Annotated in this window: 46 protein-coding genes (1 of these 46 running past the window's edge); 32 read left to right on the top strand and 14 right to left on the bottom strand. The window is 64.2% G+C overall.

Features of this window, described 5'->3' with window-relative positions; genetic code table 11:
• On the bottom strand, window positions 1-1,316 hold the beginning of the coding sequence (locus tag GOOTI_RS20370; protein ID WP_007240496.1) for a cutinase family protein. It extends 3,268 nt beyond the left edge of the window; 1,316 of the gene's 4,584 nt are visible here — the first part of the coding sequence; it begins with the start codon at window positions 1,314-1,316; its stop codon lies beyond the left edge, outside the window.
• Between the two features lie 283 nt (window positions 1,317-1,599).
• On the opposite strand from GOOTI_RS20370, the gene GOOTI_RS20365 reads away from it, so the two are divergent.
• Window positions 1,600-2,529, top strand: a complete 930-nt coding sequence (locus GOOTI_RS20365) for a hypothetical protein (RefSeq protein ID WP_138985331.1) — start codon at window positions 1,600-1,602, stop codon at window positions 2,527-2,529.
• Here the strand turns inward: GOOTI_RS20365 and GOOTI_RS20360 are convergent.
• Together GOOTI_RS20360 and GOOTI_RS25830 are read right to left on the bottom strand one after the other, a co-directional pair.
• Window positions 2,526-3,617 (bottom strand): DUF8176 domain-containing protein, encoded by a 1,092-nt coding sequence (locus tag GOOTI_RS20360; RefSeq protein ID WP_007240494.1) that lies wholly within the window; start codon window positions 3,615-3,617, stop codon window positions 2,526-2,528. The genes GOOTI_RS20365 and GOOTI_RS20360 overlap by 4 nt on opposite strands.
• A gap of 80 nt (window positions 3,618-3,697) precedes the next feature.
• The gene (locus tag GOOTI_RS25830) at window positions 3,698-4,948 is read right to left on the bottom strand and encodes a hypothetical protein (RefSeq protein ID WP_138985330.1); all 1,251 of its coding nucleotides are present in this window, start codon (window positions 4,946-4,948) and stop codon (window positions 3,698-3,700) included.
• Window positions 4,949-5,152: 204 nt separating this feature from the next.
• Between GOOTI_RS25830 and GOOTI_RS25360 the strand changes: the two genes are divergently transcribed.
• Together GOOTI_RS25360 and GOOTI_RS20335 are read left to right on the top strand one after the other, a co-directional pair.
• Window positions 5,153-7,291: a helicase HerA domain-containing protein gene (locus GOOTI_RS25360; protein ID WP_169315837.1), complete on the top strand. Its 2,139-nt coding sequence runs from the start codon at window positions 5,153-5,155 to the stop codon at window positions 7,289-7,291.
• Window positions 7,292-7,475: 184 nt separating this feature from the next.
• Entirely contained in the window at window positions 7,476-9,254 is a 1,779-nt protein-coding gene (locus GOOTI_RS20335) for a pentapeptide repeat-containing protein (RefSeq protein ID WP_007240490.1), read from the top strand.
• Between the two features lie 26 nt (window positions 9,255-9,280).
• Here the strand turns inward: GOOTI_RS20335 and GOOTI_RS20330 are convergent, their stop codons facing one another.
• Window positions 9,281-10,117 carry a hypothetical protein gene (locus GOOTI_RS20330; protein WP_007240489.1) on the bottom strand — a complete coding sequence of 279 codons (837 nt, stop codon included), beginning with the start codon at window positions 10,115-10,117 and terminating at the stop codon, window positions 9,281-9,283.
• A gap of 168 nt (window positions 10,118-10,285) precedes the next feature.
• Between GOOTI_RS20330 and GOOTI_RS20325 the strand changes: the two genes are divergently transcribed.
• Both GOOTI_RS20325 and GOOTI_RS20320 read left to right on the top strand, forming a co-directional pair.
• Entirely contained in the window at window positions 10,286-10,606 is a 321-nt protein-coding gene (locus GOOTI_RS20325; protein WP_007240488.1) for a hypothetical protein, read from the top strand.
• Between the two features lie 90 nt (window positions 10,607-10,696).
• Window positions 10,697-11,101: a hypothetical protein gene (locus GOOTI_RS20320; RefSeq protein WP_138985329.1), complete on the top strand. Its 405-nt coding sequence runs from the start codon at window positions 10,697-10,699 to the stop codon at window positions 11,099-11,101.
• 98 nt (window positions 11,102-11,199) lie between these two features.
• Here the strand turns inward: GOOTI_RS20320 and GOOTI_RS20315 are convergent, their stop codons facing one another.
• Window positions 11,200-12,234, bottom strand: coding sequence for a hypothetical protein (locus tag GOOTI_RS20315; protein WP_007240486.1), 1,035 nt, complete (start codon window positions 12,232-12,234; stop codon window positions 11,200-11,202).
• Between the two features lie 246 nt (window positions 12,235-12,480).
• On the opposite strand from GOOTI_RS20315, the gene GOOTI_RS20310 reads away from it, so the two are divergent.
• Window positions 12,481-13,797 carry a metallophosphoesterase family protein gene (locus GOOTI_RS20310; RefSeq protein WP_138985328.1) on the top strand — a complete coding sequence of 439 codons (1,317 nt, stop codon included), beginning with the start codon at window positions 12,481-12,483 and terminating at the stop codon, window positions 13,795-13,797.
• Between the two features lie 29 nt (window positions 13,798-13,826).
• On the opposite strand, the gene GOOTI_RS20305 is transcribed toward GOOTI_RS20310, so the two are convergent.
• Entirely contained in the window at window positions 13,827-14,285 is a 459-nt protein-coding gene (locus GOOTI_RS20305) for a hypothetical protein (RefSeq protein WP_007240484.1), read from the bottom strand.
• A gap of 1,288 nt (window positions 14,286-15,573) precedes the next feature.
• On the opposite strand from GOOTI_RS20305, the gene GOOTI_RS24835 reads away from it, so the two are divergent.
• The gene (locus tag GOOTI_RS24835) at window positions 15,574-15,909 is read left to right on the top strand and encodes a hypothetical protein (RefSeq protein ID WP_051998028.1); all 336 of its coding nucleotides are present in this window, start codon (window positions 15,574-15,576) and stop codon (window positions 15,907-15,909) included.
• A 145-nt stretch (window positions 15,910-16,054) separates the two neighbouring features.
• Complete coding sequence (locus GOOTI_RS20295; protein ID WP_007240482.1) at window positions 16,055-18,373, top strand: AAA family ATPase; 2,319 nt, start codon at window positions 16,055-16,057, stop codon at window positions 18,371-18,373.
• A 307-nt stretch (window positions 18,374-18,680) separates the two neighbouring features.
• Here GOOTI_RS20295 and GOOTI_RS20290 read toward each other — a convergent pair whose 3' ends face one another.
• Entirely contained in the window at window positions 18,681-19,853 is a 1,173-nt protein-coding gene (locus GOOTI_RS20290; RefSeq protein WP_007240481.1) for an AAA family ATPase, read from the bottom strand.
• A gap of 57 nt (window positions 19,854-19,910) precedes the next feature.
• Here GOOTI_RS20290 and GOOTI_RS25545 point away from each other — a divergent pair, with 57 nt between their 5' ends.
• The 6 genes from GOOTI_RS25545 to GOOTI_RS20260 all read left to right on the top strand — a co-directional run bounded on the left by GOOTI_RS25545 (window position 19,911) and on the right by GOOTI_RS20260 (window position 27,935).
• A complete protein-coding gene (locus GOOTI_RS25545) occupies window positions 19,911-21,587 on the top strand; it encodes a hypothetical protein (protein WP_007240480.1) in 1,677 nt (558 codons plus the stop codon).
• A 122-nt stretch (window positions 21,588-21,709) separates the two neighbouring features.
• Window positions 21,710-22,741, top strand: coding sequence for a hypothetical protein (locus GOOTI_RS20280; protein ID WP_007240479.1), 1,032 nt, complete (start codon window positions 21,710-21,712; stop codon window positions 22,739-22,741).
• Between the two features lie 150 nt (window positions 22,742-22,891).
• A complete protein-coding gene (locus GOOTI_RS20275) occupies window positions 22,892-25,459 on the top strand; it encodes a hypothetical protein (protein WP_039994454.1) in 2,568 nt (855 codons plus the stop codon).
• A 26-nt stretch (window positions 25,460-25,485) separates the two neighbouring features.
• Window positions 25,486-26,703 (top strand): hypothetical protein, encoded by a 1,218-nt coding sequence (locus tag GOOTI_RS20270; protein ID WP_007240477.1) that lies wholly within the window; start codon window positions 25,486-25,488, stop codon window positions 26,701-26,703.
• 12 nt (window positions 26,704-26,715) lie between these two features.
• Window positions 26,716-27,249, top strand: coding sequence for a lysozyme family protein (locus GOOTI_RS20265; RefSeq protein ID WP_007240476.1), 534 nt, complete (start codon window positions 26,716-26,718; stop codon window positions 27,247-27,249).
• A 62-nt stretch (window positions 27,250-27,311) separates the two neighbouring features.
• Window positions 27,312-27,935, top strand: coding sequence for a hypothetical protein (locus GOOTI_RS20260; RefSeq protein ID WP_007240475.1), 624 nt, complete (start codon window positions 27,312-27,314; stop codon window positions 27,933-27,935).
• 9 nt (window positions 27,936-27,944) lie between these two features.
• On the opposite strand, the gene GOOTI_RS20255 is transcribed toward GOOTI_RS20260, so the two are convergent.
• From GOOTI_RS20255 to GOOTI_RS20235, 5 genes are all read right to left on the bottom strand, one after another.
• Window positions 27,945-28,742 carry a metal-dependent hydrolase gene (locus GOOTI_RS20255; RefSeq protein WP_169315836.1) on the bottom strand — a complete coding sequence of 266 codons (798 nt, stop codon included), beginning with the start codon at window positions 28,740-28,742 and terminating at the stop codon, window positions 27,945-27,947.
• 25 nt (window positions 28,743-28,767) lie between these two features.
• On the bottom strand, window positions 28,768-29,040 hold the full coding sequence (locus GOOTI_RS20250; protein ID WP_007240473.1) for a hypothetical protein: 273 nt from the start codon (window positions 29,038-29,040) through the stop codon (window positions 28,768-28,770).
• Window positions 29,041-29,107: 67 nt separating this feature from the next.
• Entirely contained in the window at window positions 29,108-31,792 is a 2,685-nt protein-coding gene (locus tag GOOTI_RS20245; RefSeq protein ID WP_007240472.1) for an FtsK/SpoIIIE domain-containing protein, read from the bottom strand.
• A 146-nt stretch (window positions 31,793-31,938) separates the two neighbouring features.
• On the bottom strand, window positions 31,939-32,481 hold the full coding sequence (locus GOOTI_RS20240; RefSeq protein WP_007240471.1) for a single-stranded DNA-binding protein: 543 nt from the start codon (window positions 32,479-32,481) through the stop codon (window positions 31,939-31,941).
• Between the two features lie 32 nt (window positions 32,482-32,513).
• Entirely contained in the window at window positions 32,514-34,238 is a 1,725-nt protein-coding gene (locus tag GOOTI_RS20235; protein WP_007240470.1) for a hypothetical protein, read from the bottom strand.
• Between the two features lie 144 nt (window positions 34,239-34,382).
• Between GOOTI_RS20235 and GOOTI_RS20230 the strand changes: the two genes are divergently transcribed.
• Both GOOTI_RS20230 and GOOTI_RS20225 read left to right on the top strand, forming a co-directional pair.
• Window positions 34,383-35,186: a RusA family crossover junction endodeoxyribonuclease gene (locus GOOTI_RS20230; RefSeq protein ID WP_039994451.1), complete on the top strand. Its 804-nt coding sequence runs from the start codon at window positions 34,383-34,385 to the stop codon at window positions 35,184-35,186.
• A gap of 68 nt (window positions 35,187-35,254) precedes the next feature.
• Window positions 35,255-36,766, top strand: a complete 1,512-nt coding sequence (locus tag GOOTI_RS20225; RefSeq protein WP_039994450.1) for a replicative DNA helicase — start codon at window positions 35,255-35,257, stop codon at window positions 36,764-36,766.
• 2 nt (window positions 36,767-36,768) lie between these two features.
• Here the strand turns inward: GOOTI_RS20225 and GOOTI_RS20220 are convergent, their stop codons facing one another.
• The gene (locus GOOTI_RS20220) at window positions 36,769-37,584 is read right to left on the bottom strand and encodes a hypothetical protein (RefSeq protein ID WP_007240467.1); all 816 of its coding nucleotides are present in this window, start codon (window positions 37,582-37,584) and stop codon (window positions 36,769-36,771) included.
• Between the two features lie 328 nt (window positions 37,585-37,912).
• Between GOOTI_RS20220 and GOOTI_RS20215 the strand changes: the two genes are divergently transcribed.
• The 9 genes from GOOTI_RS20215 to GOOTI_RS25345 all read left to right on the top strand — a co-directional run bounded on the left by GOOTI_RS20215 (window position 37,913) and on the right by GOOTI_RS25345 (window position 44,213).
• The gene (locus GOOTI_RS20215; protein WP_007240466.1) at window positions 37,913-38,365 is read left to right on the top strand and encodes a hypothetical protein; all 453 of its coding nucleotides are present in this window, start codon (window positions 37,913-37,915) and stop codon (window positions 38,363-38,365) included.
• A 99-nt stretch (window positions 38,366-38,464) separates the two neighbouring features.
• A complete protein-coding gene (locus GOOTI_RS20210) occupies window positions 38,465-39,592 on the top strand; it encodes a hypothetical protein (RefSeq protein ID WP_007240465.1) in 1,128 nt (375 codons plus the stop codon).
• 51 nt (window positions 39,593-39,643) lie between these two features.
• A complete protein-coding gene (locus GOOTI_RS20205; protein WP_138985327.1) occupies window positions 39,644-40,003 on the top strand; it encodes a BTB/POZ domain-containing protein in 360 nt (119 codons plus the stop codon).
• A 131-nt stretch (window positions 40,004-40,134) separates the two neighbouring features.
• On the top strand, window positions 40,135-40,581 hold the full coding sequence (locus GOOTI_RS20200) for a hypothetical protein (protein WP_007240463.1): 447 nt from the start codon (window positions 40,135-40,137) through the stop codon (window positions 40,579-40,581).
• A gap of 95 nt (window positions 40,582-40,676) precedes the next feature.
• Window positions 40,677-40,937, top strand: a complete 261-nt coding sequence (locus GOOTI_RS20195) for a hypothetical protein (RefSeq protein WP_007240462.1) — start codon at window positions 40,677-40,679, stop codon at window positions 40,935-40,937.
• Between the two features lie 114 nt (window positions 40,938-41,051).
• Entirely contained in the window at window positions 41,052-41,789 is a 738-nt protein-coding gene (locus GOOTI_RS20190; RefSeq protein WP_007240461.1) for a hypothetical protein, read from the top strand.
• A 183-nt stretch (window positions 41,790-41,972) separates the two neighbouring features.
• A complete protein-coding gene (locus GOOTI_RS20185; protein WP_007240460.1) occupies window positions 41,973-43,511 on the top strand; it encodes a DNA cytosine methyltransferase in 1,539 nt (512 codons plus the stop codon).
• Window positions 43,508-43,738, top strand: coding sequence for a hypothetical protein (locus tag GOOTI_RS20180; protein WP_007240459.1), 231 nt, complete (start codon window positions 43,508-43,510; stop codon window positions 43,736-43,738). Before GOOTI_RS20185 ends, GOOTI_RS20180 begins: the two co-directional genes overlap by 4 nt.
• A gap of 103 nt (window positions 43,739-43,841) precedes the next feature.
• The gene (locus GOOTI_RS25345) at window positions 43,842-44,213 is read left to right on the top strand and encodes a DUF4326 domain-containing protein (protein ID WP_007240458.1); all 372 of its coding nucleotides are present in this window, start codon (window positions 43,842-43,844) and stop codon (window positions 44,211-44,213) included.
• A 376-nt stretch (window positions 44,214-44,589) separates the two neighbouring features.
• On the opposite strand, the gene GOOTI_RS20170 is transcribed toward GOOTI_RS25345, so the two are convergent.
• Window positions 44,590-45,189, bottom strand: coding sequence for an HU family DNA-binding protein (locus GOOTI_RS20170; protein ID WP_007240457.1), 600 nt, complete (start codon window positions 45,187-45,189; stop codon window positions 44,590-44,592).
• A 207-nt stretch (window positions 45,190-45,396) separates the two neighbouring features.
• On the opposite strand from GOOTI_RS20170, the gene GOOTI_RS20165 reads away from it, so the two are divergent.
• The 7 genes from GOOTI_RS20165 to GOOTI_RS20135 all read left to right on the top strand — a co-directional run bounded on the left by GOOTI_RS20165 (window position 45,397) and on the right by GOOTI_RS20135 (window position 57,113).
• On the top strand, window positions 45,397-50,046 hold the full coding sequence (locus GOOTI_RS20165) for a helicase-like domain-containing protein (RefSeq protein ID WP_007240456.1): 4,650 nt from the start codon (window positions 45,397-45,399) through the stop codon (window positions 50,044-50,046).
• Window positions 50,047-50,149: 103 nt separating this feature from the next.
• A complete protein-coding gene (locus tag GOOTI_RS20160) occupies window positions 50,150-50,821 on the top strand; it encodes a hypothetical protein (protein ID WP_007240455.1) in 672 nt (223 codons plus the stop codon).
• A gap of 14 nt (window positions 50,822-50,835) precedes the next feature.
• Window positions 50,836-51,696: a hypothetical protein gene (locus GOOTI_RS20155; protein WP_007240454.1), complete on the top strand. Its 861-nt coding sequence runs from the start codon at window positions 50,836-50,838 to the stop codon at window positions 51,694-51,696.
• Between the two features lie 58 nt (window positions 51,697-51,754).
• Window positions 51,755-52,345 carry a hypothetical protein gene (locus GOOTI_RS20150; RefSeq protein ID WP_007240453.1) on the top strand — a complete coding sequence of 197 codons (591 nt, stop codon included), beginning with the start codon at window positions 51,755-51,757 and terminating at the stop codon, window positions 52,343-52,345.
• A 191-nt stretch (window positions 52,346-52,536) separates the two neighbouring features.
• Window positions 52,537-53,256, top strand: a complete 720-nt coding sequence (locus tag GOOTI_RS20145) for a hypothetical protein (RefSeq protein WP_039994446.1) — start codon at window positions 52,537-52,539, stop codon at window positions 53,254-53,256.
• A gap of 259 nt (window positions 53,257-53,515) precedes the next feature.
• Complete coding sequence (locus GOOTI_RS20140; protein ID WP_007240451.1) at window positions 53,516-54,508, top strand: DUF932 domain-containing protein; 993 nt, start codon at window positions 53,516-53,518, stop codon at window positions 54,506-54,508.
• A gap of 187 nt (window positions 54,509-54,695) precedes the next feature.
• Complete coding sequence (locus GOOTI_RS20135) at window positions 54,696-57,113, top strand: YqaJ viral recombinase family protein (RefSeq protein ID WP_007240450.1); 2,418 nt, start codon at window positions 54,696-54,698, stop codon at window positions 57,111-57,113.
• The last annotated feature ends 558 nt before the right edge of the window (window positions 57,114-57,671 follow it).

Raw genomic sequence — 57,671 nt, 5'->3', positions numbered from 1 at the left:
ACTTCACCGTCGGGCGAGACGATGGTCAGCGGTTTGGTTCCCGGTGTTGAACTGTTGCCGGTGCCCGCCTGTGGAATGGATACATCCGTCGGCCACGGATTCTTGTAGGGGCGCAGGCTGTCGCCGTCGCTGCTCAGCGGTGCACGGCCTGCGGGCACCGAGTACTCGGCGAGCTGCACATGCATATCGCCGTGTGCTGCTGCGCCTGCCATCCCCGCACTGGGGGTGGCAGCGTCACCAGCTGAGGGAGCATCGCTGGTTGCTGTTGGGGCGTCGAGAGGTACAGAGCTTTCGGGCGGCGTCGACGATTCTGCCTGCGGTGTGCTGGTTGCTGCTGCTCCCGCACCGGCCTGTCCCGCGTTGGGGGTGCTGGTCGATCCCGCCGCGCCCGCGGTGGTCGTCGAGCCTACGGCTGCGGTGCCGCCGGCCAGCCCAGTTTGGGTGAGCAGCGACTGCACACCGTTGGTCAGTTGCAGCTGGAGTTGAGCAAACGACGGATCGCTGGCGGCCTGTCCGATGGCGTTTTGCAGCACGGCTGGAATGTCGGGGCGTGACTGGTTGGTTCCGGCGATCACGTTGCTGTTGTCGGCGCGCTGCGGGTCGGCGAACAATGCGACTGCGGCGACACGTCGCGGATCAACAGCGGTGCGGCGGTTGCCGATAGCTGTTGCTGCGTCGCCGGCGACGTCGGCGCCCTGCGAGTAGCCGGACAAGATGATGCTGGCGTTGGCGCATCGGCTTGCGATGTCGGAGATGGTGGCGATCGTCTTCTTGGTGCCGCCGTCGACGGACTTGTTGTAGCCGACACCGTTCACTCCTGCATCGGCGTCATAGTTGATCATCGTCACCGATAGTCGATTACCCAACGCCTTCTCGAGCGGGTCGACGAGCTTCTTGAGGAGGCCGACAGGCTTGTTGGGGTCATCGTCACGGTTGATTTCGAAGGTGCCGGGCACGGCGACGAGCATGAATGGCGCACAGCCAGGTTTGGTGGACACTTCGACGGCGGGAGCGTTCGTGAACTGTTTACGCACACCGCCTTGGGGGACGAGTGGCAGGTTGATGTTGGTGCGGCCATCTGCACCCATCAGTGCGCCACCGCCACCGCTGCCGCCGCCGAGCAAACTCGAGTTGGCGCCAGGCTGCAATGCCTGGCTTAGAGCGTTGGAGGCGCCCGGAACATTCAGCGGCGCTGGCAGCGCGGGAAGCGTTGGTGCGGGCGCCGCGTGTGCGGGCGCGGCAGCTATCGGCGCTGTGACAGCTATGGCTGTGGCGGCGGCTGCGCCGGCAAGACGGAACCGATGCAATGATCGCATGACGCAATCCCCTCAGTGGCTTCGATGTATATAGCCGCAAGAGTAACACTGGGGTGTTGCAGCGCCGACGACATCGAATCGAACGCCGCACCAGCATAAATGCGGCGGCTACGGTCCATAGAAATGGCCGGAGCAGAAGGGAATTGGTGTGCATTTCTCGTCGACTGTTGCGATCGCGGAGTGCCTTTTGGGTGAATCCGTTGAGCGCGAACCAATCATCGAGCGCATTCGTGACAACTTGCGCGCCACCAACGGGTTTCATCTAGTCCCCACCGAAACGGCTGTGGCGGCGTCTGATCGTCCTGCCGCGGTGTGTGTTGATGGCGCCGTCATTTCCTCGCAAACTGACACGCTGCTGTGGGTAGCTGTTGCCGCCACCACCTCGGACGGGTCGATCGAGCATCAGGCCGCGGCCGCGACGCCGACCGGTTCGCACGGTGAGGCTGTGCGTTCCGGCGCAATGGCTGCAGCCGAGTTGCTCGTCGCAGTGCACACCGCCGATCAAGTGGGTCACGTGTGGATGGACGGGTCACTGCGCACACCGCTGATCGCGTTGGCGGCGAGCCTGTCTGCGGTACCGGAGGAAGCGGCCGACGCCTGGGCGCGCACCCTGCGGGACGCCCACATCGTGGATCTCGTCGGCGGGTACATCGAACTCGCCTACCAGGGGCGGGTGAGCGCGTTGCCGAAGCAGGACACAGTGTCGGTGTTCGCTCGGGAATGGTCTGAGTTGGTCGATGGCGCCGACGCCCAATGGTTGCGGCTACAGCGTGATCGCACGCTGGTCGCCGATCTTCTGACGCCGGGCATGTTCTTGGCGCCGAGGGCGGCCCCAGAACTCAACGTCCTACCGACCCCGGACTCCCCGCATCGCGCGTTGAGGCAGCTGCAGGAAGATCTTGCCGACGTCCTCACATGGTGGCGGGAGGTGCCGACGTCAGTCACCTACGTGATGCCACGTCACCTGCACCGACCGATCAAAGTGGAGTTGGTGTGCGATGCAGATACCGTTCCGCACGAACGTGCAGCAGCGATGGCAACTACCGTCGATCGACTGTGTCGTGGCCCGGTGATGCTCGAACCCAGACATCAGTGGGAAGCTGACCATCGAGCGAAACGTCTTGTCGCTGTAGTAGATATGAACTTGCGGGCAACTGTGGCCGCATCATTCGGCGAACGCCGCCCCGATGCGGTGCGCGGCTACCGCACCTAGCTCGCCAGGTTGCGCAGCCCCACGATCTCGTAGGTGCCGTTGTTGTTGCGCACCGTGACTTCCTGCTTACCGCGCTGCTCGTTGACGCCGTCTGACTCGATCGTCTGAACGGTGAACGTGTCGGGTTTCGATGTCGGAGTGACCTGCACGCAGTACGCGGACTGGCGATTAGCGAAATGCTGGTCGATACCCATCTGGATGGCGGCAGCATTCACTCCTGCAGTGTTTTTCGCCCATACTGCGGCGACTGCACTTCCACTGCGCTGCGCATAGTAGGCGTGCTCGAGCGCGCTGATCGTTGACTGCGGTGTGCTGCGATCGGTTGACGACGTGCTGTCGAGAACCGTTGCACCGTCAGCATTCCCTGGCCGGCAGGCGTCTCCTGCCGCGAACTGCGCGGCCTTCGGCTGCGCCGCCGCCGTCGTCGTCTGCGGCGGGACGTCGGCGGGGGTGTCGCTCGACTTATGAAGAAACAGGTACCCGCCAACGCCGACGGCAGCGGCGGCGAGGGCCGCGGCGGACGCACCAGCCAGCAGAGCCCGGCGTGGCCGTTGTCGGTGGGGTGCGCGTTCACGTGCGTCGGCCTTCGCGCTCGCGGCCGTCTCGCGCTGCCGATCCCGTTCTGCTCGACGATCCTGCACGCGCTGCTCACGTTCAGCTTTGCGGCGTTCACGGTCGGCCTGTTTCTGCTGGCGTTGCTGCTCACGGCTCAGCGGCCCAGCCTCACCACCTGTTTCGCTGCCACGGTCGGCGGAGACGTCATCTGCAGGCTGTGCGGTGTCGTCGGGGTTGACTGCGCCACGCCCACCACGCCCCCGGGTGCGCTGTTGCCGCCGCACGTCGAGGATGTCGTCGGCGGCCGGGATGTCGAACGTCGCTCCGGAACGTCGGTCGGCTTCAACTACGAAGTCGGGGTCGGCACCGAACTGCACACCGTCGTCGGTGATCTCGCCACCCGCTCGCATGACGGGACCGGTGTGTGCGCGCACTGCACGCTCAGTAGCTGCCACAGGCTGGGGGGCCGACACAGTCTGCGGTGTATCGAAATCGTCGAAGTCGTCGATGTCGGTGTGGATAGTGTCAGCCATGAATGCACCTCTTAGCAGCCGTAATCAGCTAGTCGGAGCGTGATGCTATCGGGCAGGTTTCGGCGGCCCGCTGCGCGGAGCTACGGCATAGGTGGGGTTTGGAAGTTGCCCCACGGTGTGCTGACCTTCACTCCGCCGGTCAGTGACGGCAGCTGCATGCTGCGGAAACTGGCGTTGCCTTCCACGTGCACTGATGCCGATCCGTCCGGCGCTGACCACTGTCCGGAAACACTCGCATCGGAGCCGTTGTTAGTGGGCAGTGGAGTGTTCGACGCGTAGGCGTTGCCGTAGCCGGCGCCCGTCCCGCTGGTTGCTGCTGCGCCCTGGTAGTTGCCGGAGGTGTCGGCGTCCTGCGCCATCCCCACCTTGTCGGCGCCCACATCGGCGACACCGGCGGTCGTCGCCGAACCGTCGTCGACGCGTGTACTCGTCGACACGGACACATTGGATCCGACGGTTCCCTGATCTGATGATCCGACAACGGTGTTGCCGTCGGTGATGGGTGTGCTGTCGTAGGTGACGTTGGGGATTGCGTGCTGCGGGATGTTGACATGCTGTCCGCCGGGCAGATCCTGTTCGTGGGCGGCGACCACATGATCGGTGCCCTTCGGTGGTGCCTCGACCCGCGGGAAGTCCGGGCGTTGCGTGTCTTGCAGAGAGCTTTCGAACGTCGGCGGTGCCGGTGCGGGTGCGGGTGTTGCTGGGGAGGGAGGCGTCACGGCCACCGCGGGCATTCCTGGCTGGGTGTCGATCGGGGAACTGGTGCCCGACGAGTCAGGTGCTGGTGATGTGTACGCGGCGGGCGCCACGTCCGCTGATTGCGGTGTCGAGCTCGTCGACGGCGACGGGGTAGACGCCGATGTGTCGGGGCTGCTGGTCGGTGCCGACGGTGTCACGGTGGTGGGCTGCGACGGCGTGGACGACTGAGGTGCGCTCGGCGACGGGGCGGGGCTGTCATAGTTTGTTGCCGGAGGCGCCTCGGTTGGTGCTGGTTGCGGCGTCGACGACTCGGGCATGCCTGGCTGCGATGCTTGGGGCTGCGCGGTCGAATCGGTGGCGGCGGGGGCGGACTCGGCTCCGGCTTGCGGCTGAGCATCAGATGTGGGCATGCCCGGTTGTGCTGAACCAGCATCTTGGCTGGCTGCGCCAGCGTCCTGTCCTGTGGATGTCGGCATGCCCGGTTGCGCGCTCTGCGGCGAGTTGGCCTGACTTTGCGCCTCGCCGACGACTGCAGGGTCGTCAGCGAACGCGTGACCAGCTCCACCGAACATTCCGACTGCGGCGCCGAACGACGCCGCTGCTGCCGCGATGCGGCGCTGCTGAGTGTTCATAGCCGGGGTCCTCTTTTCTCCTTCTGCCTGCGGCCGCGATATGGCGTGGGCAGTGTTGTGGCTTCGATGTATGTGCTATCAGGTTACAGCTCCGCCCGGTCACCTGGTACTTTGCGGCGTTGCGCGCGTCGTCTGCGACGAATGTGGCTGTGCGGCAACAGCGGAGTTCCGCAACCCGCAAACGACGTTCCTACGCTGGCCTCCATGACATCAGGTGCTGACGTGGCGACTGTTTCGTCGCCTTCATCGTGCGATCGGCTGGAACTCATCCTTCATCATTCCGCCCGCACGCGTCCGCTGCTGGGTGCGGTGCTGGCGGTGCGCGTGCCGTTCGACGGCGGCGACAGCGAGGTGTGCCTGGGCACCATCACCACGATCGAGACCGTCAACACACTCGCCGACCCGCGAAGCGCGCTCGCCTCGCACATTGCGGCTGGCGTCGACGAAGTCACCCGCCACGATCAGGACACCCGCCGAGTCGTGGTGAAGGTGGAGGCGGTGTTCCGTGGCAGGGAGGGCGCTTGGCGGCGGTGGTCATCGACATTATCGAACTCGCCGGCCACCGGCACCCGCGTCAAAGTTCTCGACCAGGAGCTCGCCAATGAGTTGATGGTTGATATTGCGGACACGTCCGGATATGTTGGATATCTACGCGGTGCGGACGACGTTCTCATCCCAATTACTCTCGATGATTATTCAGGCCCGCGCGGGGCGAGACATTCCGGGGTAATTGGTGCTACTGGCAGCGGGAAGACCAGCTACGCAACGTATTTCATCGCAACAATGATGCGTCACCCCCATATGGCACAACTCGTTTTCGATCCACAGAGCCAATTCAGTGGGGAGCATGGACTACCTATTTCGCTGCAAGGAGTGGCAGCCGCACTAGGACGAAAAGTAACCGTCGCACGCATATCCGAATCCCTCCGCCTACAAAAAGACGCACCCCTTTTCCTGCAGCTCCTACAAGAATCAGGATTCTTTCGGCGCCTCGCATTCGGCGCTGGCGCCGACGACAACATCGCCGCAGCACGCGAAGTCCTGACCAGCGCACTCAACCGCGAACGCGACCTCCACTCCGCCTGCGGCACAACCGATTGGACCGAAGCAGACTCGGCGACACTGATGCGCTACCTGCTGCAACAGCTGTACGACATCCTGCCCACCGGAACCGTCTACGCAGGCAAAGATCAACAAGCTCGAGTAGCAGCAACACTGCACAGACCCACCGAAAGCCCCAACGGGGACCCCATAGCAGCAGACACACTCAACCGACTGCCCTTCGGCGCCCTCGACGACGACGGCACCGACCGCTTCCAGGAACTCCTCGAAACCTTCGGCACCCTCCACCAACTGTGGGGACTGTACAACCCCGCCGGTCTCCGTGAAATCGCCAACGGCGCAACCCCAGAAACACTGGGCGACGAATACCGCAGACGCAGCGCATGGGGACTGATCGCCGACGCAGTACGCCCCGCCGACGACAGACCAGCACCCCTCCTCATCCTCGACCTATCAGCCGGTGACACCAGCGACCGCGCCGCCGACATCCTCGACGACCCCAGCCTCAAAGCGCGCATCATGCGTCAACTCGTCGCCACCACCAAACGTGTCGGGCAAGCCGAGTTCAAGAAGGGACGACTCCTCGACGTCAACTGGGTCATCGACGAAGCATGGGCGTGGATCGGGCCACCCGACCCACGAACCCAGCCGGAAGCGATCGCCGCCTTGAGTAACGAGTTCGCTGCCAGTGCTCGCGACGTGCGCAAATTCGGCATCGGGATCTGCGCAATCACCCAGTCGGCCACCTCCATCCGCGACGACGTGTGGCGGCAGATGTCGGTGATCTTCGCCGGCTACGGCCTGCACGACAACGCCGACCTGACCCGGCTGAGCAACCGCATGTCCGAGGCGCACGTGGCGCTCTACCGCGCCACCCCACCACCGGAAGCCACCGGACGGTATGTGTTCACCTGCCTCGGCGGTGGGGTGACCGGTCTGTCGTTCGGCGCCAACCCGGTGTTCCTCGAGGCGTTCACCGATCCGCGAGACTGGTTGGCCGCCAACACCTCCTGGCTCACCGCGCTGCGCGCCCGATTCCTGCACTGCCTGCCGGCCGGTGACACCGGCGGCCCACTGACCGCGCTACCGGCACGGCCCACTGCCGGCGACGCGGTCAGCGCCGCCCACACCGGCCACCTCGACACCCGCACCCGCCGCGTCGCCGCCGACACCCTCGCCGCGTTCACCCCAGCCACCCCTGCCGGCGGCCGCCCCGACGCTGTCACCGCGGGCCGGTGGGCCAGCACTGGACCCGTCGACGACGGTGACCCACCCTTCTGACATCGTGAGCGCAGTAGCGGCCGTGCGTGTGGAAAATCTTCCACACATTTTCCACACCTGATCCCGCGTTCGGGCGTGTCCTGCTGTGCGACAGTGCGGTAGCGTCAACACGCCGCCCCCGGCCACCCCCGCCCGAGCACCGCCGGGCCCGCACCCCCGACATTCGCGAGGAGTGAGCCCGCCCGTGGACCCCACCACCCCCACCACTGCCGCTGAACGCGCCCTTTTCGCCGCCGCCCACGCCGGTGAGGAATGCGATCTGCGCACCGCCCGCGAACGCACCGATCAAGGGTGGGCGCCGACCGCCGCCGACGCCGCCGACTGGGGCGAGGACCGCGTCGTGCGCGCCGACTTCCTGCGCCACCTGCTCGTCGACCAGCAGCTGGTCGTACACCTGACTGGCGCCCGCATCGACGGCAACCTCGACCTGTCCGGCCAGCACCTCGCCCTCAGCCTCCCCGGCTGCGTCCTCACCGGGGCCGCCGGGTTCGACAAGGTGACGTTCACCGGAACCGCCTGGTTCGGCGGGGCGACGTTCACCGGAGTCGCCGGGTTCAATGAGGCGACGTTCACCGGGGACGCCAAGTTCAATGAGGCAACGTTCACCGGGGACGCTATGTTCGGCGGGGCGACGTTCACCGGAACCGCCGGGTTCAATGAGGCGACGTTCACCGGAATCGCCTGGTTCGGCGAGGCGACGTTCACCGGGGACGCCTGGTTCGGCGAGGCGACGTTCACCGGAACCGCCTGGTTCGGCGAGGCGACGTTCACCGGGGACGCCTGGTTCGATGAGGTGACGTTCACCAGGAGAGCCAAGTTCGGCGGGGCGACGTTCACCGGAATCGCCTGGTTCGGCGAGGCGACGTTCACCGGGAAAGCGGAGTTCGATGAGGCGACGTTCACCGGGAAAGCGGAGTTCGATGAGGCGACGTTCGAACAACTGGATTGGAGTGGTACGTGGTGGTCGACGTCTCGGGTGTCGACGACAGGCTTGGCTGCTAAGCGGTTCGTGCTGGACCGTGTGGTGTTCGAGTCGCCGGTCCGTCTGGATGTGAAGGCCGACGCGGTGTCGGCGCGGGGGTTGCGGGCGGCGCAACGACTGCACCTGGTCGTTGCCGCCGCCGCCATGGATCTCACTGACGCCGACCTGGCGGCCGGGTCGTTGATCGAAGCCGCACCGGTCACCGCGTCCGACCCGCCTAGCGTTCGGCGTGCGTCGATCAGTTCGCTGCGGCGAGCGCATGTGGCCGGGGTGACACTGTCCGGACTTGCGGTGCGTGAGTGCACGTTCGCCGCAGTGGACGGGCTCGATGGGTTGGTGATCACGGGTACCGATGTGCTGGCCAGCAACCGCGACCACACACGGCGCGGGTCAGCCCGTGGCCGCCGATGGTGGCGCGCTGATCGGCGGGTGATCCGCGATGAACTCGACGCCCGCACGCCAGCACCCACCGGCCAACCCGAACCGGCGGAACCGCTGTCGCTGCGGGATGTGTCAGCCACCTATCGGGCGCTACGTAAAGCGCTCGAGGACAACAAGGACGAGCCCGGCGCCGCCGACTTCTACTACGGCGAAATGGAGATGCGGCGTCTGGCCGCGCCCTCGTGGTCGGTGGAGCGGTGGCTGCTCACCGCTTACTGGCTGGTCTCCGGATACGGGCTGCGCGCCTGGCGGGCATTGGCCACACTGCTCGTGGTGATCGCGGTCGCTGGCTGGTGTTTCACCAACAGTGCGTGGGTCCGACCATCACCGGCGGGTACGACACCTGTGCTCGACCCCGACAGCCGGGTATGGCCGTGGGCGTTCGCCGCCCAAGAAACCGTTGCCCTGTTCCGGCCAGCAGGCACCATCGGCGTCACCCTCGTCGGGGCGGGCGTCGCCGTCGACCTCGCCGTCCGCATCCTCGGGCCCGCCCTGCTCGCGCTGGCGGTGTTGGCCATCCGCAACCGCACCAAACGGTGAAGATGGTTCACGTCGCGTGACGGGATCTATCGCTGGCCGTGCAGATCCAACGATTGCGGTGTGAGTGCTTCACCGCGCATCCAGTCGAAGATGACGTTTCCGACGCGGCCGACTTCACCGGTGGTGGTGGCGTCGGATCGTGTGCTGGTGATGAAGTATCCGTCCACCGGGGTGGTGTTCTCGATGGTGATGCCGCGTGCGGCGAAGGTTGCGCCGTCGGCGTTGATCTGTCCTGCTGCTGTTGTGCTGAACGCGCCGGTCGGGGGGCCGTTGGACGTGAACTCTTCGGTGACACGCGGCGGGTTACCCAGGTAGTTGACGGCGGCAGCGATGCGATCCCAGCCGGTGCTACCTACTCCTGGATGGGTTTGCGCGGTGCTGGTTTCTTCCCAGCTGTCCGGATTCTGGGCGGCGGCAGTGGTTGGTGCGGAGGTGAGCGTGTTGTGTGCTGCGGTCAACGCGCCGACACGCAGCGTCGTCGGCAGTGTGGTGTTGCCGGGGTCGATGGTGAAGGTGCATGTGGGCACACCCTGCACCCGGTCATTGCGGGTGTTGACGATTTTCGCGGTGCCGGCGTCGGGATGGTCGCTGTCGTAGAAGTTGGTGTTGGCGATGATGCGGGTGATGCCGGTGGTCAGTGTGTCGGTGCACGGGGTGTCGCTGTCGATCATCGCGATCAGCCCGGCAGTTGAGCCGATGGTGGTGGGCAGAGCGGGACGGCCGGTGGCGTTCGGTGATGCGGAGGAACTGTCGGCGGATGGTGGGGTGCTGTTGTTGTCGTTGCTGCATGCGGCGACGCCGACAACGATGCCTGCTGCTGCTGCGGCAACGGCGGCGGCGCGGCGAACTCTCGGCCGGACCATGGCGGGCTCCTTCAAGGGTGGGAAGTGCGCACAGAATACCGCTGACGGGCCAGCTGGTCGGGGACCCTACAGTCCTCGCGTGCAGCATGTTTGCGTGGATGTCGCCGTGAAACGCGGTTCGTACGATGTGCTGCAAGATACCCACCGACCCCCGCTTGAGGAGTTTTCATGGTTGCCGTCCTATCGGTTGTTCGTTTCGACGATGAGGAACGTGCGGCGCTTGCCGCGGACAAAGCTGATCGTGGGAAGCTGGCGGCGGCTATCGGCCGGGAGCTCACCACTCAGGTGAACGCCATGTTCGGTGCTGCGCGTGACATCGCGGACAAGGATCCCGACGCGAACGATCTCACGCAGGCGACACTGACCGTCGACAATGTTGAGTCCATCATCAAGGCGCTTCCGCAGAGCGAACACATCGAGGCGTTGCTCGAGTTGTGTGCCCGACTCCGCGGTATCTACGGTTCGGCGTTGGAGAGCCTTCCCCGATAGCAGTTGTTCACCTGCCTCGGCACACTCCCTCATGCTCATGTTGCGTGGTGTGCCGAGGTTTTCAGGCTCTGGCCGAAAAGGGGGATGTGGGTGGACGATCAGGCACGGTTTGCTGTGATGCAGCAGATCATCTGTGACCTCGAACGGTTGACTGTCGAGCAGCGCGCACAGTTTGTTGATCTTGCGCAGGACACCAGGTATGAGCGTGACGCGGCTGAGCGGGCGCTGACTCGGTGGCAGGAACAAACGTTGTGGACGTCTCAGTACTGTTTGACGTGTTTCCCGAAGGCGGCGACGCTGCTGGAGGAGTTGTTGGCCTCGCATCGGCCGTTGGAGTTTCCTTACGTTGCGCGCACTGCAGCGATCGATGCTGCCCGCTGCGCGTTGCTCGCTGATCTGCAGCCGCCGATCCCTGACGGGATCTGCAAAATACTGTGCGGCCCAGTCGAAGACGTGCTTGATCGGCTGGTCGTGGAACCTCAGCTGCCGTTGTAGGCATGATCGTATGCCTGCTCACCCTCTAAGCAGGCATACGATTGTCGCGGCACATTCACCTCAGCGGGCGGCGGTCACACCGCACGCCGGCAGCCCGGTTACAGGCCAGCGAACGCCGCGAGTTTCATGGAGCGTTGAGACACGCACACGCCACGTTTGATGCGGCTACTAAGTGGGCGTGGGCGTCGGAAAAGTCTTGTGTCACTGTAGTTTTCGGCGACGGACTGAACCTGTGCATGGATTACGTGGCGGCGCAGCAGTTCCACGTCTCGGGCCCGCTGCTGTGCGGCGCGGGCATCGCGGCGTGCCTGGTCATCGGCAACGTCTTGCTGATAGATGCGGGCTCGTGCAGTCACCCAGGTGCTGGCACGAAACGCGCCCTCAGCTTCGCAGCCGATGATGAACGACATTTCCGAAGCACGCTGCCAGGTGCAGCCAAGGATCTGCGATACGCGGTGTCGGGAGATTCCTGCATCGACACTGCGTCGCAACACATCCCATTCGTCGTCATAGGACAACACGATGCGGCCGTCGGCGGTGGTGTCGGTGTTGGTGTCGAGATGTGACTGGGCGATCGTCATGTCGACACGCTGTTCGTCGAGCGCCATGGTGACGGCGGTTGAATCAGCCAGCGCCATAGGTGCCAGGTCCGCGGGAACCCAGTCGGTGTACTCGTCGACGCGTTCGGCGGCGATCCCAAGATCAAAGTCGAGCGTCAGGTTGTCGAGTTCGCGTTGGCGGGGCACATCGTGGACGGCCGGGTCAGGTAGGCCCTGATCGTTGAAGGCAACTGCGGCAACAACTTCACCTTGCGGGCGCTGACCGGAAGCGATCCTCTCGTAGGCATCCTTCTGGCAGTCCTGCAGGAACGGGCAGGTCTTGCATGCGTTGGCGGCTTTCTTGGCCGCCCGAGCGAAACGTGACGATGCTGATTCCTCAGCTGCGAGGTCGTCGAACGTGAGGAACTCGTCGCCGCCGGTCGCGGGGGATAGCGGTCCTCGGGAAAGGTTCGCCGGGGCGGGTTCTGGCAGGTCAAAAAGTTGTGGGCGCTGCTCGCACACCCGCCGACGTGGTGCAGGAGACACTGGTGTGGCCGCGCGTACACGCGATTCGACCAACATGGATGTGGCCATGATTGTCCTCATTTTTGCCTGCAGCGACGTGTGCGCGACGCTACAGAGTGTTGTGGCTTCGATGTATGGCTGTAAGCCTAGCGCATTTCACCGGATTTGGCGGTAACCGGAGCCCTCAGATTGTTGGGACTAGATGCAGCGGCGGTGTCGTGACAACGGCAGGCGACAGCCACTGGCGAAGGCCGACGAGCCTGATGACTGTGGCTGTGCCGCAGCATAAGAAGATGCCGGACCATACTGACGGGCATGGCTACCACTGACGTCTTGATGCGCGCCGGATTCTATGGATGCGCCCACCTCGGCTACAGGATGGGTGGGATGGCGCGAACCCACCCATCCGGCCTCAACATTCGGGAAGTTGACGGATACGCCACCTACGAACTGGTTATGCGGGACATGATCGCGCACGGTGTGCAGTTCATCAGCGATGGCGGGGACACCTTCCACGTTCACGCCCCCACACCTCGCGCGATCGACGAAGCACTCAAGGTTGACGATCTACGCGTCCAGGCGCAAATCCCGCGCACCACGAACACGGGTAACCACGACAAGTCCTCGAGTGGGCACGTGTCTGCGGTGGCCGCAGTTCACCGACCGCCGTTGGCGTCCTACAGTGTTTTTCCGCGAGACGGCCGACCCGACAATGAACTGATAGGGCCGTTGCCGGGACTCTATGAAGTGCACCAGCCGGTCGAGGAGCTACCCGTGTATCTGCACGTCGTGTCCGACTTCGGACTTAACCCGCGGCTGAGTGACCGCGGTATCGACGTCGATCCCCGGCCGATTCCTGGTGCCGTCAACATTCTTGTTGCGCACGGCATTTTCTCCGCCGACGACCGCCTGTTCGGTGCAGTAGATGGTCACGGCGCGACACGCATGATCCCCTCGGAGTGGGTGGATCGAGGTTTCGACGCATCAGTGCTGTCGGACTATCACACACCGGGCCCCATCCCCGGGTTTGGTCCGAACGACCGCACATCCGGGCAGGTGTGGATGACAGGTTCGCTGATCGGGCGCGGCTTCTCCGACGACATCTGCACTCGTGGCTGGCTTCTCGTTGAACTACTCGGTGATGGGCATCTGCGCATCACCCACAAGCCGGTGTGGATGCGACCCCAAATCGACTTCGAGCCGATCGACTGCGCCGACACCACCGTCGACGAGATCAACGTGCAGGTTCGTCGTCGTCTCGCCGAACGACGCTGGTGGGATGACACGTCAGCGCAGATCACCGGCGACGGCGGCATGTTGCTGCGTCAGCGGCTACGCGGCGCCTCCACTGCACAACGCCACAGCATTCGGGCGCTGGCAGGGGAGTGGGCGACGGCCGCCGGCGACGCCGCATTCTGGGGAGTGTCGTTCGAATCGACCGCGACAACTCCCACCGACCGGGACGCTGTCATCCCTCGCCAGGTGCGCCGCGAGCACACGCGCATCAACTTCGTTGACGACTTCGCCGGTCGACGCGACACAGGGCGTGTCGGAGCAGTCCTTGCTGCGGCGGCACCCGAGATTCGTGATCGTGTCGCCAGCAACGTGGCGAAAGCGTTGGGCGAACTGTAGAACAACCGGGCGTCGTCGACCTGTCGATGTCACCGGCGGCGACGCACCACTGGCTCCACTGCCCGATACAGGTCCAGCAGGTCGGCTGCGAACTCGCCGTCGTTGTTGACCAGGAACCGTGACATGCCGCCAACGGCTGCGACGGCGTCACGCGCGATCGCCCATTCCTCGTTGCTGGGTTCGGTGAGGTCGGCGTGTGCTCCATCGGCGGTGGTGTCGTCGCTGACGTTGTAGGCGGCTAGTTGTGCCCGCACTAGACCTGCCTGCTGGTTGAGTACCGCCAACTGGCTTTCAAGGCGCCGACGGTCGCGCAGCGCCGTCTTACGGCAGTCGGTGGAGTGGTAGGTCTGCTTGCGTCCTGGACCGTTGACCGGCGTGAACCGCACATCGCAGCGGGGGTTGGCGCACGTGATCTCGAAGCGTGCGCCGTCGACAACGCCGCGGTGGTCGTCGAGGTGAACGATGCGGTCGTCGGGCTGTGCTGGCATCGGCCCCGCCCTCCTACGTCGTCAATCCACCATCAATCCGTCATAAATTCGCGCGTAAATACTCGCAGGTCAGCGTACCAGTGCCAACCGGTAAGGCCAGGTCATGCGGCTGCGTGTGCCGCGCGGATCGGCCGGAAACACGCCGAAAAGCGTGCAGTAATTCGAACGTTTAGGCCGTCGACCACGATTGATGGGCGGCCATCGACGCCGCCACGAACACCACCGCAACGTTCACGCACTGTGTGACCAGCAGAAATGAGGTTTGCCCAGCACCTGGCTGACAACTGAAAAGCGCTCGCCTCCGGCGGGAACCGGAGGCGAGCGCGTCAAGTTTGCGGGAGCGAGTCGTCACACTTGCTCCCCTATCCCCGAAGGGACTGTCTTGGTGGACAGAACCCAGGGTAGCGCCGTGCCTGCATTGGTGTCGGCATGCCCTGTCTTCGGTGTGTCGCACCACGCGCCCCGCTCGAGCTCGAGGCTCGCTCAGGCGTGTGGCACACACCTGTACCGCGGGTCATCCCCGCGACGTCGGCGTCGAGGCCGAATCCGTACCGCCCCGGCGCTGCTGCACGCGCTGGGCGTGTCACGCACTGTCATGCTCGAGTTGCCGACCGGCGTGTACTCTGCTGTCGGCTGCTGGCGCACAGATATCGACTATGTGATGAAAGTCGAAGTGGCGTACCAGCTTTACTATCCGCTGCTGCGGCCGGCAGTCTGCGACGGCAACGGTCGCGGTGGTGTTGGGAAGCGTGCAGTGGTGACTGTGGCCGCTGCACGTGCCCGCTACGCCGACTGGCGCACCGGCCGCAACAGCCGACCCAGTGTGGCGACGCTCGTGCACGACACAGGGCTCAGCGAGTCGACAGTTCAGCGTGCGACACGGATGCTGCGGCTACTGGGTGCGGCCACCGAAGTGTTTCGTGGCCGTCAACGCACCCGCGTCGAACGGTTCGCGTCGTGGCGATCGCACGATCGCGGTCGCGGGTGGGCGTCGGTGTACGCACTGCATCCGCCCCGTAATCCACAGGTCAGCCGCGCTGTGCGGGTTGCCGATACTTTGGTGACACCCCACCCCGTTTACGGGCCCTTTAGGGCCCGTGTTCCGTTATCGACAACTCAACTAGACGCGACCGGCGATGCCGGTCCACACCAAAGCCGCGCTCCGCGCGACTCCACGACCACCAGACGGCGGCGTAAACCGTCAACACCTCCTGATCCGAGAGGGTTGCTGTTGGCGCGCCGGTGGTGCCAACACCCTGATTCGCCGGCGTGGGCCAGACGGCACAGTTTGCCGGCGTGGGCTCGAGTACTCGCCCGCGTCGCCCGGGCCGATTGGACGGTCGAGGATCTGCACCAACTGGTGCGTGACCACATCAGCTTGGGAGGGTGGATTGCGGCCAATCCACGAAACCCGCTCGCCCTCATGGGCTGGTTGATCACCAAGCACGATGATCTTGAGGACCGGCCCGCAGCCGCCGACATGGCGCGCGAGGCTGCGATGCGGTCAGAGGCTGCGGCACGGCGCACAGCGATCGCCCGCTGCAGCCGCTGCGGTGATGACGGCTATCTCCTCACCACCGACGGCACCCCCGTCGAACCGGTCGTGCGCTGTCGACATCAGTAGCCGCAAGCCGGGTGCGGTCGCGCTGTTGTCGCACCCGGCTCGCCAACCGCGCACACCGCGCGCGCGAGTGCCGCACCTCATGAGATCGGTGTGATTGCCTGAGTTTTCATCACATCGAAGCCGAATCTGATTGGGAGGACGCACCATGCGTCTGCTGACTGCTCATCTCGAGAACTTCCGGTCGGTGGCCACCCTCGACATGGATTTCAGCGTCGACGCCTGCCACGCCATCACCGGACGTCCGGGGGCGGGAAAGTCCTCGGTGTTCGCTGGGCTGCTGTTCGCCATGTACGGCAACCCCGGACCTGACCAGGATTTGCTCGACCTGCGCTACGACCGTGCCGCCGACCGCGATCCTGTCGTCGCCGACTACACGTGGGAGCACAACGGAACCGTGTATCGGACGCGGCGAGAACTGCGGCGCGGCAACCGTAACGGCAAGCCCATCGAACGGGCATCCGCTCAATTGTGGCGCGACGGCACCGAAGTCGAAGGGATGACACCGACGTCGCTCACCAAGGAAGTGACCGCCATCATCGGCATGTCGGACCGCTCCTATGCGGGGTCAAGCCTCATTCGGCAAGGCGAGGTGGACACATTGACCACCGCAGCACCTGGCGTGGTGCAGGAACTCGTCGAAGCGCACACGGGTATCGGGGCCATCACCAAGCTGCGAGACAGTTCGAGAAAGAAGGCCAGCGAAGCGCGTGCGGTCGCCGAATCCCTACCCGGATCACTCGACGACGTCGAATCGACTGCGGACGCCGCCCGCACAGCACACGAGCAAGCCGGACCGATTCTGGCCGCCCACGAGCAGGCGGCTGCCCGCGCTGCCCGCGCCCGCGACAACTGGGAGCACGCCGACAGTGCGGCCGCCGCGTTGCGTGACACAGCCCGCAACGCGCAGCGGGCATGGGAGGAACTTGTCGCCGCCGAAGCGGCGTTGCAGGCTGCGCAGGATGCCGCCGACAACGCTGATCACGAGGTGCAGTTACTCGACTGCGACACCGCCTCCGACTCCGCTGAACTCGACGGTCACCGAGACAGTCTCACCGCTCGACGGTCCGCGCTCGCCGAAGCGGGCAACGCCGTCTACTACACGCAGAAGGAAGTCGCCGCCGCCGATACCGACGTGACTTCTGCGGCAGGTGAACTCGACAACAGTGCCGATCGCCGTCAACAGCTGCAGCAACAACTCGCACAGTTGGACACCGACTATCTCGCTGCGCAGGACCAGCTACGTTCGGTGCATGTTGAGGTGAGCACTGCGCAGGCCGAGGTCAGCAACCTCGACAAGGCGCTCACAGCGCTGGCCGGGGCACACGCATGCTGCCCGACATGCCAGCAGCAGCTCGACGACCCTGATTCGTTGATAGCGACGCTCACCACCCAACGAGACCGGGCCGGCGAGCGGGTCACCACGGCACGCCAGAACGCTTCCTCGACAAGCACACAGATCAGCGGCATTGAACAGCAGATGACGCAGCTGCGTGGATATGTCGACGAACTCGACAAGCTCACTGCAGCACATCAGCAGTCGGTGAGCCGAGCGCGCCGCGCCGCAGCCGCTCGCGATCAGGCGTTGGCCCGCTGCACCGAGCTCCTACAGCAACCTGCTGATTGCGCTGACACGGCTGTCGATCTGGTGAAGAACGCGCTCGCCGACGTCGACGCCGATCTTGGCCGCATCGCCGAGCAGCGTGCAGCGTTGCGGACGGCCGCGCTGGCATGGCAGACGGTGCGCCAAGCCACCGAACGTCATGACACGGCGCGTGCCGCCGTCGTCGACGCCCCCGACCCTGCCGTGGTCGACGCCGCGATCAGCGAGGCAACACGGCTGCGTGTCGACTTCGACGACGCCTCCCGCGAAGCTGCCGACGCCGCATCGGCAGCCAACGCGGCGAAGGTGGGGTGCACGCAGCTTGACTCGGCGGCCGAAACAGCCGCCGCGCAATGGGCACGCAAGCAGTCAGCGGTGCGCGAGGCCGAGGTCGCTAACACCACCGCCAGCGTGCTGTCGGCGTACCGGCAGGATCTGATCGCAGACTTCTGCGCCGGAATCTCCGCTGCCGCAACCGAACTGCTGGAACGGTTCGGCGGTGAACATGTGGCTTTCCACCTCGACTCCGATTTTGTTCCGCGTGTCGAACTCGCCGACGGACGCATCCGTAAGACGTCGTCGTTGTCGGGTGGCGAGAAGGCGCGTGCAGGCCTGGCGTTCAGGCTCGGCATCTCCATGCAGATCACCGGCGACGCTCTGCCTGACCAGATCATCGCAGACGAGGTGACCACCTATCTCGACGAGGAAGGTCGAGCACAGGTGGTCGCCACGATCGCCAGCCTGTTCACGAGCCCGATCCTGATCTCACACACCAGCGAGATCCTCGACTACGCGACAGTGGTTCACCATCTGCAGCGCAGCCCGCTGGGCACGACTGAACTCGTTGACGCCACCACCGAATAAATCACGGCGACGCCACGGGAGAGGGGACTGTATGCGCTCTTCCGAATCAGTCACCTCTGAAACGATTTTCGGGTCGTTCGTCGCTGCACAACGTGTGGGTTAGAGTTTCGCTACCGGTTCAGCCACCACCCACGGTGCGTAGCCTCGATGGGCGGGATGCGCACTGTAGACAGTTGGTGGTGAACCGCAGCAGTGGGCGGGATGTGCGTCTACGCCTACCGCGGTCGACCGCGACGCCTCCGGCCTGATCTTAGTCCTCAAGACCAGGCCGGAGGCGGCACCGCCGCCTCTTTCCCGGCTCCGAACGTCAGCTGCTTTGCAACGATCCCGCAATGTCGACGTATGCCGACAGTTCCTGACTGAACTGGTCACGCTGATCGTTCGGGCATTTGCTGAGCAACGCCTGCGCAGCGAACTCCATCCCGAACATGCCCTCAATGCTGCTGACAGCCAACAGTTCTCGAATAGACGGCAACCACACTGTGTGGTCGTCAGTCTGCCGTGACCGTTCCTGTCGCTTCTCCGCCACCGAGATCAGGACTGGCGGAACACCTGCACGGGCGGCGATCCGGTAGTCGATCGGCACATCCACAACGAACGCCAGACGGTTGTGCAACGGCCCAATCAGCCCCCACCCCACCCCAGGGTTCTCGGAGAACACCAACGAGAATCCCGGCGCCGCCGTCACCAGCGGGTCGGGCCGATCAACCACTTCCAGCTGGCGGGCGTCGTCGGCCAACGGAAGAAACAATGCTTGCACGCCCGGAGCCATCCATCCGACGTCATCCACATGGCACGCTTCCCCACGCACCATGGCACGCAGGAGCGGGCCATCAACCCACGTGAAGTCGCCAGGTGTTCCCGGTGTGGGAGTGTGCATTCCGACGACATCTTCACGGCCGATGCCCTCGAAGCAACGAATGTTGACGACGTCGGATCCGAGAGCCGCCGCGACCAGAGCAGACTTGCCCGACCCGTACGGCCCACGCAACAACACCGGGGCGTGCGCGCACACCGCACTGCGGATGACGTCGACGTCGCGGAAGCTACCAACTGTCCGTGGCTGATAGACGCCACCGTTGGTGGTGGCGACATCATCGCTGTGGCCTCCCGTCAGCGCCGTCGGGGACGGCAGACTGCGACGCACAAACTCATCCACCGAACCCAACGGCACAGTCCGGTATCGGATGCGCCGTTCGAACGTGGAGACCAATTCCTTCGGGTCGGCCTGATCCGGTACGTCGACCAGGGCAGGACCCCACACATCCTTCGACTCGTCGCGCGTGCGTTGATACTTCGATTCGATCAGCGCTCCGATCTCGTCAAGCTCTGACCGCCCGAACTTCCAGCCGCTGCGCCGCGTGTAACTCACCTCACCTTGCTGGCGCTGCAGGATGAGTCCGCCGCTGGTGGCGGCAACAACCGTCGTGTCGTCCGGATCACCGAACTCGGTATCGACAACGAACCCAAACATCAGCATGGCGGGCCTCTCCCAAAACGGTCGCACTATCGTCGCTGAACAGGGTAAGGAGGACGTTTGAGTCTCAGCTCAGATGGCGATGGCGTCTACACGGCCGCCACCGCCGCAGTCGCAGAACTGGCCGAACGGTTCGCCGACGACAGCAGTCAGAACAGCACGGCAATCGTCGTCTCGGCACGACCGCATCCCGGCAGCGATGTCGTCATCGATGCCAACCACCTCCGACTCACACGCACAGCCCTGTCCGCGCCCATCGCCGACTATGTGGGCCAACTGCAAGCACCCCAGTTCTATGCGGCCGCATACATGGCGATCGCCGCCGCAGCAGGCCGTATCCCGGCCGATCTCGCAGCTAACGCAACCAGTCGCCGAGACGTCGTCATCGCCGAACACTTTCGGGCGGTGGCTGCCGAATGGCGCATGCGTGCACAGTCACCCGTGCACACCCCTCCGGCGGCGGCAGCCGCGAACACCCTGTGGCCTGTCGAACAATACTGTGGGGACACCCTTTTCGTGTTCGTGCTGACGGAGCTTTTGCCGCGCATAGATTCCGCCGTGTTACCGCGCTCCGCCGGCACAGCAGCACTCGACATGGTCAAGGAGCATGCCCGCGCAGTTCTACCCGACTGTGTCGCATTGTGGCGTGAAGCGATACTCGGCACTCCGGGAGGTCACTCATCACCGTCGGTGACCGACTGGATCAGTCATGCTCAACGCTGGAACTCGTTGATGCAGTCAGCGTTCCCGACCGCACGCTGGCACGACGCCGAAGACCACGATGGTGGTTTCACCGCCGCCGACCGCATCCTCGCCACACATCCATGCCAGTCAGACCTCGCCCACGAGTGCCGACAGAACCTGTCGGCCACCACCATTCATGCCACCGCCCAAGCAGCCGACATGCTGGCCCTCGTCCAGGCGCAACCCCCCGCCCAACCACACCGCGCCGGCACAGCACAACGAACTCTGCACGCTGGGGGAACCGAAACCGGAGACCGCAGCGTGCGATACCGGGCGCCCGGCGAAGCCGACATGCGTGCCCGCAGCACCTTCCTCGCCGAGCTCGCTGACGCCGGCCACCGCAGCCCACACCTGACACCCACCCCGGTGCCGTTTCCGTCCGGACGCCTGCACACGCGGCGGCTGATCGCCCGCAACGCGCAGATCGCGGCAGGCCGAACACCGACAGCGATGCCGTGGACGGCGTTGCGGCCACATCCGCGCCTGGCAGTACGTCTCGCGCTCGCACTCGTCATCGACTCGTCGGCAACGATGCTGAGATGGGCCAACCACACAGCCACTCTCGGGTGGGCGGCCGCGCATGCTGTCGCCGAGCTGGGCGGCGTATGCGCAGTGTGGGGGTTCGCCGGCGAAGCATTCCCCATCATCGAGGCGGGCGCCGCACCCGGTGACGTGCCGGTAGTGGAAGACAACTACGCGGGTTCAGCGGGTTCCGTCACCGCCATGCGTTCGGCGTTGGACGCCATCCGCGGCTGCGACGGCCATCGCGTCCTCGCGGTCGTCACAGACGGGTTACTACCGGATCCCGTCGAGGTGTGCGACGCAGTCGACGACTTCGTTGGTGACGGCATTCAGGTGGTGTGGGTGCTGCGTGACCAGGCCGGCCGTGCAGTGCGGCCCACCGCAGCCGTCGTCGTCGAACCAGACGGGCCGCAGCGTGCTGCCGTCGACATAAGCCGAGCGATCCTCGCTGGACTATCTACAGCTGAATAGTCGTTGACCAGCACACTTTCTGCGACGGGGCGGGGCAAAACACGCGCGGTACTCTCTCCCGAACGAGATCGGAACCCTGGCAAACGGGGACACGGAGCCCGGATCGAGGAGTGAGGGAAGCTATGGCATTCAGGGTCATCACCGCTGCAGAGGCCAACGAGGTGAACCCCGCTCACTGCTGTCCGCCGGTCTGCACTGACGACGCCGCCATCACCATCATCGGGAAACGTCACGGCGGTCGAGTACTGCCACTCGTTGGCAACACCCGCCCCTTCATCTACGACGTCACAGTGGTGGGCACCGACCGACGTATCTACGCCGACCGGATCACTGACCTACTGTGCGTCCTGATCGGCGACGAGTATGCCGCCCTCACCGAGCAGATCGACAACCTCGACGTCACCGAACACCCGTTACCCGCGCCGGGGCCGGGCCTCGGGGATCTGCTGCCTACAGACCTGGCCGCGGCCATGCCGTACGACACCGACGACACCGACGACACAACCGACTTCACCCGCAGGCAGCAGGTGATGGACCTGCTCTATGATTTGGCGCTGCTACGTAGTCAGCACGCGAACCTTATTCGCCTGGAATTGCAGTCGGCGATCAACACCGCCGCTGTCGATGACGGCACATGGGAAACACTCAGCGACTACGAGCGTGAAGAACTCACCCTGTCCGCCTCCCCGGACGGTGGGTTCCCGCTGGGTATCCCAGCAGAAGTACCGATCGTTGACTTCGCCGACGACGAGGTGCGGCCCGCCACCATGATTCGCCCAGAGTGGCGGGCGGCGACACCGCTGGTCATCAACACCGGCAACTATGCCCCGTGGACTGTCGCGCCCTACATTTCAGCGGTCCGACTCGTCGAACAGCCCGACGGTTCACTGATCGAGTACGCCACCCGCGAGAACATGCCGGAGCTAGTCATCGACTCCGAACCCGAGTATGTGCAGTCGTTGGTGACTGTCGGGGTGCTCACCCTCGAGGAACGACCCCCCTATCAGCTTGACGGAGTGTTTGCTGACCTGTCAGATTCGCCGGTCGCCAACCCCTATCTACGTTCGCGTGCCGACACCGCGAACTCCGACAACATCGACGGGCAACCCGACCAGCAAATGGCGACCGCCAACGGCGCCGGCGACAGCGACTAACGCGAATGTTTCAGCCGCACAACACTGCTCAAACAATACAGTTCGCTGCACATCGCAGCGTGCATAATCAGCCTCATACATCGAAGCCAAACCTGCTAGTGAGGGGAATTATCCGTGATTTGCCGTGAAAACCCTGCGCGCAGCGCAGTCATGGGATATCTGAAAAGGGTCAACCGCGCCAACGGGGACGGATTCCTACACGACTCCGAAGTCCAATCCGCGCTGCATGAGCACACCCACGCCCTCGAAGGTATGCCCGAGCACTCCACCGAAGATCAGATCGCCTTCGCCCAACACTTCATCGCTCAGGTCGAAGCTGACCCCACACTCACCGACGCCGAAAAGTACCGCCCCTACACCGGAAAAGCAGGGCAGACCGGAATCGTCACCCGTCTGCGTGAAGAGGTGGAAATCCTCAAGACTGGCCGCGACCGGCACGGCCGCCCCGTCTCGGGCACTGTCCGCGAGAACACAGCCCGCCATATGGCGGCAGTGATGCGGATGGGCGCCATCACCGAACATCTACAGCCAGCGAAACGCAACTTCCTCGAAACGAACGCGCGTACACGCGGCATCTCCATGAAGGATGCCGAACGTGAGTGGAAACGGCTGATGGAACAGCCCGGTGACTTCTCCCAGATCTCGCTGAACGATTCGTTCCGCGACGACCTCGGATCCGGGCCACGTGGCGACGAAACCGACACCCGCCCCCGCTCACTGCAAGAGAGCCTTGCAATGGCAGGCATGTCAGCGCGCGACCAAGCCGAACTCGGGCAGTCCGGGCGTGCCCGCAATGCCATGGCCGTCATGGAACGCCGCCGACTCGACGCTCTCGCGAAACTCCCCTCCCGCAACACCTTCGACGCACCCGGCGTCGTGTCCCGCAACTTCCTCGACCCCAAGAACAAGAACAGCTACATCAAGTGCACAGAGTGCGGCCAGTTCGGGCACGACGCATCCGCATGCCACAACGACGACCTCGTTGCCGAGCGCCGCGACATCGAAAAACGCAGCGAACGACTCGACCGGTCCGTCGAAGCCAACAAGTATCGGATGCTCGAGCAACTGCCCGACGACGCACTGCACGACCACCTGACGAAGCTGCGCGCCATCCCCGTCATCTATTCCGACGTCGCAGCGTTCCGCCAGTCCGCACGAGACACCATGCGCGACATCGCCGGCGGTGAACCACTCAGCGAAGTGCAGATCGCCAAGCAGCGCACCGCACTTGAACGTGAAAAGCAGCAACTGCGCGCAGAGTTCGATGCCCGCGGCGGCACCCTCAGCGGCTTCAAATCGCTTGACTACTCACCACACACAGGTGTCCTGAAAGTCACACCGCAAGACACCATGCGCGGCCCAGCAACACCGTTCATGATGCGTGTCTCACCGCAGCAGTGGGCTGACCTCACCGACGGATCAGATGCGATCGGCCGACGCCTCAACCAGCTGGGGCTCGCCGGCACCATCGACGAGGCCTACCGGTTCGAGAACGCCGCCGACCTTGCGGCCGCATCGACACAGCACAAATGCCCCACCTGCGGGCAGTGGGCGTCGATGAACACCGCCCACCGGTGCCCGGTAAAAGGTGGCCCCTCCGAGGAATACCAGGCACGCAACGCCGCACTCAACGCCCAATACCGTGCCGCGCTCCGCGAAGGCGGATCAACACTGCCGCCACGCCCCCGGAACACACGCGTCGCGCAGCCGGTGGAACGCAAGGTGTGCTCCGCTATGGAACTCGACGGCACGAAAGTGCAAGGCTCTCTGGTCACCGCCACACGCGCCTCGATCGACGCCGACCTGGCCACCGACACCACGCTCGCGTTGCCGTCTGTGCAGGCCAAGTTCCCGGGAGCGACGGTCAGCGGGCAGGTGCGGCTATGGAACGACCGCGACCAGCGTTACATGTCAGTGTTCAACTCCGACAAGAAGCCGACCCTCAAGTGCACGTGCGCACAGTACCGAGCAACCTACCGATGCCCCCACGTGCAGGCCGTCGCCGCGACCACCGCCATGAAGTTTGCGGCCGCACCAGCACGCGAACGCAGCCCGGAATCCACCTACGACACGCTGGGCGGGATGTCGCTGGACGCGCCACTATCGGCGACTGACCGAGTCGACTACGCCACCATCATGCGCCGCCGCGACGACAGCAACGCCGACTTCGTCGACGCTGTCCGCAAGCGCTCCTATGCAGGTGAACTGATGAACGCGCCCGTCACTACTCCGCCACGCACCATCGCCGGTGAACAGGTACTCGAACCCACCGTGTGGGGCCGCGAACCGAGTGTCACCGACGACGATTCCGATGCCGCCGGCCGTCGCAGTGAGGTACCGAAGGTCGATCTGCAGGACACCCGCGCCGTCGTCTACCGTCTCCGGAAAGTGTTGTCGGGGCGTGGTCCTCGCCGCTCCTACTCGGTACGCACCGACAGCAACGGCGGAATCACCATCGACGTGCAGAAGTCAGCGAAGAACACAGCTGCTGCCGAAACACAGCGCCGTGAACTGCGGCAACTGCTCAATCTGCCAGCGAACAACAATCTGTCCACCGGCTACTACATTCCGCCTACCGGGTCTGCCCGATTCGAAGCACTCGACCGCGCCTACGGCGATCCGCAGCGAATCAAGCAGTCCCGCATGGTGTTGGCTGCCGACCAGGCGAGCCTTGCTCGGCAACGCGCTGAACGAGTCGCCAACCGCAACCAGTTCTGAGTCGAAAGGCGAAGGAGGCAGCATCCATGTCCACCACCACTGCCGACGCCGACGCCGAGATCGATGCGGCCGTCGACGAAGTTGAGGCAACCGACAGCGCAGCCGGTGCTGCGCTCGTCAACTCCACCACCGTGCACGGGGAGGTCGCCGAGCATTCGACTACGCCGTGCTCGGCTGACGAAGCTCGCCAACTCATCGCCACCGCAATCGCAGCAGCCAACACGTTCCAGGAGACGATCTCCACACTGCTGTCGCGGAAAGCGCATGTGGCACTCGGCTATACGACGCCAAGTGAGATGATTCTGCGTGAGCTTTCCGGCTCTGTGATCAATCCGCGCACCAAGAAACCGATAACGAACACACATTTGCGGCGCATGACACGCGTCGCGATGCTGCTGTGGCATGTCGCCGACAACACCGGCCTCGACGTCACTGAACTGTCGGTTCCGGAGTACGCGGTACGCAGCGTCGCCACCTCCGAAGCTGGTGTCGGCGATATGGAGCTCGTCGACGTCATCACCCAACGCATCGACGAACTCAAAGCCACCGGGCCTGATGAGGTCAGCAAGATCATCATCGACTGTGCCCGCGACTACCCGGCAGCCAAGGCAAAAGCAGCAGCAGAGGCGGCAGCACGGGAGGCAGAAAAGGATTCAGTGTCAACTGGATCCGCGGAGGAAAGCGCAGACCAAGCCGGGGCTCGTGCCGACGACGTCGACGATGACGACCTGGACGATGACGACGAAGCCGGTGTAGACGCTGAGAATGCCCGACCCAAGGGCACCAACCTGGCGGCGTCGGCCGGGGGAGGCCCCACCGAACCGGCACCCGCTGCAGGGAAGGATGCGCGCCCTGCACCGTCTGACAGCGATGACAGTGACCCTGCACCGGCGCCGGAAGCACCCATCAGCGTGACCTCTGTGTTCGACACTGAAATCCCTGAAGGTCTCGACGTGTCGGTGTCAGACTTCGAAACCAGCAAAGCGCTCGAGCATATGCGCACCGCCGTCGACGTACGCCGAGTCGTCAACGACATCAACCGCATCTTCGAACTACTTCCCACCCTGACCGAAATCCGCAACAAGGTGCCGCACATCATCGACTCATTCGACGATCCGGAACTCGATGCACTCAAAGCTGAGCTCGAAACCAGCGACTCCGCAGTCGACTTCGCCGCGCAAGCACGAACCGTCATTGCCGATGCGCTCTCCGAAGTGCAACTCCGATACGACGAAGCCATCTGACAAGGAGCCCGCATGTCCCGCCGCCTCGACACCACCATCATCGCCGCACTCGCCGCACTAGCAGCCAGTGCCGCCGTCGTTGTCGGCTGCTCCACCCAGCAACCCTCGTCGAAGGCGTGGCAGTCGGCGCCCGACACCTACAAGACGGCCATCAGCGACGCAGTCGCCCTGCACGGCTGCGACAGCGTTGACCGTGACCTTGTTGCCGCCCAAACCAAAACCGAATCCGACTTCGGCGAAGGCGGGGACCTCTCCCCGGCTGGTGCTGTCGGGCCCGCGCAGCTGCCGTCATCCGTGTGGAACAAGGTGGCCCCCACCGTGAACGCGCACGATCCTCGCGACCCCGGGGATGCGATGGCAGTTCTCGTGGCGCACGACTGTGACATTGCATCCACCCTCAACGCCGCCCACGTCACCGTGAACCCAGAGTTGATCGCCGCCGCCTACAACTCGGGCACCGACGCTGTGATCACCAACCCCACCGATCTGCCACCCGCCACCAGGGAGTACGCGCAGCAGGTCGTCACGCTCAGCCACACACCCTGAACGGCACACACCTCTCACCGAACCGCGACCGCATAGTCGTCGGCTACGCATAGCATCAGGTCATGCCTGTGGCGATGGAACTACCTGACCAGTGGGACTACGTCGTCCATTTCACCGGCCGCAAACGATCCAAGTCGCGTGCCGTGCCACCCCGCATCAGAGAGATGACGCCGCGCGAACGGCTCTCAAGCATCGTGTCCGACGCGGCGATCAACGCCTATCCGCCGTACGGGTGTAGGACCCCTGTCGTCAGTTTCACCGAAGCCGTGCGCTCAAGCCTCGAAGCACTGTTGTTCGCTGAGCAGTTCCAACCATGGGGGATTGTGTTCGACAAGTCCGTCGTCTACCGAGAGGGCGGCGGGCCGGTGTGGTACGCCCGGGACGACCTGTGGGCGGCAATTCCTGACCCGTTGCGCGCCTGGGCTGTCCGGACCACCGCACCAGATGGTCGCGGCGCACGCATCAGTCAATGGATGCATGAACGGGAATGGCGGGTCGTGCCAGGTGCTGACAGTCCAGCCGAGTTCGCTTTCAGCCCTGCAGATCTGCACGCCGTCATCGTGCCGCAGCACATGCTCGGCCATGCTCGGGCACTGTTGGAGCACTCACACTTCGATCCTCGACTGTGGATGTGGAACCCGACGAAGCGCAGCCTGTGGGAGTTCCGCCGGTTCGGCGCCCGGTAACAAGGCGCACTATCCAACCGCTGTGATTGGTGCCCAGTTCGCGCCCAGCGCGGCCGGTTGCAAGGTCACCAGATACGCCAAATAGAGTGCGGCGACGGAGAACACACCGAGGAGGACTTTGTCGGCGACGCCGTTGGCCTTGATCCGCATGAACCCGGGCGGGCATATATCCCACCATCGTTTCCCGTTGATCGTCACCAGCCCGCCCAGCATCGGAACCCCCGACTTTGTGAGCGCGTCGCCGCACAGGTGAGCGACGATGCCGAGCGTGATGGTGATCCCGAGTGCGGCGGCGCCAGCCATCTGCGGCAGCCACGCCCACACTGCCGCTGACGCTACCGCGGCCACAACGGTGATGGCCAGCCAGTCAGATTTGCTGGACCACTCCGGGAACAGGCCGCGCACCGCGAGCCCAAGCATCAGGAACAGCACGATGACCGATGCTGGTTTGCCGAACACGCTGACCGCCAACGCAACAAGCAGACCCACCGCGATCGCGAACCAGATGGTGTGGGTGGCGGTGCGGTGCCCGTTCTCGCGGGGATCGTCGCGGCGCGTCTTGGTCACGTCGTACACACTCAACGCCGTGTTCTCGCACACGTGCGCCGCTCCCATCGACAGGAATCCGAATGTCCGTGACACGGTCGCCTGCGGCGAGTCGATGTCAGGTAGCAGCGCCGCACCGGCAGTGATCGCGGCGAACGTCAACGCGCCCGCCGCTGTTGTGGGGCCGCCAAGCCAGGATGGCACGACCGCAGCAACTCCCAACCCGAGTGCAGCACCGGACATGGCGTGTGTTGGACCCATCACCATGATGTAGCCGTCCTGTCGGTCACGCCGCCGGACACAACGTCACCGTGCACCGCACTTCGGACGTCGACGGTGTGCCGAGTCCGTAGTTGTTCGGTCGCGGAGTTGTGGACTGCATGTCCTTGTACTTCTGCTCCATCTCTTTCTTGGCGGGCTCAACCTTGTTCTCGTAGGCCTTATCCCACAGGCTGCGCACCGGCCCCGGAACAAGTACGTCACCCGTTGCACCCCAGTGCAGCGCTTCGAATATCAGAAATGCCACCAGCACAATGCCGGCGAACGAAATGCCTCTCATCGCAGCAACCCTTCAACCGTTCGCGGATAGGACCGTGTAGTCATCTGTGTTCTCCGTTCGTGTGTCGTCATGCCAGACCCTCGTCGTCATCAGCCCAAGGCAGCTCGTAGTCGAGAGCACTGGCGGTGTCGTCGCCGCCATCGCCGTCGTCGGCCTCAGCCAGATAGGGATCGGCAGCATCGGCGGGAAGATCGCCAGGCATCGTCGGCTCGTGGTCGCCGCTGCCGGCAGTGTGCGCAGTATCTCCTTCGGTGTCCCCGTCTTCGACCTGCACCCAGCGCGGTTCTCGACCGCCACTGCTATTGGTGACAAATATCTGTGAGTAGCCGTCTGCCACGAGTTGCTCCCGCAGAATGTCGCGCGAACCGCGCAGCTTGACTTCCGGATTCCACGGGCACGGCTCATCGCTGTTCGGCAGGTACGGGATCTGAACCACCTGGTAATCCCTGAGCGGTGTGAACGCCCACCCGCGGCCCTTCGGGGTCCCCTTGTCGGGGAAGCGGGTTCCATGATGGGAGTCAAGAATTTGTTCAGACGTGGGCTGGTTGACTTTCCCGACGCATAGTCGGAACACGAGGTTCTCTTTCAACTGGGTGGACAGCCGATTCTTGTCCGGCTTCTGCGCTGCGAAGATGAGGTTGATCTCGAGAGCTCGGGCGAGCTGTCCCATTCCTTCGAGCTGACTGCGTGAGGTCCCCTTGAGTTCCTCGAGGTCAGTGTTGTCGGATTTCATCCACCAGTTGGCAACCTCGTCGAAGATGACGATGATTCGCTTGGGCGCCGGGCCGTCGGCGGCTTCGTGCTCGGGGTGCTCGGCGTACAGCTTGCGGAGGTACTTGAGGTTTCGCGTGCCGGGGTACTGCTCAAGTAACGATTGCCTGCGGTTTTGTTCCGAGTCAAGGTAGTCGACCACTTCACAGATCTGTTCGGCTCCCGCAGCGAAGCGCACCACAGAAGGGAACTCAGGCGTCCATGTGAAGTCGGTCCGCTTGGGATCACACACGACGACCTCGACCGAGTCTCGGCAGTACAGCGCCAAGAACAGGATGATATCGAGGAAGGTGCTCTTTCCGGCGTTGGTCTTTCCGCCGACGAGGCCGTGCGGTTCCTGGTTGAGGTCCCACACAAATCGCCCGCCACCCTTCTGCGGGCCGACGACGATCCGGCCGTTTCGGAACTCCTCGACCATTTCGTTGAACTCGTCTGAGCCGACCTCTGGGAACGCAATGGCATCCGGGAGGCGAGGAACCGCAGTGATCTCCACGTATCCGAGTGGGGTGTTCCAGTCGTAGTGCCAGTCATTGTGGTGGTCGATGCTGTCCCAGTGATCTGTGAACGCATCTCTGGTGTCTTGCTTGGTGACGTCGACGGTTCCGAACGTGACCCGCGCTTTCGCGGGCAGTGCTGTCCCACTGTCCGACAACTCGTCTTGCCACTCGAGAACTTCGGTGAGGACCGGGCTGCGGGTACCGCCGAACTTTGCCTGGGTGACGTTGCGGAAGCGGGTCAGGGTCTGCCGCCGCAGCGCTTCGGGATCATCGTGGGCTACCAACGTGATGTCGAGGCCGGTAGTGGCGCCGTGGTGCCACTCGAACAGGGCACGCGCTTGGGGCCACCGGTTGTGCACTGCCTGGTCGAATCCGTCCTCGATGGCGTCACGCTTGCGTGGATCGTCGAGGGGCAAGGTTCCGAACTGTACGTGCAGGGAGCGGGGGAGCGGCTGGTCGGTGATCCATTCGGTGACATCGACGACGATCGGGTCTTTGCCCGTGCGGGCGGCGGTCAGTGCGATCAGGTCGTCGGCGAGGCGGCGTTCGGTGCGTTTGCGGTCGGCGTCGAGGCTGTTCTTGTCGGTGACCGTTGCGGTGAGTGTCGAAGTCGCTGTGTTCCAGTCGAATAGCCATTCTCCGTTGACGGGTATTGCGCGTTCGAAGTGGCGTTCGGCGCGGTCACGCAGACTGAGGTCGGTGAGGTCTTTGTCTGCGCAGCGCACCACTACCTGGCCAGGTTGTTCAACGTTGTGGCCGGCGTCGGGGGGTGGTGCGATCCAGTCGTCGACGTTGACTGTCCAACCCGATGCTGTGGTTTTCGTGACACCGAAGATCTGCACGACGAGCGCCACAATCTTGCGGGTGACAGCTTTGCGTCCAAGCATCGGGTTGTCGGCGGACACTGCGGTTGCGGTGACTGTGGCCCGGTCCCAGCTGAATAGCCATTCGCCGCCCAGTTTGGTGTGGGCGTGCGGCAGGTTCTCGATTGCAGCTTCAACTTCGCCTCGCAGTAGCGGTGCGCTCGCAGCTGGGGACGCCGAGCTCAACGTCATGGTGAAACGTTCGGGCAGTCCGCGCGCTCCCCAGCGCAGTCGCCGGAGGAGGGTCTTCGGGTCTGTGAGGGTGGAGACGCTTGTGCGCACTTTCGCGACGGGGGCGACAGCGTCGAACATTTTGGTGAGCGTCTTGCGGCGCTGGCGTTGCACTGCGGCCGCTCGGGATGCGGTGACCACAAGCCATGCTGCGACGGCGATCGTCAGGTTGCTGGCCGACACAGTGTGCGTGTAGCCGACGATGACGACAACGACCACGAACACCCAGTTGAGCATGGCGGGGGTGATCGGCCCAACCAGTTTCTGCCTGTCCGTCGCGAAGGTCAGTGACGCCCAGTCTTTGGCTAGTTGCTTGAGGCCTTGCTGGGTTGCTTGTCTGGCGCGTTGCGCCGTTGGTGACGGTGCTCGGCGTCTCGTGCGAGTTGCCACGATCGTTGTCTCCCGGGGTGCAGATCAGCTGTGTGGCGGTAGCTTACGAGTCGGGTTTCAGCACGCCGCGCCGGTTGTTGCGGACACGACAACGGCGGCGCATGCGCAACCGGTGAGGGTGCGTGTGCGCCGCCGTTCGTCCAGGGTCAGAAGGGAGGTTCGTCGTTGCTGCCGGAGAATCCGGCGCCGACGGGGGCGCTGCCCCACGGGTCGTCGGCGACCGGGGAGCCACCACTGTTCTGGCTTCCGAATCCGTTCGACGCGTCCTGCCCGCCGAATCCGTTCGACGAGTTGCCGTTCTGCCCGCCACCGGAATTGCGGCCTCGCGAGGTCTTGGTGACCTTGGCGGTGGCGTAGCGCAGTGATGGGCCGATCTCGTCGACTTCGAGTTCCACAACCGTGCGCTTCTCACCCTCGCGGGTTTCGTACGAGCGCTGCTTGAGGCGGCCCTGCACGATGACCCGCGATCCCTTGGTCAGACTCTCGGTCACGTTCTCCGCGGCCTCACGCCAGATGTTGCAGCGCAGGAACAGCGCGTCGCCGTCCTTCCACTCATTCGTCTGACGATCGAATGTGCGCGGCGTCGACGCCACCGTGAAGTTGGCGACCGCCGCACCCGACGGAGTGAACCGCAGTTCGGGATCGGCCGTGAGATTGCCGACGACGGTGATAACCGTGTCACCAGCCATGTTGTGTACCTACTTTCCTGTGAGTCGCCGCATCATCCTGCGGCTTTGGTGGTGGCCTGGTCGCGTCGGTATGCGGCTTCGGCCGTTTGCCGGAATCGGGGGAGGTTCTGTGACCACGTCGCCACAGTAGATTCCAGGTTTTGTGTCGCCACGTCGTCGAGTCGGTTCACCTGGAAGTGTTCCCGGATCAACGGCATCACGTCGCGGGGGGCGAGGTTGGCGGCTGCCAGCAGTGGTTGCAGCAGCGCCGCGTTCTGTTCCCGCACCGACGCGACGGGGGCGCGTTGCGCAGTCTGAGTGTCGTCGCCGTCGCTGACCGAGAAGTCAGGTGTGTGCGGCTGGGTGACGGCGGAGTTGGCGGGCCGATTCTGCTGCGTCGGCGCCGAAGTGGGGGGACCGGACGGCACTTCGGGCGGGTTCTGCTTCGCTGCCTGCTGGTGGGCGCGCCCCGACGCATCACCAGCGGGGACCGGATCTGCGGTGGCGGTGGCATACGACTCTGTCAGCGCCACCGCTGCGTGCGCGATCTCCCCGGCAAGGTCGCGAACTGAGTTCAGCCACTGCGCTTTCGCCGCGTCGTCGTCGAGGACTGCACGAGTCAACGGCAGATCACGCGTCGCCACCTGGTGCACCACCTTGCTGGCGGTGGTGTGTGAACCGTCGATTCGGTTGGCGTGGGCGCGGCCAGTGATGCGCATCTGCACCTGGTCAACCACTCCGACAAGTGCCCCCATCATGGCGGTAGCGGTGCCGGTGATCGCCTCCCGCGACAGTAGGTTCGGTTCGCGGCCTTCTGCGTTCGCGGCGTCGACCTCGAGGTAGTTGACGGTTTCGAGGACGGTTAGCGCGGTGTCACGAAGCCGTAGCGCACCACTGACCGCCCAGCTGCCGGGATTGACTCGGCCGTCGGAGTTATAGAGGTCCCACCGGCGTCCTTCGGCGGACTTGGCTGCCTGTAGCGGCGGACGCACCGGCTGGCCATCCGACCGCGCGTCACCGGAAGCATTCATGCGTGCCACCACAGCGACGGCCAGCGCATCGAGGTCGATGCTTGGCGCCGAGGACGTCCCGGTCAGGTCGCGCCACTGCTCACGCGGGATAGCAGCACCCGCGGGGCTGCCATCTTCGCGGGTCGCTCGCACCCATTCGGGCGGCGGCGTCTTGCCGATTCGGTTGGACCGGAAGTGATGCCACAGCAGCGGATTGGACTTCGCTTCGTCGCTGATGGTGATGCGGGGGTCGTCGACGATGCCGGCCACCGCGACGATCTTGCTGATGTTCTGGCGTGACGTGCCCTGCGCGGCATCCGTTGATTCACCTGTGTCGGCGTTGAACCCGCGCAGTTCGAGGATCGGCGTGTCGTAGGGGATGACCTGGCCGCTGAGGTTCTTCCACTTCCGCCGGTACTCGATGCCGACGTAGAGGGCGGCGTCGTGATCCAGTGCCCACCGCAGCGCCTGAGCCATACGGCCACCCGCAGCGACGTTGGCGTTGATCGGGCGACGTAGCGGCGACTTGCCCTCGCCGACAGGCACAGATGCCGGATCGAACGAGACACTGATGTTCTTCCCATCATCGGACTCGTTGAGTTCCTTCACCTTGATGAACGGATGCTCCTGAACAAAGACTTCCGGGTACACGCGAACCTGCTCGACCGACTCGCCAACCTTGATCGTGACGACGTTGCGTGACGGCTGCGCCTCGTAGGCGACGAACGAGCCTCCGGTGGTTTGGCGTTCGAACTCGGTGTCACTCATTGTGCTGACCCTTCATGTGCGGCTTCGATGTGATGTCCCAAGCCTGGCACCCGCCACTGACAGGTGCGGCACTTGCGACGCGCACCCAACTTGAGCTGCAGTGCAGCCACTTTCACCGGAAAACATGATCTCTACGCTGAGCGTATGGCGTTGAACGTGCAGCAACTTCTTGATGACGGCACACACAAACTGTGCGGATGCAAAAAGCGATTGATGGCGGCCGACAAGAAGTGCTGCAGCGAATGTGAACGACTCCCGGCGCAGTCACGTCAGCACATCACACCCCCGGAAGGTAAGACGATCAGCCGATCGCGGCGGCCGGGAACCGCGCCGGCCACCATCCCTGAGCACCTGCTGGGCGGCTTCGCCACACGCTCACAGCTGTGGCTAGTAGTTGCCGGCATCCCGGTGTCGCAAGGATCGATGGCCGCGGTCGCGCCAGGCGTTGTCCGCCACGACAAAGGGCCCGAACTGCGGTCGTGGCGAACCAGCATTCATCGCGCCTTCCTACGCTCTGCCGGAACCGATTTCGTAGTGCCGGACTGTCCGATGCGTCTGCACATGTGCCTCACCATGCCGATCCCGAAGTCCGGAGTCCCCGCGCGCACAATCCCGGTGGCTGGTTGCGCCGCCGATGCCCGGCCCCGCACAGCGCCCGCCACCAAACCGGATCTGGACAAGCTGGCGCGGGCCGTCGGCGACGCCCTCGCACCGCAAGGCAACAATCGGGCCCGCAGCTACACCGACGACAGCCGCATCGTTGAACTGTTGAGCGCCGAAACCTTCCCGGCACCCACCCACGTTCATTCGTGGGCGCTGCCAACACCGGGCGTGGTGATCCGTGTGTGCCCGGCACACATTCACGCGCCGTTTCCCGCAGTGGATCTTGGTGATCCGGGGCCACTATCCGACGAACTGGCTGCGATCGTCGCCCAGCAGCTGGGCTGACTGCGCACCATCCTCACGGCCATCGGGATTGCCGCTGGCAGCCGAAACTGGCGACCTATGGTGGGCGCATGCCTGATTCATCGGTCGGTGCCGTCGCCGAACGAGTAGTGCTCGGTGCGCTCCTCGACGGCGACAACTCGGAGTTCATCCATGACACCATGTCGTGGTTGACGCCGAGCGCATTCGAATCGACAGCCCACCAGAAAGTGTTTCAAGCTGTAGCCGACCTCTACCTTGATGGTGTGCCGATCGGGCTGGAATCGGTGCGGGCACGCATGTCGTCGAACGACACGATCACAGCCGTGGGCGGGTACCCGGGATTGACTGATCTCACCCATGCTGTGCTGACTGAGCCGTCGTCGGCGCCGCGGACGTACCTTGCTGCGCTCGCCGACGCATTTCAGGCGCGCAGCGCGGCGAACGAACTGCGCAGCCTCGCTGAACGTCTCGGCAACGACGTGTCGTTCGACGAGGCGCGCACACGCACCGAGGAACTGTTCGCCAACGGCTCGCACATGTCGGCGGCGCTGCCGGACCTTGAAGAGCAGATCGCCCAGTTCCGGCTGAACCTGCAGACAGAGATTGACCGCGGGCCCGGCTTACACGGCATTCCGACCGGCTACGTCGACCTCGACGGCAACGGCGATCCCAACGGGCGACGTCCCATTATTGGTGGGCTGCGACCTCCGTGGTTGGTGTACATCGCAGCACGCCCCTCCGTCGGCAAGTCCGTCGTACTGATCGACTGGATACGGGCAGCGTGCAAAGCTGGCTACGGCGTCTACTTCGCGTCGACGGAGATGACTGCCAACGAGGTGTTGCAGCGACTGCTCGTCGCCGAGTGCGCGACGGTGCGACTCGATACTTTGACCAAGACGCCCGACCAGCTGACACCGCTGCATCTTGAACAGCTTGAGAACGCCGAAATGCAAGTCATGGCATGGAATTTGGTGATCGATGACATGGCGAGCACGATGCCCGCGATTGAGCGGGGAGCCGCCGGAGCTCGAGCGAAGTTCCGCAGCATTGGTTCCGATCTGCACGTCATCTTCCAGGACTACATTCAGATGCTCGGCGATCCGCCCGCCCTGCCACCGTCCAACAGCGAGTATGCGAGGGTCTCAGCGAACAGCACCCGAGCGAAGCTGCTGGCGAAGCGCATGAACGTGCCGTTCGTCGCGGCCGTACAGGTCAGCCGTGAGGCCACCGACCGTGAGCCGCGGCTTGATGATTTGAAGAGCTCTGGTCAGCTGGAACAGGATGCTGATGCGGTTCTCGCGCTCGAACGCAAGTACGCCACCAACCCTGCGGGAGCAGCCGAGCACGGATATCTACCAGAAGATATGCGGGTGTTCGTGCTCAAATATCGCCACGGCGCGGCAGGTCAGAGTTTTCCTCGAAATATGTTGGGGGAGAGGGCATGTACTGTCGAAGCGGGAAACTTTCCGAATCGTTCACTGCTGCAGAACGACCATCCGCGACCACCCCCCGCGCCTACTGCCGCGACACACGGTTCGTCTGAACGTAACGATACGCCGCGACCAGAGACACCACCAGACCCGCCGTCGAACTGGTCGTAGGGCTACTGCAGTTTGCCTGCCTGCAGATAGCCGACCAGCTTCGCCGCCTGCGCCCGCCACAAGGTGTCCAGCGTCGACACCGCATCCTTGGTGACCGCGCCCGGGATGGTGAGTGCCACCGACAGCACGTAGTCGCCAGCACGGCCGACGGCGGTGATAGCAGTCGACGACACGTCAGCATTCGTGACATCCGGGGTAACCGACTGCGCAACCACGCGGGCTGCGGCAAGCCGATAGGACTTGGCGTTCACCGCCAACCCTTTCAGATCGACCGACGCCTTGTTGTCACCCTCAGTGACGGTCGCATGCGAACACTGCGCGATCCATTCATCCACTGCGCGAACAACATCGAGCGAGTTCTTCGCCAACATCACAGTCGCGCGAGCCTGTAGTGACAGACTGACGAACTCGGTTCCAGCCCATGGCTCGCCCTGCACCCCCAGAAGCTGCACCGCACGCTGCGACTCTCCGCCGGGCACGCATTCGGCAGGCTGTGCCGTCACGCCGGCTGCTTTCGTGGCCGGCGCGGGTTGAGCGTCGATCGCTTTCTGCGTCCAGCCCGTCCATCGTGGGGCGGGCAGGTCCGTATTGGTGACCAGCACCGGTCGCAGTACCCGAGTTGACGTCTCATCATCACTGTCGGGCAGCAACACCACGACGGCCACCGCGACCACGACCACCACCGCGATCGCAGCAGCAACCAGGCCACCACGCACCCGCCAGGACGAGTACTTCACCGCATCCCAGCCATCGCGTGCCCTGTCCGCAATCGCACTGCCCGCATCACCCACACGACCCGGCACGTCACGTGCTCCCATATCGCGATCTCCTCGCCTGTGTCCTTCGATTGCTGACACGTTCGCATACGCGTTTCAGCGGGTACCCCCGGTCAACTGGGTGCGGCAGGGCACCCCTGGTGCGGGCGTGCCGACGAGAGCAGGGACCGATATATCTCATAACTACTGAGAGAATGTGCAAACTAAACCCACATCCGGAGGGTCACAGGCCCTCGCTTGACCGTCGAGGCGAATGCCTCCGGGTGAAGCTGCGCACAGATAAAGCTGCGTGCGGAGTTCTCATCACGGGTCAGGCACCCCAATCCAATCGACCAGACAGCTTCATTCGAAGCTGTGCGTCAGGAGTGTCATGAACCACCAGTTCCCACACCGCAAGCAGGTCCAAGTCGGTGACCAGCTCATCTTCATGGATGTCTACCGGCACTCAATCCTCTGCTACAGCACACGGCCCGAGGCGTTCCGTCAGGGGCTTGACGGCGGATACGTTGGAATCATCACCTGGCCCGATGGGCAGGAATATCACATCGGCAATATCGAGATTATGAACGCGAGCTACCGAGGTATCGGGCTCGGGCTTGAGATGCTCAAGGCCGCTGTCGACGCTGGTGCCACCCCCGACATGCTCGACCGCGGGGCTCTGACATGCTCTGGCGCCTACCTCATCAATCGCTTCATCAGTGAGTGCTCTCTGGGCTTGGACCCGGTGCTTCCGACCCCTAGAAATGAGCACTGGGAGTGCCGCCGTGGCAGTGAGTGCGACTTCTACGACAAAGTGAAAGACCACCCGAAAGACGCACGCTAACGATCTACCGAGGCTCACGGAACGACCCGCGGGCGGCGGCTACCCGATACTCGTGTAGCCGCCGCCCTTCGGCCACCCAAAAACGCGGTTCGCATACTGATGCTCATCAACACGATGGGAGGTGCGCTGCCGATGGCCAACAAATGCGTGCTCGCAGTCGATCTCGGTTCCGCGACGATCACGGCTGCTGTCGCCGGCGGCGAGTTCGACGAACCGAAGATCTTGCAGCCGTCGAGAGGTGAGGTGTGGCCAGCACACATCTACGTCGCAGAGAGCGGGGCGCTTGTCACCGACCCCGCTAAGGCGACCACAGTCATCACACGATTCGCCCGACTACTCGGCCGCGAAGCGCAGGTCATTGCGGGGTCACCCCGGCACGCAGACTCCCTCGTCAGTGCGGCGCTGGCGCCCATCATGGCGAGCGCGCAAGCAGCGATGAAAGCGGACGTGGCCGTCATTGCCGCCACCTATCCGACGACCTGGCCGAAACAAGTCGTCGCCGCCTACCAGAACGCGGTGTCGCGGATCTCCGGCGCCGAAGTGATGATGGTGGCGTGGCCTGATGCCATTGCGGCGCAAACGTATCCGCCCGACCCTTATGTTGACTGTCCGATCACGTCGATCGACTTCGGCGCCAGATCTGCATCGGTGACCATGGTGTCGGTCACCGCGCGTGAACGAACGAAAGCGTTGTACACCATCACCAACCCGCTGGGCGGGTTCGTTGACGCCGCCCGCAGCCTGCTCCACGAGATCGCCCTCGAGCGTGACGGCACCTCACTCGACGACTGCGACGAAGCATGGTGGGACCGATCCGTCACTACCATCGCCGAAGCCCGAATGCATCCGCTCAACACCGACAACGGGCAGCTAATGAACATCGACCTCACCGACCCGCTACCACGGGTCACCATCCCCTACGAGCAGGTCACCGACTTCTTTGTCGAGCGTCTCGAAGGGTTCGACGACTACCCAGGGGTCTTGAGCGAGTTGCTGGACCGCAGCCCTGTCCAGCAACGCTGGACCATTCCTGGTAACCCGCTCGCCGCACGCCCCCTGGTACACATCACCGGCGGATGGGCGCAGGATCCGGCGGTGCGTATCGCCGTGCAGAACGTGACCGGCGCCAATCCATCTGTCGTTGATCAACCAGCACACGCCGCCGCGTGGGGAGCGGCGAAGCTGGCACACGAAACGCTGTCCCGTCTACTTCCTGTGGGGCGCTGAAAGATGACACAGACACCGACGACCGCTCACCTGATCCGGTTCACGAAACGCATGCCGATCGAAATCCCACAGATGACGCCCGTGACGTTGCTTCGGAAGGCGTGCGCCCACTACAACCAGCTGAACCCGCACAAACGGCCCGCCGACCCGCTGCAAGTCGACGCAGACCCCGCGTTCTTCGCTCGCATCCAAGTGAACTATCTCAGACATGGCACAACGCTGTACGACCAGAATCGCGACGCGCTCCGCAAGCTGGCCGGCAACACCGCTGCCCGCAACCAGATTGGCGGCATCATCAAGGCGCGGACCCTGGCAAAGATCGCAGCCACCTACCCGCACCTAGCGGGGGAAGCACACAGGCAGGCCATGCGCACCGACCGCGCCGACACCCACAGACGCGACCGCCAGTAACCGTGCAGGCATGTGCCGCACCTCCCACAGACCCACGCAACGATGGAACAGCTCATCACAGCGACCGGCGCGAACACTTCTCTGCGCGCGCCGCTTTCACCACACCAGACCCGTAAGGACCGAACCCAGACATGGCTACAGCAGCTTCCACTGCCCGCCGAACCGCCAACAGCGACAGCACCATGAAGGCTGAGCTCACTCGCACACGCGCCGAACTTGACGTGGCGCGTCAACGAATCACCGAACTGGCAGAAGCACTCACAGCGCTGGGTTTTCCGCCTGAACAGCTGACATTGCAGCTCGACCAGATCGCCGCCACCAATGCCAACGCGGCAGCCGACGCAGTCACCGGCCGCAACTTCCATGTAGCGGTCATGAAGGCGGTCACCGACGCCCAGAACAAGCCCGACGCATCGGCCACCGACACTCTCAGAATGCTGCTGACAAAGCTGCAGAAACTCGATCAGGCCGCCACCGCACAGACACGCCGCAACCATGCCCGAAACCGCGACAATGTGACGGCCCGCCGAAACCGTATCCGAGCAATGCTCGTCGGCACTGACACCACCTCCCCGTAGCGCGCCGGACATCAGCTAACGCATTGTGCCGCACCTAGATTTCGGGTCACGAAAGCTACTCCACGTACACCCACCACCGACGTAGGAGCAACCCCATGTCTTTCATGTACGGTCCGGCACTCGACATCGTGAAGGTTCTACTGGCCATCATCATCGTCGCGACGATCATCCGTCTCGCCCTCACAGCACAGCAGAACGACACCGACTGGGAGCAGTCCTACCAGGTCGACGCCGACCCAACTCCGACCACCAACCACTCGTCCCCGACCCAACACCCCCGGTCGCTTCGACACGCGACGCCCGCACATCGCATCGTCTCCGATCGAGACAATGAGTCACCACGCCGCGCAGCGTAATCGTGCAGCCTCTTAAACCGACGAGTGGTACCGAAACACAGCCTCTACCCTCGCAGCACTACATGGAGGCGAAATCAGCACCGCCGAGGCCATCCCATCCGGAAAGGCAGCACGATGAACGTTGACAACATCGTTGAGGAATCCGACCAGCCGGGCAGCAGCAACAACAGCGCAACCGCAACTTCGCTGACGCCGCACCAGCTGGCAGCCATCAACACCGACATCGACATGGCGCGTCGCTCACCCGAGATGGCAATGCATGTCGCGCTCGACCACGGACCGCAACTCGTCGCCGAAGTCGAGCGGCTACGGGAGGAAGTAGCCTCACGCGAGACTGGCTGCCGCTGCACGATCGAGACTGGCTGTGGCGAGGGTCGCGACGCCGGGTGCGAGTGGTGCGCGAACGCTGACATATACGATCCGTGCCCAGTGTTCGGCTTCATGTGCGACCCGGAATGCGGCAATCCAGAGGAACCGTGTTGCACGGAGTGGCAGCAGGCCAACACCCGAGCATTCGAGCAGCGGGCAACGGAACTTCGAGAATGCCGCGCTGAGCGCGACGCCGCCCTCGCCGTCATCGAGCAGCTGCGGGCAAAGGCGACTCTGTGGCAGCACGCCATCGTGCAGGGCGTTTTGGATCAAGGTTCGGTGCCCGACTTGGTGACCCGTGCTTTCGGCGATCAGCTCGCCCACATCCTCGACGCCACCCATGCGGCGAACCACAAGGGTGTTGCGGCTGAACCGGGCGTGACACTCGGCGACGATGAGTCGCACTACGCGTGCACTCAGACCCGCTGCACCGAGGACAATCCCGAGAACTGTTGGGTTGACCACGACGACGGGGGCAAGTGATGGCCCGCCGTCCCAATCCGGCGCTGATGTCGCTGCGTGAGCTAGAGGAATCGATCCGAGACCGAGATGAGGAAGCACCCAGACGGGAGCTGCTACGCCAACCGGCTTCACGACGAGTATGAGCGGCGGGACGGCGGTGACTTCTGATGCCCCGCTACGACTCGGACGAAAGGAGGGGGACGCGTGGCACTCACTCTGACTGATCTGTTCTGTGGCGCGGGTGGCTCAAGCACCGGCGCGATCCAGGTGCCGGGTGTCGAGGTGCGTATCGCGGCGAATCACTGGCAACTCGCCGTCGACACCCACAACGAGAACCACCAGAACGCCGACCACGCGTGTGTCGACCTGCACCGCGAGAAGCCGTCCTACTTCCCCAAGACCGACATCCTCTGGGCTAGCCCTGAATGCACCAAATGGACTGTCGCATCCGGCAAATCGGCGGAACACATCGACCCGGGCCTGTGGGAAGACCCGCTCGCCGACGAAGCGAACATGCGGTCACGCATGCTGATGTTCGACGTCCCCCGATTCGCGGAATACCACCGCTACCGCGCAATCATCGTCGAGAACGTCGTCGACGTGTCCACGCGTGCACTGTATGTCGGCGCATTCGAACGGTGGTTGGCCGACATGCGCAACCTCGGCTACCAGTGCCGCGAGGTGTACCTCAACGCGATGCACGCGCAGGCTGGCGGTCTGCCCGCGCCCCAGTCCCGTGACCGCCTGTACGTGGTGTGCTGGCGCGACGGTGAACGCGCCCCCGACATTGAGAAGTGGACACGACCGCGCGCCTGGTGCGAGACGCATGGGTGGATCGACGCGATGCAAGCCTGGAAAGACCAGCGGAAGCGGCGTGGCCGCTACGGGGCACGCGCACAGTACGTGTATCGCTGCCCGCGCAAGGAGTGCCGCAACGCGGTAGTGGAGCCAGGATGGTTGCCCGCGTCGTCGATCATCGACTGGGAGTTGCGGGGCACCAAGATTGGTGACCGCGCAAAGCCGCTGTCACCGAAGACGATGGCACGCATCCGCGCCGGCCTCGAGCGGTACGGCACAGGCAGTCCAGTGCTGGCGGAGTACTACGGCCAATCCGGTTGCCGCCCTGTGGCCGAACCGCTGTCGACCGCCACCACACGCGAACATCACGGTCTGCTGGTCCCGGTCGAGGGGCGTGAGGGCAAGGAAGCGTGCCCCGCCGATGATCCTCAGCGCACCTTGACGACTCGCTCAGAGACGGGCGTTCTCGTCACCCTGCGTGGACACAACGCGCCGAAGTTCACCGACGATGTGCTCGACACGTTCGCGGCGTCAGGCAACCATCACGGCCTGCTGATGCGAAACAACTCGAGCAAGGGCAGCGGAGCCGAGATGGTCACCCCGACATCGGAGGTGATGCGCACCGTCACAACTGCGGGTCACCAGTCACTCCTAGTGCCCTCGGGTGGCACGTGGAATGACACCGCGTATCCGTCGTCGGAGCCGTTGCGAACCTGCACGACCCGCGAGACGGAGGCGCATGTCGTGACCGCTGCCGACATCAACGACTGCGAGTTCCGCATGCTCGAACCGTCGGAGATTAAGCGCGGCATGGCGTTTCCCGCCGAGTACGTGATGCTGGGAAACCGACGCGAGCAGGTCAAGATGGCCGGCAACGCCGTGGTGCCGCCTGCCGCGCGTGACCTTGTGGGTGCCGTCGCCGACAGCCTCGGAGTGACGCCGTGACCGATTCCCTGTTCCCTGACCTCGCGCCCACACCGTCCACACGGACTGCCATCACTGAGCGCACCGTGTGGGGTGTCGCCACTACCGACCCGAGGACCGGCGAGATCGCGGTCCTCGAGTGCGTCGACCCTGCCCAGGCGGAACACCTCGTCACGGTGATCGGTAAGCATCGCGGGCCGTCGACACCAGCCGACGTCGTGACGCGCATCGTGCGTGAAACCGAATAGAGGAAAGCGTGATGGCTCGGCATTGCCGTTTCCGAAAGTCCCACTGCCACCGCGCAGCAGACCGCATCACCAAACGCGGCGAGGCCACGGAAGATAGTGCGTGATGGCCCAACGTATTCAGCGAAACAGGAGTACGGGCTGGACTACGCCACTATGCGTATGTGGGTGCGGACGCAAAGCGATCTACGTAGGCAGGCCGGGCAGGTGGGGCAACCCGTTCAGGATCGGTAGTCGGTACGACTTGAAATTCGATGACGGTCACCGAGCGGGGGAGATCAACTCACGGCAGGATGCTGTAGCCGCGTTCGTGGATTGTTTGTGGGGTCACTACGAGTGCAACGCATTCAGCGGATATCCCACCATTGCCGAGATCCGCGACGAGTTGCGTGGCCACGACCTCATGTGCTGGTGTCCGCTCGGCTCCCCGTGCCACGCGGACGTGCTGCTTGAGATCGCGAACCGAGGTGAGCTGTGATGGCTGTTGTATGCACTGACTGCCAACTTGGTCGCCACAAGCATCACTTCTACGGCCCGAACGCGCCAGAAGTTGCCAGCGGATTGGTTGAGGTCGGAGACATCGCTGACTGTCCGCGGCCGGTACAGGGCCACGACTGTTTATGTGACTGGCGTGGGCCCGGTAAGACAGCGCACCCGCTTACTGTGCGCCACTGCCCGACATGCCAGTGTGGCGCCTTGTAGTTGCGGGTGTGGGGCGACGCTCTCGCGCCACAACCGGGCTGGGGAAGAACGCGATCCACACGATTCGATAGAGAAGCCCCGGCGAGTGGTGGACACTCTGCCGGGGCCTGATCAAACCCGAGATGGGGGAGCGGCTGTCCGGGTGACCAGCGTCAGCTGCGACTGGGCGAACTCGCCTTACGGGTCGTCGACTTCGATGCTGGCGTCGCGGTTTTCTTGGCGGTCTTCGGGCTTCTTTCGGGTGCGGCCTTCGGCGCCTTGGAGCGTGCGGTCTTCGGCGCCTTGGAGCGTGCGGTCTTAGCGGCGGTCGCCTTCTTTGGTTGTGATCTCTTGGCCGGTGCCGCACTTCGTGACGAGCTCGCGGTGGTCGTCTTCTTTGCCGCCGTAGTCGCATTCTTCGTCTTGGCGGCGGTTCGAGTGGTTGCCGACGTCTGGCTACCTCGACCGACTGCTACACCTGTACGCGGCAACTTCTCCGACCCCGCGACGATTGCCTTGAACTGCGATGCTGGGCGGAACGCCGGCACATTCTTTGCGCGCAAACGGATCTTCTCACCGGTGCGGATATTGCGAGCTGTCCGCGGGGCGCGGCGTGCCTTCTCGAACACGCCGAACCCGACGATCGTGACGTTCTCTCCCTTGCGGACTGACCGCACGATGGTGTCAACGATCGAGTCGACTGCTGCGGTCGCCTCAGCCCGGCCGATGTTCGCGCTTTGCTGGACGTGGTCGATCAGGTCGGTCTTGTTCATCACTGCCTCCGCAAGCTGATTCGGGAACGAAACGCACGTCACGTGCCCCCCGTGAATGACATCACGAGCGTAATCGCCGGTTGCACAACGTGACAAATACTGCACCCGCGACTAGTCAACGTGTCTCACATATCAAGTGCCGCAGCCCTGATCCCTCACTGCAACGCTGAATCCAGCCACCAGCCGAGCCGAGAAGGGAACCAGCCGATGCGCCTTGTTGATTCAGTCGTCCGCGCACTGAACACGCTGCACGACCTCAACAACCCCACTCACGGGCCGTTGACGGCTGACCAAGTCGATGCACTGCGCGGGTTCCCCGGCTGGGGGCCTGTGGCTCCGGTATTCGACGCCGATGTGCCGAGCACATGGCAGGCGCACGCCGCGAACGTGCTCACCGCAGCGGGCGACCTGCCGCTCGACGCGGCCCGCGATGTTGTCGATACCAGCTTCTACACTCCCGCTCCGATCGCTGAACACATGTGGACGCTGCTACAGCGCACAGGATTCGGTGGGGGGCGTGTCCTCGACATCGGATGCGGCACCGGCCGATTCCTCGATACCGCGCCAGCAGGCCTGCCGATCGGCTACACCGGCGTAGACGCCGACCCGGTCGCCACGTCTATCGCATCGTTGCTTCACCCCTCCGCCACCATCATCACCGGCACCGTCCCGAAGGTGTCGGTGGGTTTCGGCTACTCGGCAGCTATCGGAAACGTCCCATTCTCGAACGCGCAGGTGTACTTTCCGGGCGAAAGTCAGCGGCAACCGCTGCACACCGCATGCTTGTTGCACATCATGCGCGCGTTGCGGCCGGGCGCGTACGCGGTCATCGCCACGTCCCGTTACGTTGTCGATCAAGCGTCTGTGCCGCAGCAGCTTGAAGAGGTCGCGGAGTTTGTGGAGGCGCTGCGGTTGCCGTCTGGCGCGTTCCCCGGAACTGACACAGTCGTTGACGTCGTCGTGTTGCGTGCCCGCACACCCAGCGGGTTTGTCTCACGCTGGCCGACGGCAGGTCGGATGCAGTTGCCGGTCGCCGACGGTGCACCGGTCGCGGTGAGCGACTACTGGTATTCGCGGCCCGATCAGATCGCGGGAACGATGGAAGCGACCGCGTTCAGTCGGGCGCCGCTGCGGGTGGTGTCGGCGCGACGCGACCGCGACATTGCTGCCGCATTCGCTGCGACCGCAAGCCGTCTGCACGCCGCTGCGCCTGCACCGTTACCTGATGTGCTGGCAAATGTTCCGTTGACCGACAGTGACGGCCGCCCCGAAGGTTCATTCCATCTGATCGACGGCGCTGTGTTCCGTGTTGTCGACGGGCGACTTGCGCCGGTACATCGTGCCCCGGGCGAGCTTCGCGCCCTGATCACACTGCGTGATGCCGCCCAAGCACTCATCGACGCCGAGTCGGACTGGGATTGCACCGACGACACATTGCGCCCGTTGCGTGAACGGGCGGCGCGGCTCTACCGCGACTACGTCGCAACGTTCGGGCCGCTGAATCGGGGGACGCTTCGGGAAGGCAAGATTGATCCCGACACCGGCGCGCCCCGCGTGTCATGGCAGACGCCGTCATTGGGCGGTTTCCGCAACGATCCAGACGCGGCGGTGGTTCTTTCTCTCGAATGCTATGACCGGGACGCCGACGAAGCGCAACCAGCAGCGATCCTGACGCGAAGAGTCAATCGGCGCCCGCATCGCGCCGTCACCGCCGACAGTCCTGCCGCCGCCCTGGCAATCAGTCGCGGCGAGGGCGGCATCGACCTCTCGCGTATCGCGGGTTTGCTGGGACTGGATAGCGAGGCTGCGGCGTTCGCCGCGCTGGGTGATCTCGTGTTCCGGGATCCCGATAGCGGGGCTGTTGTCTATTCGGCCGACTACCTGTCGGGCAATGTGCGGGTGAAGCTGGCCAGTGCTGAGGTGGCAGCCGCGACTGATCCTCACTACGCCCGCAATGTTGCAGCGCTGCAGGCTGTGCAGCCGGAGTGGCTGGGTCCCAGCGAAATCCGACTCGAATTGGGGTCACCCATCGTCACATCTGATGATGTGGAGGACTTCTGCCGAGAGGTGTTCGGGCTCAGCTATGCCAGGGTGATCTATGAGCCGCTGGTCAGCCGGTGGGAGGTGACAAGTGCCGCTGCCGGAGAGCAGGCGAGAGCCGAGTACGGGACTTCCGAAAAGACGCCAACCGAGCTGCTGCAATCCGGCCTCAACGGCAAGATCCCGGTCGTGACCCGCAAGGTGGACACGCCGGACGGCCGCATTCGCACGGTGAGGGATCACGCTGCGACGGAGTCAGCGGTGGTGGCGTTGAGCAAGATCGGGGACCGCTTCTCGACGTGGTTGTGGGAGGACCCGCATCGTGGGCGGAGGCTCGAGCACGACTACAACATGCGGTTCACTTCGCATGTGCCGCGCACCGCTGACGGCAGCTACCTTCCGATGCCGCGTTTGGCTGCCGACAAACAGTTGTGGCCGTGGCAGAGGGACTGGATTGACCACGCGCTAGCGTTACCGGCCGCATACTGTGCATTTGACTGCGGCCTCGGTAAAACGCTTGCCGCCCTTGGGTTATCGGTGACTTTGCGCGAGTTTGGGATCGCGAACAAACCACTCATTGCGGTGCCCCTATCGGCGTTGGAACACTTCGCGATCGCCGCCCGCCAATACTTTCCGACGGCGCACTTCCTTGTCGCCGGCCCCGATGATCTGACGGGCAGTGCGCGACGACGCTTGTTCGCTGCACGCTGCGCCACCGGCGATTTCGACGCGGTCATCATGACGCACGAACAGCTGGGTTCGCTACCGATGCCTGTGGAAGTTGAGCGTGCCTGGCTGCACGAGCAATTACAGGAAGCACGCAGCCACTACGCGGAGCAAGGCTACAATGCGAAGAGGACTGCGAAGCGTCTGAGGACACTTGAAGGCCAGCTCGATCAACTCCGTCACGCAGTCAATGATCCCACTCTCATCACGTTCAATTCCCTTGGGGTGGACCACATTACTGTTGATGAGGCGCACAAGTACCGTCGCTTGTATGTGAACAGCACGTCCGACGGGTTCAGTCTCGGGCACTCACAACGCGCCTCCGACCTCCACCTCAAGCAGTGGTCGCTGAGACAGCATCGCGGGAACCGGCCTGTATATGCCGCGATGTCCGCGACACCTTTCACCAACTCGCTCGCCGAGGCGTACGTCGCTTTGAAGTTCTGCGCTCCGCAACGTCTTTCGGATGCTGGTGTTGAATCGTTCGATGCGTGGGTTGCCACGTTCATCCGCCAGGAGACCGTGATCGAGGTCGCCCCCTCCGGAGGTATCAAGGCGACGCGACGGCCCTGCGTCGTGCAGAACGTGCCGGAACTGCGGTCGATGCTCACCGAGTTCATGTTCGTCAAACGCGCCGCCGATGTGGGCATTCCACTACCCGAGGCCCGCTTCCACACGTGCGTCGCCGAACCCAGCGCCGCCGCCGAAGAGTACATGCAAGTACTTGCCTCCCGCGCCGACGCCCTACGTGGACGCTCCCGGTTCGCGCACGCACCAGACGACGACAACATGCTCAAAGTGTGCACCGACGGCCGCAAACTCGGCCTCGACATCGAGTTGCTACCGGGCATGCGGCCCGAGCATCCCGAGACAGTCACGAAACTTGTTCTCGCAGCCGACAACATCGCAGCCATCTACCACCGAACCCGCAACGTCAGCATTCCCGGCTCACCGGTTCCCGGACTCAGCCAGATCGTCATGTGCGATCTCGGCACGCCCCGCGCCGACGGAACCCAAACCTACGGGCGGCTGCGTGCACTGCTGCTCGCGCGTGGTGTGCCGGCCGCGCACATGCGGTTCGCCCACGACGCCAAGTCAGCGAAGGCACGGCAGGCGATGTTCAGCAGTTGCCGGTCAGGTCATCTGCCGATCATATTCGGCAGCACACCGCTGATCGGAGAATCAGCAAACCTCCAAACCCGTTGCACAGCCTTACACCAGCTGGACCTAACGTGGACCCCGGCGGCGTTCCAGCAGCGCGTCGGGCGTGCGATACGATTCGGCAACCTCGCACCCGGCGGCGTCGACATCTTCACCTACGTCACCGCCAGAACATGCGACGGATTCATTGCCGGTTTGATCCGCCGCAAAAGTGAGAGCTTCGCTGCGCTGTTCGACCCCACCTCACAGATCCGTGAGATGGTCGACGTCGGCCGCGCCGAACTCAGCTATGCCGAACTACAGGCCGCAGCCTCCGGAAACCCGCTACTGCTACGGCGCAACGAGATTGCCGGTCGAATCCGCACTCTCCGAATCGGGCGGGCGACCGTACTGCAGAACGCGGTGACCGCGCGAGAAAATGCCGACACACACAGCCAACGCGCTAAGAGGTTACGTCGAACACGCGACCTGCTCGACCATCTGCTGCCACACATCGACACGCTAGCCCGACACCACTGGGATCTCCCCGCGATCGGTGGTGCCACCACCAGCGGTGTCGCCGGCGATCAAGTTCTGGTCGCCTCCACCAGCAGGAAACTTGGTGCGGCACGCATAGAACTCGCTGTCGGTAGACGCCGCTACACCGCCCACCATGTCGCAACCATCGACGTACCACCCAAGGTGCTACGCCGCGACGGCATCGCAGTAAGCCGCTGGATAGCTAAAACGATCCGCGAATGGATCCGACAGCTACCCGACACCGTCGCCCGCCTCGACGCCGACATTGTCGCGGCCGAGCGTCGCGCCGACGACGCCCGTACAGCCGCAGCCACCATCACCTTCGACAAACAAGCCGAACTCGACCGTGCCCTGGCCGAACTCGACGCCCTCGACGAACAGATCGCCGACACCGCACAAGAGGCCGCATAGAGCGGCGGGAGCGCGGCAAGGGGGAGCGCACCATCACAGGGTGGGCGGCGAAATCGGCTCAGTACGATGCGCGCATTCACTCGACCACAGAGGAGGATGCGGCATGGCTGCCCACCCGTCGTCATCAACACGCGCCGCAACGCTGGCCACCCTCGACCGGCTGATCGCCGAAACGAAAGCGCGGCGCAGTGAACTTAGCGCCGAGATCGTGAGCGGAAAGCAGCGAGAGCAGCAACTTCGTGACGCTGTTGACGATGCGCGGCGCGCCTACCGGGCCACCAACGACGGCATCGCGGAATCGGCGCGCGCCATCGAGATCGCCCTCCTGTCCGGAGCCGACCGCCGCACCGTGCGCGCGATGCAACGCCAGCACCGGCAAGCTGAGGACGACTCCGACATCGAGTATCAGCAGCGCAGACAACGCTGGGACCACCGGGCAGGCGACGGGCCCGTACGTGGCTGTCCGGTCGGCGACAACCACGCCCTGCGCGCACTGCTCATGCAGGACGTCGTGGTCGGCAGCTACCGGCACGACCCGACGGTCGACACAGTGAAAGTCAAGGTGCTGCGGCCCGGCGTCAAGAAGGCCTACGCGTTCGTTCACGTACCCGCACGCGACCCGATCACCCTCACCTACGTGTTCGAACACATCCTCGCCGACGATGATCTCGCTGCCCGAGTCTTCACCCGACTACGCCTGCCAGCCAGCAACTACCAGCGTCTACGGGCCGCCGGCACCGACAGTGCAGCTACCGCGCCAACCGCAACCCGATAGCTACCGTCAACACCATGCCTCAACCACGACTACGCCTCATCGACCACGGCGCAACCTGGGTGCTGTACAACCCGCTGCGCAGCGGCGCAGCCGATCCCGCGGCAGTGATGCCCTCTGTGCTCGAGCGCTACGATCGCGCACCACGCACAGCTGCCAGCGCCGGAATCATCGCCGGCATCGCCGTCTTCGGGTTGCTGTGCCTGACAACACCCGTCGTCGGTGCCCTCATCTCAGGTTTGGCAACCGGAGTTGTGCTCGCCGCCGTCATCCGCTGGCACAGCACCCGCAGCCTCACCGCAGCAGAACAGTCCATCACCGCGCTCGACGAAACACTCGGCCCACGGAAATGGTCGAGCGCCTCCCTACGCACCCCGGCAGTACACACCGAATGCGACGCCGCCAAACAGGCTGCTCTCACCATCAGCACCTCGCGCGCGGTGTCGCGCGGTGCGCTCGGCGATCCCGACATGATTCTCACCGACCTCAACGAAGCGCTGTGGGAGATCACCCAGCGTGCCACGGCCGTCGACGCCCGCAACCACCTCCACCGCAACACCACTTCACAACTCGCCAACACCGGTGACGCCACCGACAACGACCTACTGAGCGTCGCCGACGCAGCGCTCAACGCCGACCTCACCGCACTCCACGCCAGCGTCCAGCAACTCGACGAGCTTGCCGCCCGGGTCAACGACATCGACGCCGCACTCAACGAACCGACCATCACCCACCAGCTGCACGCCGTCATCGCGCCGATCCCCACCGACGTCGACCCCAGCGCCCTCGAACGGCTTTCCGCCCAACTCGACGCCGCCGACATCGTGCTGCGACACGGCGGCTCCCGCCCAGACCCGGACAGTGACGACCGCACGTAACGCCTGCGATCGTCGTGCAACACCCTCGCCTCACGCACACCCAACGAACGGCACATCAATGAGCGACACCGTTGACGAGCTCCTGCAGCAGCTCGACGCCGCCCAACAGCGGCTCGACGCCGCGCAACGGGTTCGCGACCTACGGTGGGCACAACACCGCGCCACCAACGACGGGATCGCCGAATCGATGCGCGCCATCGAACTGGCCGCCACCACAACGCAACGCCGCAAGCTGACCCGCCTACACGTCGCAGCCGAGCACACCGCACTAGCCGAATACGACACCCGCCGCACACGCTGGGGTGACAACGTCACCGGCGCTCTCCGCGCGCTGCCGTGCGGCGCCGATCCGACACTCACCACCCTGTTCATCACCCACAAAATCATGGGCAGCTACCGCTTCTACCCGGACCGCCCCGACACCCCCCGCACCGTCACACTGCTCAGGCACATCAGAACCGATGGCGCCATCAGCCGCAGCCGTCGCCGGTTCCGTGTGCCCGCCGACCAGCCGCTCACCTCACTGGCAGACGCTGTCACAGCACTGCACACCCTGCACCCCGAGCGGCTACGCGCGTTCGCCGACGACATCACCGACACCCTCATTGCAGCCCTGCCAGTAGCTGCCAACGCCGACAGCTGCCCGTAACGTCCCCGCACAACCTCTCGGCATTTGCGTCTGCCATAGGCAACAATGGGACTGTCCACGGAGCGTGAAGAGAAGGGCCGCTGCTGATGTGTGTTGCCGCCGACTGCCGCGGTGGTCCCTGCCGATGCTCGAATGACACCCTCACCCGGGCCGAATCCGCAGAGCGCGCCTATCAGCAATGCAGTCACGACATGCAAGCTGTTGTTGAGCAGTTAGAGAAGTCGCCGGCCACCAAAGAGGAACTGTTGGCGCGGCGCCCCGACCTGGCCGCAACCATCGAACGCTTCTACAACGCCGGCTTCGACATGCGCATAGTGGACGACCTGCACGACCCGGCGCACGAACCGATGCTCGTCATCGGCGGCCGATCCGCCGACCAGTCAACCCGCGCCGCGACGCCAACCACACCGGCGGCAGCGCCGACACCGCGCAGCACCAGCAGAACTGTCCACCCGTCGAAGGAAACCACCCACCAACGCCCAGCGAACGGGCTGCCCGACCCGACCACTTACGATCCGCGCAGCCCCGAAGGAAAGCTGCAGCGGCGCATCGAGAAAAGGGGAGGGGTGTGGGAGCAGCCCGCCCTGTTCGACCAGCAAGGGCAGCCAGTGCCCGCTAAGCGAATGGACACCAGCTACGGCCCGGCATGGGCGGTGTTCGGTGACCCGTCGTGCCGGGGTGACGTCGTCGCCTGGGTCAACGACTCGAAGGCTGTCGACGCGCAAGCACGGGTCAACGCGCTGTGGGGGAAGGGTTATCAGGTGGGCACAGTCCTCGCGAGATCGCAGGCAGTGCCGGACACCGTCGGCCGTAAGAAGGCGGCACGGGCTGTCCGAGTCGACGGCGGCTACGACCCCAACGCCAAGATCGTTGAGGCGTTCACCGCTGATCACTATCCGCGGCGGGCATGACGCCGGCCTGCGCTGCCGACCACCTCTCCCAGCCTTAGATGTTGCTGCCCTGCAGCTAAATCACACCGCCGCCCGTCGGCGCTGTCCGCCGATCGTCGGATAGTCCGCGACGACAGGTGCCCTTGTTATACGTGCACGCATTGCGTGCCGGGTAGCCGGTGCAATGATGCTGGCGCACAGTCACAGTGCCGCACCCTTCCGACCCGAACTGTTGTGATGGAACCACATCGAAGCCAACCAACTCCGAGAGGACCACACAATGACCGTCATCGACACTTCCACCGACAGCGCAACCACTGTCGCCGACCCCGTCGGCCGCGTCCGCGCCGACCTCGTCCTGGGCACCGACATCAGTCACGCCACCAACATCGACGACGCGCTCAAGATCGCTGGCCTCGACTGGGGCATCACCACCGTCGACGGCGACACCGGGATCTCGGTCATCGGCGATGACGGCGAGTACTCGGCGTTCGCACCGAACCGCAAACTCCTTCTGCGCGACGATAAGCCGATCGTGCTGGGCATGGTGGGCGCGACGTCGTACACGGTGGTGGAGAATCGGACCGCGTTCGCGTTGGCCGACAACGCACGATCGATGGGTGCTGTGTTCACCGCAGCCGGCGAACTCGACTTCGGTCGCAAAACGTTCGTCACCATGAATCTGCCCGAAGCGGGGATCGTCATCGGCGGTAAGGACGCCATTTCGTTCGACCTCCGATTCCGTGCCGATCATGCCGGAACTGGTGCTGTCACAATGGAATTGGAGGGAACGCGCTTGTGGTGTTTGAATGGCTGCACGACGCGCTTGTCCCTTCCGATCCGCTGGGTGATCCGCCACTGCTCGTCCGCTGAGGAGCGCATCGCCGCCGTTTCCACCGCCATGCGCGGCGCATTCCGGTACGCGAAGGAGTTCGCGGCGCTCGGTGAGCGCCTGATCAGCTCCCCGATGCGGCTCGACGACTACCTGGTCTACATCGACCAGCTGTATCCGCGGCCCGACGACGCCCGCAAGGCGGCTGTAACCCGTTGGGAGAAGCGCCGATCGGACCTGATCGGGCTGTATCGCACCAGCCAGCTGCAACAGGACGCCCCCGGCACTGCGTGGTCGGCGGTGGCGGCTGCCACCGAGTACGACCAGTGGTTCCGCAACGCCCGGTCGCCGGAGTCGCGGGCACGCCGCCAGTTCACCGCAGGTGAAGACAGCTTCACCACGCGGGCATTCGGACTCATCCGCGAGATGGCCGACGCCTGACCTGCGCCACCGGTTCGCCCCATCTCGCACAGCGAGGCGGGGCGAACCGCTATTCGGCCGCAGCTGTCCGAACGTCCTACCGTTCACCGTGGTCGTCGTCGTCGAACAGTTCTCGCTGACAGAACCCCCCACTAGGATCAGTAGCCACATACATCGAAGCCGAACAACATCATGAGGAGCCGCTGCCATGTGCATTGGCGAAAACGAACCACACGGCCCGAAGCGCTGCGCAGACGATGCCCGCCAGAAATGCCAAGCACGCACCGGCGAGCTCGAAGCCGCTCAAGCCTCCACCATGCTCCTCGAAGCTGACCACGACGACGCGGCCCTTCACCTGGAAATCCTCGAGGCCACACGGTCAGCGTTCCTCGGCGAGCTCACCCCTGAACGTGAGCTCGAGTTGGCTGAACGCATCGAGGCATGGGACGAGCAACACCAGATCGACCAGCTACGCGCCACCTTCGGCGCCACGCACCTCGACCCCACCAACGCACGCGGCCTGGGCATCGAGGAGGACACTCCGCAAGCGTGGGATCGGCGCATCGCCACGGTGGAGGACGCAGCCGTCAGTGAACGCGCCCAATGGGAACGTCTCGCCGAACAAACACGACAGCACCAGCTTGACGGAACCCTCACACCGCCACCCACATTCGATGAAGCACGAGAACAGTTACGCGACGAGTACGAGCACATGTGCACCGTGTGCGGCGACACCCCTACCGATCAGGGACTGGACGACTACACGCGCCTAGAAATGGCTGCCGCCGCCGGATATGACGAACATGCACGCGACACCCTGTCCGGCGCCTACACCGAGCAGTGGCGTGAGGAAGCCATCGCCTGCCATCGTGGCCGAGCACGACACATGGACATCGACGAAGCCCTCGACACCGTCGACGCACGCTGCGCCAGCGACGAACTCGACCAACTCGTCACCGCCCGCGACAACGCACGCCAGCACCTCGACTCCGTCACCGCCGAATGGGACACCGCCCGCGCGCAAACACCCCCAGACGTTGACGCCCTCAACGAGATTCGCCCCCGCCTCAACGACGCCTACGGCGACTACATGATGGCCCGCCAGGATCTCGACTACTACAAGGACTGCACCGCCCAATACGCGGCCCGCGCGGGCGAACTGCACACCGAACAGATGCCGCAGTTCGCAGGCAACACGCTCGGCTCCGCCAGCTACATCGGCGAATACGAGCAGTCCACCCGAGAATGGCTCGAAGCGCACCAGCAAGGGCTGGGAGGCTCCGACGCCGCCGAAGCACTCGGACTCGACGCCTACAGTTCACCCAAGTCAGTCATCGACAACAAGCTGCGGGCAATCACCGACGAGGAAGTCGCCCAACAGTTGCAGGGGGTGCGTGACCACACCGGTTCCGCCCCACGCGGCCACGCATGGGAACCGGTCATGGCCAAACAGTTCGCTGACGCCAACCCGGACCTCGTCGTCGCCCACACCAAAGCAGCGTGGCGCGGCGATCAGCCATGGCAGCGTGCACAACTCGACGCCGTTGTCCTCGACAAGAACGGCAACTATGTGTGCCCGTGGGAGTCGAAGACAGCCTCCGACCCAGCCCAGTGGGCAGACGGCATCCCCGTCAAGTATCGGGCGCAGCTGGCACACCAGATGGATGTCACCGGAGCCGACCGCGCCGCCATCAGCGTCAACATCGACGACCACGACTTCCGCACCTACTGGATGCGACGCAACGAACCAATCGACCCCAACGATCCGCAACGACGCACCTACGCCGACCGCAAACACGAGCTCGCAGCAGTGTGGGACAAGGTAGAACAGCAGCGTTCTGCGCCCGCCGACAGCAAGGCTCCACGGAAGAACAACGGCAGGTTCTCGTGGGTGAAGAACCCGAAGTCAGAGTCGTCGTTCGCCACCAACGACAGCACCGCACGCCAACTCGCGCGCTACCGCGGATGCAGCACCGACGAAGCGACACGCCTCATCCAGGAACGCGTTGCCGCCGGTGACACCGCCGACGCCGCTGTCCGCCACTGCTATCGCAGCTATCACCCCAGCCAGGATCCGCAACGCCGGTTCGTTGTTGTCGACTTCGAAACCAACGGCACCCACGCAGGCAAGCATGAGATCCTGCAGACCGGATACCAGGTCATCGACGGCTCCGGTACCGTGCACGAGTCGGTGAACTCCTACCACGACATCAACCCGAAGCTAGCTCCCACCATCGGCGTCGGCATGAAGGAAGTGCACCGAATCGACTATCACTCGCTCGCCGGCCGCACCCCGTTCAGCCACTCCCGTGAACGGGATCGGCTGCGCGAACTCGCCCAGGATCCCAACGTCACATTCGTCGCCCACAACGCGAACTTCGAAACGAGTATGCTCCGCGGACACGGCATCAACCCCGAACGGGTCATCGACACAATGAACCTGTCCCGCAAATTCGATCACGGTTCCACCGGCGCGAAACTGTCGGATTTCGTTGCAGCGCATGGGATTTCGTACGAGAACGCGCACGACGCGGCCGCAGATGTCTCGATGACAGCACGTGCACTGCTGAACTTCTGGAACGGTGTGAGATCCGCGCCTAGTTTGAATATTCCGGATCTATCGTGACCTTGTTTGTACTTGTCCGCGTGTATCGGGCCCGACGGCCGGGCGTCGACGTCTGGCGCCGCGGAGCGGTCCGGTGTGGTCGAGTCAGCCGACGAGGCTACATTCCGCGAGCGTGCGTTTGAGCGGGGTTAAAGGCGCAGTACTGAAAGCGACGGACCTTCAACCCCGTGGTTCCGGGCAGTGAAACGTCGCGAGACCAGCCGCCTTCTCGCGCGCTGTATTGGGGTCCTCGTCGAAAGAACAGTAGGCGGTTGGAAGAAGAAAAATGTCGAATTGTGCTGCGGGACAACGGAGATAAGAAGGCTATGAGGGGCCTGGGGGCACTCCTATATACGTCACCAATGGTGAGTGTACCGGGCGATGGCAGTTCGACCGAGAGCGGAAGCGAGAGGGCCCGTTGCTTGTTCTGCAGCCATAAACTCTCTCACTCAGCGTGGTCGACCGTCTGTGGGCGGCGTGGACAGGACTGCCATCGCGCGGAGCTTTGACGAGATCGCGTGCCACGGCCGGGTCAGGAGGAGGTGAACCGGTGCGTCGGGGCGCCCGGCGGATGGGTCA

The sequence above is a fragment of the Gordonia otitidis NBRC 100426 genome, assembly GCF_000248075.1.
Classification (GTDB): domain Bacteria; phylum Actinomycetota; class Actinomycetes; order Mycobacteriales; family Mycobacteriaceae; genus Gordonia; species Gordonia otitidis.
Note: the sequence above shows the minus strand (reverse complement) of the source record. Positions and strands in the feature narration are given on the sequence as shown.

What these genes read in the sequence shown, in the direction of transcription:
- GOOTI_RS20145 (WP_039994446.1), top strand. Translation starts at nt 52,537, where the DNA reads ATGCAAGCTGTTGTTGAGCAGTTAGAGAAGTCGCCGGCCACCAAAGAG.
- GOOTI_RS20265 (WP_007240476.1), top strand. Translation starts at nt 26,716, where the DNA reads ATGTCCCGCCGCCTCGACACCACCATCATCGCCGCACTCGCCGCACTA.
- GOOTI_RS20225 (WP_039994450.1), top strand. Translation starts at nt 35,255, where the DNA reads ATGCCTGATTCATCGGTCGGTGCCGTCGCCGAACGAGTAGTGCTCGGT.
- GOOTI_RS20360 (WP_007240494.1), bottom strand. Translation starts at nt 3,617, where the DNA reads ATGGCTGACACTATCCACACCGACATCGACGACTTCGACGATTTCGAT.
- GOOTI_RS20135 (WP_007240450.1), top strand. Translation starts at nt 54,696, where the DNA reads ATGTGCATTGGCGAAAACGAACCACACGGCCCGAAGCGCTGCGCAGAC.
- GOOTI_RS25360 (WP_169315837.1), top strand. Translation starts at nt 5,153, where the DNA reads ATGACATCAGGTGCTGACGTGGCGACTGTTTCGTCGCCTTCATCGTGC.
- GOOTI_RS20215 (WP_007240466.1), top strand. Translation starts at nt 37,913, where the DNA reads ATGAACCACCAGTTCCCACACCGCAAGCAGGTCCAAGTCGGTGACCAG.
- GOOTI_RS20220 (WP_007240467.1), bottom strand. Translation starts at nt 37,584, where the DNA reads ATGGGAGCACGTGACGTGCCGGGTCGTGTGGGTGATGCGGGCAGTGCG.
- GOOTI_RS20260 (WP_007240475.1), top strand. Translation starts at nt 27,312, where the DNA reads ATGCCTGTGGCGATGGAACTACCTGACCAGTGGGACTACGTCGTCCAT.
- GOOTI_RS20170 (WP_007240457.1), bottom strand. Translation starts at nt 45,189, where the DNA reads ATGAACAAGACCGACCTGATCGACCACGTCCAGCAAAGCGCGAACATC.
- GOOTI_RS20235 (WP_007240470.1), bottom strand. Translation starts at nt 34,238, where the DNA reads ATGAGTGACACCGAGTTCGAACGCCAAACCACCGGAGGCTCGTTCGTC.
- GOOTI_RS20240 (WP_007240471.1), bottom strand. Translation starts at nt 32,481, where the DNA reads ATGGCTGGTGACACGGTTATCACCGTCGTCGGCAATCTCACGGCCGAT.
- GOOTI_RS20165 (WP_007240456.1), top strand. Translation starts at nt 45,397, where the DNA reads ATGCGCCTTGTTGATTCAGTCGTCCGCGCACTGAACACGCTGCACGAC.
- GOOTI_RS25345 (WP_007240458.1), top strand. Translation starts at nt 43,842, where the DNA reads ATGGCCCAACGTATTCAGCGAAACAGGAGTACGGGCTGGACTACGCCA.
- GOOTI_RS20230 (WP_039994451.1), top strand. Translation starts at nt 34,383, where the DNA reads ATGGCGTTGAACGTGCAGCAACTTCTTGATGACGGCACACACAAACTG.
- GOOTI_RS20295 (WP_007240482.1), top strand. Translation starts at nt 16,055, where the DNA reads ATGCGTCTGCTGACTGCTCATCTCGAGAACTTCCGGTCGGTGGCCACC.
- GOOTI_RS20140 (WP_007240451.1), top strand. Translation starts at nt 53,516, where the DNA reads ATGACCGTCATCGACACTTCCACCGACAGCGCAACCACTGTCGCCGAC.
- GOOTI_RS20315 (WP_007240486.1), bottom strand. Translation starts at nt 12,234, where the DNA reads ATGGCCACATCCATGTTGGTCGAATCGCGTGTACGCGCGGCCACACCA.
- GOOTI_RS25830 (WP_138985330.1), bottom strand. Translation starts at nt 4,948, where the DNA reads ATGAACACTCAGCAGCGCCGCATCGCGGCAGCAGCGGCGTCGTTCGGC.
- GOOTI_RS20290 (WP_007240481.1), bottom strand. Translation starts at nt 19,853, where the DNA reads ATGCTGATGTTTGGGTTCGTTGTCGATACCGAGTTCGGTGATCCGGAC.
- GOOTI_RS20190 (WP_007240461.1), top strand. Translation starts at nt 41,052, where the DNA reads ATGAACGTTGACAACATCGTTGAGGAATCCGACCAGCCGGGCAGCAGC.
- GOOTI_RS20275 (WP_039994454.1), top strand. Translation starts at nt 22,892, where the DNA reads ATGGGATATCTGAAAAGGGTCAACCGCGCCAACGGGGACGGATTCCTA.
- GOOTI_RS20305 (WP_007240484.1), bottom strand. Translation starts at nt 14,285, where the DNA reads ATGCCAGCACAGCCCGACGACCGCATCGTTCACCTCGACGACCACCGC.
- GOOTI_RS20205 (WP_138985327.1), top strand. Translation starts at nt 39,644, where the DNA reads ATGCCGATCGAAATCCCACAGATGACGCCCGTGACGTTGCTTCGGAAG.
- GOOTI_RS20255 (WP_169315836.1), bottom strand. Translation starts at nt 28,742, where the DNA reads ATGGGTCCAACACACGCCATGTCCGGTGCTGCACTCGGGTTGGGAGTT.
- GOOTI_RS20280 (WP_007240479.1), top strand. Translation starts at nt 21,710, where the DNA reads ATGGCATTCAGGGTCATCACCGCTGCAGAGGCCAACGAGGTGAACCCC.
- GOOTI_RS20195 (WP_007240462.1), top strand. Translation starts at nt 40,677, where the DNA reads ATGTCTTTCATGTACGGTCCGGCACTCGACATCGTGAAGGTTCTACTG.
- GOOTI_RS20155 (WP_007240454.1), top strand. Translation starts at nt 50,836, where the DNA reads ATGCCTCAACCACGACTACGCCTCATCGACCACGGCGCAACCTGGGTG.
- GOOTI_RS20310 (WP_138985328.1), top strand. Translation starts at nt 12,481, where the DNA reads ATGGCTACCACTGACGTCTTGATGCGCGCCGGATTCTATGGATGCGCC.
- GOOTI_RS20325 (WP_007240488.1), top strand. Translation starts at nt 10,286, where the DNA reads ATGGTTGCCGTCCTATCGGTTGTTCGTTTCGACGATGAGGAACGTGCG.
- GOOTI_RS20150 (WP_007240453.1), top strand. Translation starts at nt 51,755, where the DNA reads ATGAGCGACACCGTTGACGAGCTCCTGCAGCAGCTCGACGCCGCCCAA.
- GOOTI_RS20210 (WP_007240465.1), top strand. Translation starts at nt 38,465, where the DNA reads ATGCTCATCAACACGATGGGAGGTGCGCTGCCGATGGCCAACAAATGC.
- GOOTI_RS20270 (WP_007240477.1), top strand. Translation starts at nt 25,486, where the DNA reads ATGTCCACCACCACTGCCGACGCCGACGCCGAGATCGATGCGGCCGTC.
- GOOTI_RS20250 (WP_007240473.1), bottom strand. Translation starts at nt 29,040, where the DNA reads ATGAGAGGCATTTCGTTCGCCGGCATTGTGCTGGTGGCATTTCTGATA.
- GOOTI_RS20200 (WP_007240463.1), top strand. Translation starts at nt 40,135, where the DNA reads ATGGCTACAGCAGCTTCCACTGCCCGCCGAACCGCCAACAGCGACAGC.
- GOOTI_RS20160 (WP_007240455.1), top strand. Translation starts at nt 50,150, where the DNA reads ATGGCTGCCCACCCGTCGTCATCAACACGCGCCGCAACGCTGGCCACC.
- GOOTI_RS20330 (WP_007240489.1), bottom strand. Translation starts at nt 10,117, where the DNA reads ATGGTCCGGCCGAGAGTTCGCCGCGCCGCCGCCGTTGCCGCAGCAGCA.